The following is a 57671-nucleotide window of genomic DNA, read 5'->3' as shown; positions in this document are numbered from 1 at the left end:
ACCAGCGCGGGCTTCCTGGCCTCCTCGATGAAGGAGGGCGTCCACCCCCGCGAGGGCCGCGACCTCTCCCGCCTCAAGGCGATCGGCTCCACCGGCTCCCCCCTCAGCCCGGAGGCGTTCTCCTGGGTCTACGACGAGTTCGGCGGCGACCTCTGGCTGTTCTCGACCTCCGGCGGCACCGACGTGTGCAGCTGCCTGGTCGGCGGGACGCCCACGCTGCCGGTCTACGAGGGCGAGATCCAGTCCCGGGCACTCGGCATGGCGGTCGCCTCCTGGGACCCCGAGGGCAGGGAGCTCACCGGGGAGGTGGGCGAGCTCGTCGTCACGCAGCCCGCGCCGTCCATGCCCGTCTTCTTCTGGGGAGACGAGGACGGCGAGCGCCTCCGCGACAGCTACTTCTCCGTCTACCCGGGGATCTGGCGGCACGGCGACTGGATCGAGATCACCGACCGCGGCACGGCGATCATCTACGGCCGCTCGGACTCCACCATCAACCGCGGCGGCGTCCGCATGGGCACCAGCGAGATCTACCGCGCCGTCCTCGCCCTCGACGACGTCGTGGACGCCCTCGTGGTGGACGTGCCCCAGAAGGACGGCTCCTCCAGGATCGAGCTGTTCACCGTCCTGCGCGAGGGGGCCGACCTGGAGGGCGACCTGCCCAAGGAGATCGCCCGGCGCATCCGCACCGACTGCTCGCCCCGCCACGTGCCCGACCGCGTCCGCGCCATCGCGGCCGTGCCCCGGACCCTGTCCGGGAAGGTGCTGGAGGTCCCGGTCAAGCGCATCCTCATGGGCGAGGACCCCGAGAAGGTCGCCAGCCGCGACTCCCTGGCCAACCCGGAGGCCCTGGACCGCTTCAGCGAACTGCAGGGCTGACCGGGCCCGGGCCCTCCGGCCGCGCGGCCGGAGGGCCGGGACGGACCGCGCGGAACACGCACGGGGGCCGGGACCCGCCTTCGGGGCGGAGCCCGGCCCCCGTGCCCGGGACGGGGTCAGCGCAGGAAGGACTCCAGCGCGGAGACCACCGCCTCCGGCTGCTCCTCGGGCAGGTAGTGCCCGCAGTCGGCGATCTCGACCACCCGGACGTCGGTGCCCTTGGAGGGCATCAGCTCCTTCAGGAACGCGTGGTTGCTCCGGTCGCCGCCCAGGGCGAGGAGCGGCACCCGCACCCTGCCGTAGGTCCGCTCGTCCGCGATGTCGGCGGTGAACGCCTGGTACCACCCGTTCCCGGCGCGGACGGCGTCCGCGCCGGAGTACGCGTGTGCGTACACCTGCCGGGAGTGTTCGCCGATCGAGGCGGGGTCCTCGGCCATGTAGTCGAAGAGCCAGTCGCCCAGCAGCCGGGAGCGCCCCTCCAGCAGCCTCTCGGGGAGGCCCCGCACCTGGTTGAAGGCGAACCACCACAGGTAGGGGCCGGCCGGGTTCCCGTGGCCCGGGTCGACGTGCTGGTCCGGCCGGGGAAGGAGGCTGAAGGCGGTCCAGCCCTCGTCCGGGTGGGGGACGTCCAGGAGGCAGACCCTGCTGGTCGCCTCCGGGAAGAGGGCGGCGTGGGCGTAGGCGACCATCGCGCCGATGTCGTGCCCCGCGACGCCGACGCGGGTCAGCCCGAGGTGTTCGGCGAGGGCGTGGACGTCGTGCGCCATGGTCCTCTTGTCGTAGCCCCCCTCGGGCTTGGAGGAGGATCCCATGCCGCGCAGGTCCACGGCGATCACCCGGCGGCGGCGCGCCAGCGCGGGCATCACCTTGTTCCACTGCCACCAGGTCTGCGGCCAGCCGCCCAGGAGGAACAGGGGATCGCCCTCCCCGTCGCCTCCCTCGACGTAGTGCAGGCGGACGCCGTTGACGTCCGCGTGGCGGCTGGAGAAGCCGCCGTCGAGCGAGTGGGCGAGCGTGGTGTCGCCCAGGGGGCCGACCGTGGTCATGTGGGGTTCCTCTTGTCCGGGGGCGGAGACCGTCCGTTTGTACGGAATGCTCGTACAATCGAACAGTACGAGATCCTCGTACGGAAGTGCGCCGGCTGTCAAGGCCCTCGGGCCGCTGTCCGTACGGCATTCACGTACAGTGGCCCCATGGCAGGACTCCACCACCCCGACGCCGCCGACATCGAGCTCGTCGACGTGCTCGCGGCCCTGGGCCACCCCGTCCGGTTGGAGGCCGCCCGCACGCTGGCCGACGGCCGGGAGCGGTTCTGCGGCGAGGTCGTGCCCGACGTCCCGAAATCGAGCATGACCCACCACTGGCGGGTGCTCCGGGAGAGCGGGGTCATCCGCCAGCGGCCCGACGGCCGCAGGCTCTACCTCGCCCTGCGTCGCGCGGACATCGACGCGCGCTTCCCCGGCCTGCTCGACGTCCTCCTCGCCGCGTCCTCCCCGAGGCCGTCGCCGTGACCGCTCCCGGGCCCGGGGGAACGGCGTCCCGCCCGTGGCCGTCTGTGGCCACGCGGTGGCGGCGCCGCGCATTGTTGCGGGGGACAGAACGGGCATAGCCTGACGGGCGTGGCACAGAACCAGTCTGACGACACCTCCACGGCCCCCGCCGGACCGCCCTCGCCGAAGGCGCGGATCGACGGCATCGACGCGGCCCGCGCCCTCGCCGTCTTCGGGATGTTCGTCGTCCACCTCGGGGTGGCCTCGATGGGATTCCTGTCGCCCGAGAACTACGCGTGGGACCTGCACGGCATCGTGCGGGGCAACTCCTCGGCGCTCTTCGCCCTCCTCGCGGGGGTCTCCCTGGCGCTCATGACCGGGCGCACCGCCCCCGCCGCCGGGGAACCGCTGCGCCGGGCGGTCGTGCGCATCCTCACCCGGGCCGTCCTCATCGGGCTCCTCGGCGCGGTCCTGAACATCATGGCGGTGCCGATCGCGATCATCCTCACCTACTACGCCGGGTTCTTCCTGCTGGCGCTGCCGCTGGTGAAGCTGCGCCCGGGCGCGCTGTGGGCGGTGGCGGGCGCCCTGGCCGCCGCCGGGCCGTTCCTGTCGTTCGCGCTGCGCGAGGCCTTCTTCCCCCCGCAGCTGCGGAGCGGGTCGGTGCCCACCCTCACGGAGTTCTTCCTGACCGGCTACTACCCGGCGGTCACTTTCATGGTCTACGTGGTCGCGGGCATGGCCGTCGGGCGGCTCGACCTCACCGCCACCGCCGTCAGGGTGCGCCTGGCGGTCACGGGCGCGGCGCTGTCCGTGTTCGCCTACGGGGGATCGTGGCTGGCGCTCGGCCCCCTGGGCGGCCTGGACCGGCTCGTCGCGGCCAGCGGCCCGGAGCTCACCGGCCTGACACCGGAGGCCGCCGCCGATCCGGCGGTGGTGGAGCAGGTGCGGTACGCGGTCACCGACCACGCGGAGTCGATCTCCGGGCAGGTCCCGACCGACACCTGGTGGTGGCTGGCGGTCAACACGCCGCACACCGGCACCACCTTCGAGATCGCCGAGGCGGTCGGCCAGGGCCTTCTCGTGCTCGTGGCCTGCCTGTTCCTGTGCGACCGGTTCCGGACCGCCATGTACCCGCTGACCTCGGTCGGCCGGATGCCGCTCACCGTCTACAGCGGGCACATCCTCGTCCTGGCGGTGGTCATCGGGGCCGCCGGATCCGAGTGGGCCTCCCCGTGGCTGCTGGAGTGGTTCGTCCTCGGAGCCCTCCTGTTCGCCACCCTCTGGAGGCTGCTCGTCGGCAGGGGGCCGGCCGAACTCCTCCTCGGCGAGGCGGCGAGCGGGGCCGTCTCCCTCGTCGACGAGCGAAGACGGGCTAGCGGAGGCCGTCCCGGCGGGTGATGTTCGCGGAGGTGCGGTCCCGGTGGGCGAGGGAGTCGCTGCTGGTGCGGGAGTTCTGCCGGATGAGCCGCCGGGCGTCGTCGGCCGCGGAGCGCGCCGCCGACCGGCTCGCCACGGGCCGCTGGGACACCTCGGCGTCCTCGGGCAGGCCGATGTCCACCGGCAGCCCCGCGCGGCTGATCACCCGGAGCTGGGCGCCCTCCTGCGACTGCGAGGGGCGGATGTCCCCGTCGGGGGTCCGCCACGCCCTCATGCGCTCGCGGAGCCAGTCGGTGCCCTGCCGGTCCGGACCGAGGGGCCAGGGCGCCCCGTCGGGGCGGTGCCCCAGGGCGTGCAGCACGTCGGCGACGGTCCACCCCGCGGAGAAGAAGCGCGCGGTCTCCTCGCGCAGGAACCGGAAGTCCACGCGGCGCAGCGACGGGTCCTCCCGGCGCAGGGTCTCGCAGGCGTCGTGGACGTCCCGGGGCGTGTGCCGGGAGCGGTGCATCGGGTCCGCCTCGGGCTTGCGCAGCAGCGAGTCGTCGACCGTCACGATCACCTCGCCGCGCCGGTTGTCCCAGATGCTCACGTCGTCGCGCGCCCACCTCTGGGACTCGACGAGGGCAGCCGCCATCCTGCGCAGGTCGACGCGGTCGTCGTCGGTGCTGATCCGGAACTCCGCCATGGGGCCAGCGTACGCCGACCCCGGCGGCCGCGTGTCAGGACCCGCCCCCGGCGTCGATCGGCCGGACCATCACCAGCTGCATGCCGTCCGGCTCGGCGAAGAGGCGCCGGCCCGTGAAGGAGAACCCGGCGGCCCCGTACACCCGTGCCGCCCGCCGGTTGGCCTCGTCGACGCACAGCACCAGCTCGGAGGCGTCCGGCGCGACCTCCGCCGCGAGCCGGTCCAGCAGCGGGGCCGAGCACGAGGCCCGGCCCACCCCCTTCCCCTGCCAGTCCGGGGCGACGTGGAAGGCGCGCAGCAGCACCGCGTGCGCGGGATCCGGCACCAGGTCGCGAGCGTGCACCGCCCGGTCCAGGACGCCGAAACCCGCGCAGGAGGCACGCGCCCCGGCCGCGTCCCGCACCGGGCCGGGCCCCGCCACGACCGCGAAGGGGGTGCGCGCCGGGTCGGCGTCGGCGAGGGGGAGCGTGGCCGCGGGCGCTCTCGCGTACCCGCGCTGCCCGGGCAGCGGACGGTGCTCCAGCACGGCCGCTCTGAGCAGGACCGACTCGGGGGCGCCCCGGTCCAGACGCACCAGGCGCAGCTCCGGGGGGCCGGGCCGCCGGGCGCCGGCCGTGCCCGGCCGGCCCGCGGAGCCGTCCCCGTCCCCCGTGCGGTCGGCGGCGCCCGCTTCCGTTCGCGGGCCGGTCCGCCCCGTCGTGTCCGCTGGTGCCACCGCTCGCTCCTGTCGACTCGGCCGGGCCCGTTCCGGAGCCCGGCGGGGGCCGGTCCGCGCCAGTCTCGCACCCCGCCCGGGCGGCGCGGAGGAGTACCCCGGTCTAGACCGCGCGAGCCCCCGATGTCGGCGAGGTCCCTGCCAGAGTGTCCGTTTTCAGGGATTTTCCCACCCGGGTTGGAGGAAACCACCACTCGGTACACCGTGCCTGGTTGGAGGCTTCTCCAACCTTCGGCCATGCCCTCAGGGCGGATACTGACGGCCGCTCCGCCCGGGGTTATGGTGACTGCCTGAGTGCCCGGCCCCGGGGGCGACCCCGGCCGGACGCCCGGGGAACGGGTCTTCGCGCACGCTTCCCCGAACCGCCTCCGCCGATCCGCGGCGGGCGGACCGGCCAGCAACCCGATCGAGCAGTAGGTGCCCGTGCCCCACACCGCATTCGCGCCCGAGGCGACGACCAACCGCGCCCTCCGGGTGTTCCTGCACGGACTTCCGGGCGTGGACGAGGTCGGCGCCCGGGCCCGGGCCCAGGACCTGGCGACCCGGTCGATCAAGACCACCGCCAAGGCCAGGGCCGTCGACCTGGCCATCAGCATGGTCGACCTGACCACCCTGGAGGGGGCCGACACCGTCGGCAAGGTCCGCGCCCTGTGCGCCAAGGCCGCCAACCCCGACCCCTCGGACCGCACCGTGCCGCGCGTCGGCGCCGTGTGCGTCTATCCGGACATGGTCGCCACCGCCGCCGCGGCGCTGGGCGGCACCGGGATCGGGGTGGCCTCGGTGGCCACCGCCTTCCCGTCCGGCCGCGCCCCGATGGAGGTCAAGCTCGCCGACACCCGCCGCGCCGTCGCCGACGGGGCGAGCGAGATCGACATGGTCATCGACCGGGGGGCGTTCCTGTCCGGCGACTACCTCAAGGTCTTCGAGGAGATCGCCGCCGTCAAGGAGGCCTGCGGCGCCGCGCACCTCAAGGTCATCCTGGAGACCGGCGAACTCGTCACCTACGACAACGTCCGGCGCGCCTCGCACCTGGCGATCCGGGCCGGGGCCGACTTCGTCAAGACCTCCACCGGCAAGGTGTCCCCGGCCGCGACGCCGCCGGTCACCCTGGTGATGCTGGAGGCCGTCCGCGACCACCACGCCGACACCGGGCGGCGCGTGGGCGTCAAGCCCGCCGGGGGCATCCGCACCACCAAGGACGCCGTCCGCAACCTGGTCATGGTCAACGAGGTCGCCGGTCCCGACTGGCTGACCCCCGACCTGTTCCGGATCGGCGCCTCCAGCCTCCTCAACGACCTGCTCATGCAGCGCACCAGGCTGACCACCGGCACCTACCCGGGCCCCGACTACTACACGCTGGACTAGAGCCGTGATCTTCGAGTACGCGCCCGCACCGGAGTCCCGCTCCGTCGTCGCCCTGCGCGAGACCTACGACCTGTTCGTCGACGGAGGGTTCTCCCCCGCCGAGGGCGGGGAGTACCTCACCACCCTCAACCCCGCCGACGGGACCGGGCTCGCGCGGGTCGCCGTCGCCGGGCCCGCCGACGTCGACCGCGCCGTCGCCGCCGCCCGCCGCGCCCAGGAGACCGTGTGGGGCCGGATGAGCGGCGCCGAACGCGGCAAGTACCTGTTTCGCATCGCCCGCATCGTCCAGGAGCGCTCGCGCGAACTGGCGGTGCTGGAGTCCCTGGACAACGGCAAGCCCATCAAGGAGACCCGCGACGTCGACGTGCCGCTGGTCGCCGCGCACTTCTTCTACTACGCCGGGTGGGCCGACAAGCTCGCGCACGCGGGCCTCGGCCCGGACCCGAAGCCGCTCGGCGTCGCGGCGCAGGTCATCCCGTGGAACTTCCCGCTGCTCATGCTCGCGTGGAAGGTGGCGCCCGCCCTGGCCACCGGCAACACCGTGGTCCTCAAGCCGGCCGAGACCACCCCGCTCACCGCGATGGTCTTCGCGCAGATCTGCCAGGAGGCCGACCTGCCCCCGGGCGTGGTCAACATCCTGACCGGCGCGGGCGAGACCGGGCAGGCCCTGGTCGAGCACCCCGGCGCCGACAAGGTGGCCTTCACCGGCTCCACCGGGGTGGGCCGCCGGATCGCCCGCTCCGTCGCGGGCACCGGCAAGCGCCTCACCCTCGAACTGGGCGGCAAGGGCGCCAACATCGTCTACGACGACGCGGCGATCGACCAGGCCGTCGAGGGCGTCGTCTCGGGCATCTTCTTCAACCAGGGCCATGTGTGCTGCGCGGGCTCCCGGCTGCTGGTCCAGGAGTCGGTCGCCGAGGAGTTCCTCCCGCTGCTCAAGGCGCGGATCTCCAAGCTGCGCCTGGGCGACCCCCTGGACAAGAACACCGACATCGGGGCGATCAACTCCGCCGCCCAGCTGGAGCGGATCCGCGAGATCACCGACACCGGGGAGGCCGAGGGCGCCGAGCGCTGGTCGCCCGCCTGCGACCTGCCCGAGGCCGGATACTGGTTCGCCCCCACGGTCCTGACCGGCGTCAGCCAGGCCCACCGGGTCGCACGCGAGGAGATCTTCGGGCCGGTCCTGTCCGTCCTGACCTTCCGCACCCCCGAGGAGGCGGTGGAGAAGGCCAACAACACCCCCTACGGACTCTCCGCGGGCGTGTGGACCGAGAAGGGCTCCCGCATGCTGTGGACCGCCGAGCGCCTGCGCGCGGGCGTGGTCTGGTCCAACACGTTCAACAAGTTCGACCCCACCAGCCCCTTCGGCGGCTACAAGGAGTCGGGATACGGCCGCGAGGGCGGACGGCACGGATTGGAGGCCTACCTTGGCTGAGCGGCGGAGCACCGGGAAGGCCGGCAGGGGCGCGGCCGAGGCCGGCAAGGGCCGGGGAGGGAGCGGCGGCGCCGGGGGCGGGGCCCCCGCGTCCGGCGTGCCCGCGCGCCTCGCGGTCCGCAAGACCTACAAGCTCTACGTGGGCGGGGCCTTCCCCCGCTCGGAGTCGGGCAGGAGCTACCCCGTGACCTCCTCGGACGGCGAACACCTGGCCAACGCCTCCCTCGCGTCGCGCAAGGACGCGCGCGACGCCGTCACCGCGGCGCGCAAGGCCTTCGGGGGCTGGTCGTCGCGCACCGCCTACAACCGGGGCCAGGTCCTGTACCGGGTCGCGGAGGTCCTGGAGGGCCGGCGTGAGCAGTTCGCGGCCCAGGCGGCGGCCGCGCAGGGGCTGTCCCGCGCGGACGCCGACCGGGTGGTCTCCGCCGCCGTCGACCGGTGGGTGTACTACGCGGGCTGGACCGACAAGTTCGCCCAGGTGCTCGGCGGCGCCAACCCCGTGGCGGGCCCCTTCTACAACCACTCGGCCCCCGAGCCGACCGGCGTGGTGGCCGTGTTCGCGCCCCAGGACGCGCCGCTGCTCGGCCTGACCTCCGTGATCGCACCGGTCGTCGCCACCGGTAACACGGCGGTGGTGGTCGCGTCCGAGGGGTCGCCCCTGGCCGCCGTCGACCTGGCCGAGGTGCTCGCCACCTCCGACCTTCCCGGCGGGGTGGTCAACCTGCTGACCGGCAGGGTGGGCGAGATCGGACCGCACCTGGCCTCCCACGCCGACGTCAACGCCCTCGACCTCGCCGGCGCCGGGGAGCTCGCGGTCGAGTTCGAGCGGGCGGCGGCGACCACCCTCACCCGGGTGCTGCGGCCCCGGCCCGCGCCCGGCGGGGGTGAGGACGCCTGGCTCGACCCCGACCCGGGCACCTCGCGCATGACCCCCTTCCTGGAGACCAAGACGGTGTGGCACCCCGTCGGGGTGTAGAGGAGGAGGGGACCGGCGTCCCGGAGCGGGTCGCCGGTCCGCGCGCGGAGGAGACGGCGCCCGCGGACCGGCGGACGGGCGGGACCGCGCCCGTGCCCGACGGGCCGACGACCCCCGGCGGCGCGGACCCCGGCGGGTCGTGACCCGCCGCCGCACACCGGAGCGACACCCCGCGCCGCCGGCGCGGCACGAACGAACGGAGAGCACCCAGTGACTCGCACACCCCAGGCCGCCGCAGAGGACGCCGCCGCGGAGCTGCGCTCGCGCACCGGCGTCGACGAGTACGACGTCGCCCTGGTCATGGGATCGGGGTGGGCGCCCGCCGCCGACCTGCTCGGCGACTCGGGGCACGAGCTGGCCGCCTCCGACCTGCCGGGCTTCCGGCCCCCCGCGGTGGAGGGGCACAGCGGTACGATCCGCAGCATCCGCGACGGCGGCCGCAGCGTGCTCGCCTTCCTGGGCCGCACCCACCTGTACGAGGGCCACGGCACGGACGCGGTCGTGCACGGCGTGCGCACGGCCGTGGCCGCCGGGGCCCGGACCGTCGTCCTGACCAACGCCGCGGGCGGCATCAACCCCGCCTACGCCGTGGGCTCCCCGGTGCTGATCGCCGACCACCTCAACATGACCGCGAGGTCGCCGCTCACCGGCGCCTCCTTCGTGGACCTCACCGAGACCTACACCCCGGCCCTGCGCGAACTCGCCCGCCGGGTGGCCCCGGACCTGCCCGAGGGCGTCTACGCGGCCATGCCCGGCCCGCACTTCGAGACCCCCGCCGAGATCCGCATGCTCCGCGCCATGGGGGCCGACCTGGTCGGCATGTCCACCGTCCTGGAGGCCATCGCCGCCCGCGAGGCGGGCGCCCAGGTCCTCGGCCTGTCGCTCGTCACCAACATCGCCGCCGGGCTGGAGGGCGCCAACCTCGACCACGAGGACGTGCTCGCCACGGGCCGGGAGTCCGCGGGAGCCGTCGGCCGCCTGCTCGCCGACATCGTCGCCGAGCTCTGAGGGAACGGGACCGATGACCGCCGACACCGCCGCCCTCGCCCGGGAATGGCTCGCCCAGGACCCCGACCCCGCCACCCGCGAGGAGCTGCGGGGGCTGCTGGAGCGCGCGGACAGGGGCGAGGCCGCCGCCCTGGCCGGCCTCGCCGACCGCTTCGGCGCACGCCTGGAGTTCGGGACCGCCGGCCTGCGCGGGGCCCTGGGGGCGGGCCCCAACAGGATGAACCGCGTGGTGGTGATGCGGGCCGCGGCCGGCGTCGCCGCCTGGCTGCGGGGCCGGGGCGGGGCCGGCGCCCACGTGGTCGTCGGCTACGACGCCCGGCACCGGTCGGCGGACTTCGCCCGCGACAGCGCCGCCGTGCTCACCGGGGCCGGGCACCGGGTGTCCCTGATGCCCGGGCCGCTGCCCACCCCCGTGCTGGCGTTCGCCGTCCGGGACCTGGGCGCGGACGCCGGGATCATGGTGACCGCGAGCCACAACCCGCCGCAGGACAACGGCTACAAGGTGTACGCCGGCGGGACGGGGGACGACGCGGGGGCCCAGATCGTCTCCCCGGTGGACACCGAGATCTCCGCCGCCATCGACGCCGCGGGACCGGTCGGCGACCTCCCCCTGGGGGAGGGGTGGACGGTGCTGGGGGAGGAGGCCGTGGACCGCTACCTGGCGGCGGTCACCGCGCTCGTCCCCCGGCGCGGGCGCGCGCTGGCCACCACCTACACCGCCATGCACGGGGTGGGCGGCAGGGTGCTCCTCGCCGCGATGGAGCGGGCCGGGTTCGCCCGCCCGTCCGTGGTCCCGGAGCAGTTCGACCCGGACCCCGACTTCCCGACCGTGGAGTTCCCCAACCCCGAGGAACCCGGTGCGATGGACCTGGCGACGGCGGCCGGCGCGGCCGACGGCGCCGACCTGGTCATCGCCAACGACCCGGACGCCGACCGGCTCGCGCTCGCCGTCCCCGGGCACGGCCTGCTCACCGGCAACGAGGTCGGGGGGCTGCTCGCCGAGTACGTGCTGGACCACACCTCCGGGCCGGACCGCGTGGTGGCCACCTCGATCGTCTCGTCCAGCCTGCTGGGCAAGATCGCCGCCGACCGGGGCGTGCACTACGAGGAGACGCTGACCGGCTTCAAGTGGCTGGCCCGCGCGGGGGGTCCCGGGCAGCGGCGGGTCTTCGCCTTCGAGGAGGCCCTCGGCTACTGCGTGGGAGGGGACGGGGGCCGCCCTGTCGCCGACAAGGACGGGGTGGGCGCGGCCCTGGTGGCGGCGGCGCTCGCGGACGACGCGAAGAGGAGCGGCAGGTCCCTGGTCGACCTGCTCGACGACCAGGCCCGCCGGTACGGACTGCACCTGAGCGACCAGCTCTCGGTGCGGGTGGACGACCTGTCGGTCATCTCCGCGGCGATGCGGCGGCTGCGCGCCGAACCGCCCGCCGCGTTCGGCCCCCTCGCGGTCGCGGGGGTCGACGACTTCGCCGGCGGACACGCGGGACTGCCGCCGACGGACGCACTGCGCTTCCGGCTGGAGGGCGCGGCGTGGGGACGCGTGACGTTGCGGCCCTCGGGGACCGAGCCCAAGCTGAAGGCGTACGCCGAGGTGGTGCTGGAGGTGGGGGACGACGTCGCGGCCATCCGCGCGCGTGGCTCGGAGATGCTCGCCGAGCTGATGGCCTCGGTCGCCGGGGCTGTCAGGGGATGAGGGGCCTCACTCGCCGTCCGAGGGTTCCACGACCGGCCGGTGCACGACCTCGTCGATGACGGTGAGCGTCTGGGTGGACGTCACACCGGGAAGCGACTGCAGGCGGGTCAGGATGAGGTCGCGCAGCTGGTTGGTGTTGGCCACGCGGACGAGGAGGACGATGTCCGCCGAACCGACCACGTACCAGCAGTACTCGATCTCGGGGTACGAGGACAGGATCTCCCTGTTGGCCCGCCAGTCCGGCTGGCTGCCCGAGATGAGGACGAGCGCGGTGACGCCGAGCCCCATCTTGGAGTGGTCGGTCACCACGGAGTACCCGCGGATGACGCCCTCGTCGGTGAGCCGTTTGATGCGGTTGTAGGCCGTGGCTCGGGAGACGTTGGCCAGGGCGGCGATCTCGGTGATGCCTGTTCGCGCGTCCTTGGCGAGGGCGCTCAGGATCGTCTGGTCGGTCGTGTCCGGCCGCCGGCCGTTCCTGCGCTGGTCGCCCATGGCCATGTGGGTCTCCTCGTGTGCTCTTGTTCTCAGGATGGAGCCCCTTCCCTCTTCGTGGACCGGGGCTAACGAACTACCAGGTAAACGTTGTTTGCGTCCATCGGAGTCTCAGTCGGCGAGATGGGGTCCGGATGGGTGTCCGACCGGTCACCGGGAGGTGGCGTACGGGGAGGGCGGGGGCGGGGGCGCCGTCTTCCGGAGATCCGGCGGGCGGGGCGCGGTGTCGGAGGGGAGTCCGACTGTACCCATGGTCGACGCGGGCGGAGGGCGGCGGGTTTCCCCGACCGGCGGGTCACCGCGCCGGCGTGTCCGGGCCGTGACGGAAGTTCTTGCGCGGCGGCCGTTTTCGGCCTCATGTGTCGTGTCGTGGGGGGCGTTCCCTGGCTCGGTGGTCGGGCTGCTCCGAACGTACGCGCTCGGCGTCGAACACGCACCCCTGGTAGCCAACCGCGATGGTTCCGTGATGATAGGCCCTACCTCCGACGGAACCGAGAGGTTTTCGGGTGATGCCCTGGGGTTCGTGAGGGTTGGTGACAGTAAGCGCTGTATAGGTCACCGTGTCGTTTTCGCAGGTGAACCAGGTCTTATGTTAGACATGCGAGGACTCATGGGTGGTCTTCGTTCTCTTTTGTTTCAACTATTCCTGGATATCTAGCGCAAGTGTCGAGTTGTCCGGAGAATCGCCGTAGAGGACAGACACCACCCGGTCCGGACGCGCCACCACGCGCGGCGGGCCACGTTGGGAGCCGCTCGACATGCCCGCCCGCCGCTCACCATCGCCCCGGAACCCGCTCCGGGGGAAGCACGGGGACACCCCCCTCGACGGAGGCACTGTGCGCCCAGTCCCGCCCGCCCACGCATCGGACGCCCCCGGGTCCATCAGCGTGGACCACCTCCCCCCGGACCTCACCCGCGCCCTGTACCAGGACATGCGGACGGCGCGCGACCTCGACGCCGAGGCGGTCGCCCTCCAGCGCCAGGGCGTGTTCCCCGCCTACGTGTCCGTGCGGGGCCAGGAGGCCGCCCAGGTCGCGAGCGCCACGGCGCTCGACCCCGAACGCGACTTCGTCTTCCCGACCTACCGCGAGATGGCCTCCGCGCTGGCCTACGGCGTGGACATGGTCGGCTACATGGCGAGCCACCGCGCCCTGTGGCACGGCGGCCTCTACGACGTCATGGCCTCCCGGTTCGGCGCGGTCAACGCCGTGGTCGGCGGGCCCGTCCCCCACGCCGTCGGCTGGGCCGTGGGGGAGCGGCTGCGCGGCGGCGAGGGGGTGGCCCTCTCCTACTTCGGCGACGGCGCCAGCTCCGAGGGCGACGTCCACGAGGCGATGAACTTCGCCGGCGTCTTCGGGGCGCCCGTCGTGTTCTTCTGCCAGAACAACCGGTGGGCGCTGTCGGTGCCCAACGAGCGCCAGGTCGCCGGCGGCTCCGTCGCCGCACGGGCGGAGGGCTACGGCATGCCCGGACTCGTCGTCGACGGCAACGACGCGGGAGCCGTGTACGAGGCCACCGCCGAGGCGGTCGCCCGCGCCCGCTCCGGCGGGGGGCCGACCCTCGTCGAGGCGCTCACCTACCGGGTGGAACCGCACTCCACCTCCGACGACCCCGGCCGCTACCGGGAGGACGCCGAGGCGGAGCACTGGCGTGTGCACCGCGACCCCCTCGCCCTGCTGCGCGCGGCCCTCCTCGCGGCCGGGCACGCCGACGAGGCCGACCTCGCCGAGGCCGACGCCGAGGCCGCCGGGCGCGCGGAGGAGATCCGCGACGGCGTGGCCGGGGCGCCGGAGCCCCACGGCTCCGAGCTCTTCGCCCACGTCTTCCGGGAGACCACCGAGGAACTGACCCGTCAGCACCGCACCTGGCAGGAAGAGGTCGAGCTGTGACCGAGCTGATCGAACGGACCGGAGCCGCCCCCGACGCAGCCGGCGCCCCGCCCGTCGAGCTGTCCATGCAGCAGGCCGTCAACCGCGCCCTGCGCACCCTGCTCGCCGAGGACCCGGACGTCCTCGTCTTCGGCGAGGACGTCGGCGCCCTCGGCGGGGTCTTCCGCGTCACCGACGGGCTCCAGCGGGAGTTCGGCGACAAGCGCGTCTTCGACACCCCCCTGGCCGAGTCCGCCATCATGGGGATGGCGGTGGGACTGGCGATGAACGGCTGGCGGCCCGTGCCCGAGCTCCAGTTCGACGGCTTCGCCTATCCGGCGATCGACCAGATCGTGAACCAGGTGGCGCGCATGAACTACCGGACGCGCGGATCGGCGCCGATGCCGATCACGCTCCGCCTGCCCTCCTTCGGCGGCATCCAGGCGCCCGAGCACCACGGGGAGAGCCTGGAGGCGCTCTTCGCGCACACCCCCGGGCTCAAGGTCGTCGCGCCCTCCGACCCGGCCGAGGCCTACACCCTGCTCCTGCAGTCGGTGCGCTCCGACGACCCCGTCGTCTTCATGGAGCCCAAGGCCCGCTACTGGGACCGCAGGCCCGTCCGGCTGCGCGAGCCCAGCGACCCCATCGGCACGAGCCGGGTGGTGCGCGAGGGCGGCCACGCCACCCTCGTCGCCTGGGGCGCCATGGTGCACAAGTGCCTCCAGGTGGCCGAACTGGCCGCCGAGGACGGGGTGGACCTGGAGGTTCTGGACCTGCGCTGGCTCAAGCCCGTCGACACCGCGGGGCTCGCCGCGTCGGTGTCGCGCACCGGGCGCGCCGTGGTCGTGCACGAGGCGCCGCTGACCGCCGGGCTCGGGGCGGAGGTCGCCGCGCTCGTCACCGAGAACTGCTTCCGCGACCTGTCCGCGCCCGTCCAGCGCGTCACCGGGTTCGACGTGCCCTACCCGGCCGGGCCCCTGGAGGGGCAGTACCTGCCGACCATCGACCGCATCCTGCTCGCGGTCCAACGGACCCTGGAGTACTAGACAGACCATGGCAGAAGAGAGCATCACCTTCACCCTCCCCGACCTGGGAGAGGGACTCGTCGAGGCGACGGTCCTGGAGTGGCAGGTCGCCGTCGGCGACGTCGTGGCGCGCAACGCCCCCCTGGTGGAGGTGGAGACCACCAAGTCGGCCGTCGTCATCCCCTCGCCCCAGGCGGGCCGGATCGCCGAACTGCACGCCGCGGAGGACCAGGCCGTCCCGGTGGGCGACCCCCTGGTGACCTTCGCGGTGGAGGCCGCCGACGAGGCGCCCCGGGCGGGCATCGTCGGCCGGGTCCCGCAGGAGGAGGCCCGGCCCGCCCGCCGGGTGCGCCTGAAGCCCCCGACGGCCTGACCCGCCGCTGCCGTGCCGGCCGGGCCGCCGGGGCCGTTGGGAGGTCCGTACGAACGGCGGCCCCCTCCGGGGGGCGCCGTTGAGAGGAATATCCGACAGGGCTTCGGGCGGCCCGGCAACTTCTTCGGAATTTAATGGAGTGGGGTTTCATGTCCGCAAAACTCACCGGCGACGTGACAATGCGCTATGTGGATTTGCCTCCGCAGGCCCCGGCGGATGCGGTGCCGGTTCTTCTGCTGCACGGTTTCGGCACCGATTTCGACATGAATTGGCGTGCCACCGGGTGGACCAGGGCCCTGGAGTCCGCGGGGCTACGGGTGATCGGTCCGGATCTGCGCGGGCACGGCTCCAGCGACAAACCCGTGGAAGAGGCTTTCTACCTGCCCGAACACTTTGTCGCGGATCTCGTTCGCCTGCTCGACGAGTTGGGCGTGGAGAGGGTCGACGTGGTCGGCTACTCGATGGGTTCCCGTCTGGGGTGGGAACTGGCGCTGACCATGCCGGAACGGGTGAGGCGCGTGGTCCTGGGCGGTTTCGGACCGGTTAACGCCTTCGCCGGGACCGACCTGTCCGACCCCGGTTCCGGGGACTCCGGGTTCGACCGCGTCTACCGCACGGTCGCGGCCCTCCCCGGCAACGACACCGCGGCGCTCGCGGCGTGCGCGCGCGGTCAGGCCTCCCGCCCCTTCAGCGCCGACCCGCTGCTGAACGGCGTTCCGCTCCTGCTCGTCTCGGGGGAGAGGGACGCCCTCGCCGAGGGCGCCGAGGGGCTCGCCGGGCGCTGCGGCGGCGTGCACGTGGAGGTTCCCGGGCGCGACCACGGCAACGCCGTGTCCTCCCGCGCCTTCCGGCAGGCGGCCGTGGACTTCCTCCTCGCCTGAGGCGGTGCACACCGGTCTAGACCGGCCCGTTCCCACGTGCTGGTGTGACAACGCGTGAACGTCGGGAAGCAACGTGTAGTAATGCCCGCCGGGTCCGGGGAACGGGAGGTCAAAACCCGGAGCACAAACCCTGCCGACCGCTTCCGGCGCGCGTTCGGTGAGTTCCGGGTGATCCCCCGTTTCACTACGCTCTCGCCTTCATAACAACTCCGCCTGTTGGTTAGGTGTACTTTCGGCCACCGGATATTGTCCGACCGCAGAACTCAGTTCGGTCGTACGGAATGTGGGCCGCTGAGAGGGCGAAGGGGAGAGTTACCAGTGAAGCGCAGCAACGCAGTCAAGTTCGCCGCGGTGGCGGCGGCGGGTGTGCTGGCCCTCACCGCGTGCGACAGTGCAGCGGAGGAGGCCGACGGTTCCGGCGAGGGCGGCGGGGGTGACTCGGCCGACGTGCGCGTCGGCCTGGCCTACGACGTCGGCGGCCGCGGCGACCGCTCGTTCAACGACTCCGCCTACCGCGGCCTCGAACAGGCCGCCGAGGAGCTCGGCGTCGAGACCCAGGACTTCGAGCCCTCCGACGGAGAGGCCGACTCCGCCAAGGAGGAGCGCCTGGCGACCATGGCCGACGAGGGCTACGACCTCGTCATCGCCGTCGGGTTCGCCTATGACGGGGCCGTCCGGGCCGTCGCGCCCGAGTACCCCGACGTGCACTTCGCCATCGTGGACTCCGAGATCGAGGACATCGACAACGTCACCAGCCTGGTCTTCGCCGAGGAGCAGGCCTCCTTCCTGGCCGGCGCCGCCGCCGCGCTGACCTCCGAGGAGGACCACGTCGGCTTCGTGGGCGGCGTCGAGACCCCGCTGATCCACAAGTTCGAGGCCGGCTACGTCGCGGGCGCCGAGCACGTCACCGAGGACATCACCGTCGAGGTCGACTACCTCAGCCAGCCGCCGGACTTCAGCGGCTTCAGCGACCCGGCCAAGGGCCGCGAGCTGGCCCAGGCCCAGTACGACCGCGGCGCGGACGTGATCTACCACGCCGCCGGCGCCTCCGGCAACGGCGTCCTGGAGTCCGCGGTGGAGAACGACTTCACCTTCATCGGCGTGGACAGCGACCAGTACGAGAACGCCGAGGACAACCAGAAGCCGTACGTGCTCACCTCCGCCATCAAGCAGGTGGACGTCGCCGTGTTCGAGCTCATCAGCAGCACGGTGGAGGGCACCCCCGAGGGCGGCATCCAGCGCTTCGAGCTGGCCGACGGCGGCGTGGACTACACCACCTCCAACGAGGAGGCGATCAGCCCGATCCAGGAGGAGCTGGACGCGATCAAGCAGCAGATCATCGACGGCGAGATCGAGGTCCCGACCGCGCCGTAGGCCGCGCCCTCCGGGCGTGTCCCGCGGATACCGCCGCTCGCGTAGCAGGATGGGTGTCCATGGGCCGCGCCCCGCGCGGAGCCGCCGCGGGCGGGACCCGCTGCGGCCGCATCCACGGGCGGTACCGGACACGGGGAGTCCCCGGGTCCGGTACCGCCCCGGTTGCCGTTCGGCGACGGCGACGTCCGCGGGGAGCCCCCGGCCCGCGGTCCGCGCCACGCCGCAAGTTCACGAGGAGTCAGATGAGCAGCACGCCACCGGGCAACGGGGCCCTGGCGCCCCCCGCCGTTGAGCTGCGCGGGATCACCAAGCGTTTTCCCGGGGTCGTGGCCAACCACGACATCGACATCACCGTGGCCCCGGGCACCGTGCACGCCATCGTCGGCGAGAACGGTGCCGGGAAGTCCACGCTGATGAAGACCCTGTACGGCATGCACAGGCCGGACGAGGGACAGATCTACGTCAGGGGCGCGGAGGTGCGGCTCAACTCGCCCTCCGACGCCATCAGGCACGGCATCGGCATGGTGCACCAGCACTTCATGCTCGCCGACAACCTGACCGTGCTGGAGAACGTGGTGCTCGGCGCCGAACGCCGCTTCGGCATCGGCAACCGCGCCCGCGCGCACATCAGGGAGCTCTCCTCCCAGTACGGGCTCGGGGTCGACCCCGACCGGCTCATGGAGGACCTGGGCGTCGGAGAGCGCCAGCGCGTGGAGATCCTCAAGGTGCTCTACCGGGGCGCCGAGACGATCATCCTCGACGAGCCGACCGCGGTCCTGGTCCCCCAGGAGGTCGACGAGCTGTTCGACAACCTGCGCGAGCTCAAGCGCGAGGGCCTCACCGTCATCTTCATCTCGCACAAGCTGGACGAGGTGCTCTCCGTCGCCGACGAGATCACCGTGATCCGGCGCGGCACCACCGTGGCCACGGCCGACCCGGGCACCACCACCGCCCGGGAACTGGCCACGCTGATGGTGGGCGGCGAGCTGCCCGTGCCCGAGCTGCGCGAGTCGACCGTCACCGACAACGTCGTCCTGTCCCTGGACGGGGTCACCGTCAGCGCCTCCGACGGCCGCTCCGTCGTCGACGGCGTCACCGCGGACATCCGCGAGGGGGAGATCGTCGGCATCGCCGGCGTCGAGGGCAACGGCCAGTCGGAGCTCATCGAGGCCATCATGGGCATGCGCCCCCTGGCCTCGGGGCGCATCCTCCTGGGCGGGGAGGACATCACGGCCTGGCCCACGCTGCGCATCCGCGAGGCGGGGGTCGGCTACATCCCCGAGGACCGCCACCGGCACGGCGTGCTGCTGGAGTCCTCCCTGTGGGAGAACCGGATCCTCGGACACCAGACCAAGGCGCCCAGCGTTCGCGGACCCTGGATCGACAGGGCCGGGGCGCGCGCCGACTCCGAGCGCATCGTCGCCGAGTACGACGTGCGCACCCCCAACATCGACGTGATCGCCGACGCCCTGTCCGGCGGCAACCAGCAGAAGTTCATCATCGGCCGGGAGATGAGCGGATCCCCGCGCTTCCTGGTGGCCGCCCACCCCACCCGGGGCGTTGACGTGGGGGCCCAGGCCGCCATCTGGGAGCAGCTGCGCGACGCCCGCGCGGCCGGCCTGGCGGTGCTGCTGGTCTCCGCCGACCTGGACGAGCTGATCGGCATGTCCGACACCCTCCACGTGATCCTGCGCGGCCGCCTGGTCGCGCAGGCCGACCCGACCACCGTCACACCCGAACAGCTGGGCTCCGCCATGACCGGGGCCGGGCTGGCGGTGGGCGGGAGCACAGAAGGTGACAGCGGTGCTGACGGTACCGACCGAAACGGGAACGAGGGCGGATCATGAGTAGGATTCCCCGCCCCGACACGACCCTGCCCGCCCCGGCCGCGGCGGCCGCCGCCGTCGTCCTCGGCGTCGGGGTCACCGCCGCCCTCGATCTCGCGCTGCTGTGGTGGGCCGCGCTGATCATCGGCGTCGCGGCGGCCTTCGCGTTCGTGGCCTGGTCCGGGCCGATGGTCCCGGCCGAGCGCCGGGCCGGGGCCGACGGCACGAAGGAGCAGGGCACCACGCTCCACACGACCCTGGTCGTGCCGACCGCGCTGGTGCTGGCGGTGGTCTCCGGCCTGCTGTCCGCCTGGTTCCTGGACCTGTCCCTGATCGAGCCGGTCGCCGCCGCGCTGGGCGCGCTCGTCGGCTCGCTCCTGGCGTTCACGCTGTTCCACCGGCTCTCCGCCATGCTCGCGCTGTCCTTCGCCGCGGTCCTCGCCGCCGGGGTCATCGCGATCGGTGTCACGGCGGCCGTGCTGTACTTCAGCGGCATCTCGCCGCTGCCCACCTTCGCGCGGATGATCGAGTACGGCACCAGGCCCAACAGCCTGGTCAAGATCATCAACGACGGCACCACCTACTACCTGGCCGCCGTCGCCGTGGCGATCGGCTTCAAGATGAAGCTGTTCAACATCGGCGTGGACGGGCAGTACCGGCTGGCGGCCCTGCTCGCCGCCGCCGTCGGCGGCCACGTCATCCTGCCCCCGGTGCTCAGCCAGATCGTCGTCATCGCCACGGCCGTCGCCGTCGGCGGCGCGTGGGCGGGCATCGCCGGGTACCTCAAGGTGGCCCGGGGCGTCTCCGAGGTGATCTCCACGATCATGCTCAACGCCATCGCCACCGGCATCACCGCCTACCTGCTCAGCACCGACCGCCTCGCGGTGGAGATCAGCACCAACAACATCGGCACCCCGCCGATGCCCGAGTCCTCGTGGGTGCCCGGCATCCCGGCGGGCTTCCTCGGCTCCGAGCAGGAGATCTTCGGCTTCGTCCTCCTCGCGGTCGCCGTGGGCATCGGCTACTGGGTGATGCTCAACCGCACCCGCTTCGGGTTCGAGCTGCGGGCCACCGGCCAGTCGCAGTCGGCCGCCGAGGCCAGCGGCGTCAACGTCAAGAAGATGGTGTTCCTGTCCATGCTCTTCTCGGGCATGGTCGCCGGGCTGGTCGGCCTGCCCCAGCTGCTGGGCAGCTCGCACTACTACGCCCTGGACTTCCCGACCGGCATCGGCTTCATCGGCATCGCCATCGCGCTGCTGGGCCGCAACCACCCGGTCGGCATCGTCTTCGCCGCCCTCTTCTGGTCGTTCCTGAACCAGGCGGCGGGCATCCTGCCCTTCGACGGGATCCCCCAGGAGATCGCGGTCATCTCCCAGGCCACCATCGTGCTCACCGTCGTCGTGGTCTACGAGGTCGTGCACCGCTGGGGCCGCCGCTACCAGCAGCAGCAGATCGGCAACCAGCTCGGCGCCACCGCCGAGTCCACCACTGAACCCGCGCAGGCCGTGCCCTCCGGCACGGCGCCCGAGGACGGGTCCGCCGACGGCGGGGGCGACACGGCCCCCGGCTCCGACGGCAAGCGCGGCGGGGAGGCCCAGTGAGCCAGGAACTCAACGTGATGGAACCGGTCGCGGCGCCGCCCAGGCCGGGAGGCTGGTCGCGCTGGCGCTTCCTCACCCTGTTCGGCGCGGTGCTGGTGTCCCTGGCGGGGCTGCGCGTCATCACCGGCCAGGACATGCTCACCGACGCCGGCACCATCCGCACGACCATCACCTTCGCGGTGCCCATCGGCCTGGCGGCCCTGGGCGGCCTGTGGGCCGAGCGCGCGGGCATCATCAACATCGGCCTCGAAGGCATGATGATCCTGGGCACCTGGTTCGGCGCCTACTTCGCCTGGTCGACCGACAACCCGTGGATGGGGCTGCTGGCCGGCGTCCTGGCCGGCATGGCCGGGGGCCTGCTGCACGCCGTGGCGACGGTCACCTTCGCGGTCGACCACATCGTGTCCGGCGTGGCCATCAACATCCTCATGCTCGGCGCGATGCGCTACCTGTCGATCCTGGTCTACTCCGACGTGCCCGGCGCGGGAGCCGCGCAGTCGCCGACCACGCCGCCGTTCCCGGTGTGGAACCTCCCGTTCGTCGCCGACGCCCTCGCGCCGGTGGCGGGCAGCGGGATCTTCGTGGTCAGCGACCTGGCGTCGCTGGTGATCGGCCTGACCACCCGCATGTCGGCCCTGACGTTCATCGCGATCATGATGATCCCGGTGACCTACCTGGTGCTGTGGCGGACCACCTTCGGCCTGCGGCTGCGCTCGGTGGGCGAGAACCCCGACGCCGCCGAGTCCCTCGGCGTGCCGGTGTACAGCCTCAAGTACGTCGCCGTGGTCATCTCCGGCGGGCTCGCCGGCATGGGCGGGGTGTTCCTGGCCATCGTGGCGTCGCAGATCTACCAGGAGGGGCAGACCGGGGGCCGCGGCTACATCGGGCTGGCCGCCATGATCTTCGGCAACTGGCGCCCGGGCGGCCTCGCCATGGGCGCGGGCCTGTTCGGCTACACCGACGCCCTCCAGATCCGCGGCGGCGGTGCGGCGATCCACGCCCTGCTGCTGCTCCTGGCGGTGGCGCTGCTCGCGGTGGCGGTCTGGCAGGTGCGCAAGGACCGCAAGGGCCTGGCGGTCGCCGCCGTGCTCACCGGCGTCCTGCTGCTGGTCTGGTACCTCTCGACCGACTCCCTGCCGCGGGAGCTGGCCACCTACAGCCCGCACATCGCGACGCTCCTGGTGCTCTCGCTGGCCTCCCAGAGGCTCCGGCCCCCCGCCGGGGTCGGCAAGCAGTGGAGGGCGAGCCGGTCATGAGCCACACACCGACGGCCGGTCCGCCCGGCGCGGACGCGGTGGACTGGGAGGCGCTGCGGGCCGCCGCCCGCGAGGCCATGTCGCACGCCTACGCGCCCTACTCGAACTACCCGGTGGGTGCGGCGGCCCTGGTCGACGACGGCCGGGTGGTCAGCGGCTGCAACGTGGAGAACGCCTCGTACGGCGTCGGCCTGTGCGCCGAGTGCGGGCTCGTCAGCGCCCTGCACGCCTCCGGGGGAGGGCGCCTGACGGCGTTCGCCTGCGTGGACGGGCGGGGCGGCGTCCTCATGCCGTGCGGCCGCTGCCGGCAGCTCCTGTTCGAGCACGGCGGGCCGCACATGCTCGTGGACACCCCGGAGGGGATCCTGTCCATGGACCGGATCCTGCCGCAGGCCTTCGGTCCGGACAACCTCGCATAGCCGGCGCCCTCCGTCTCCCCGGTCCCCGCCCGCCCGGCGGCGGCCGGGGAGACCCGTGTGCCGCCGAAGTTCCCGCCACGTGAAAGGAACAGACATGGACGTCATCGAGATCATCCGGGCCAAGCGCGACGGGGGAGAGCTCACCCCCGGGCAGATCGACTGGGTGATCGACGCCTACACGCGGGGGGCGGTGGCCGAGGAGCAGATGTCGGCGCTGGCCATGGCGGTCTTCCTGCGCGGGATGAACCGTGCCGAGGTCGGCCGGTGGACCGAGGCGATGCTCGCGTCCGGGGACCGGCTGGACTTCTCCGGCCTGGACCGGCCCACCACCGACAAGCACTCCACCGGCGGGGTCGGCGACAAGATCACCCTGCCGCTCACCCCGACCGTCGCCGCGTGCGGGGCCGCCGTGCCGCAGCTGTCCGGGCGCGGGCTCGGCCACACCGGCGGCACGCTGGACAAGCTGGAGTCGATCCCCGGGTGGCGCGCGTCGCTGACCGCGCAGGAGATGCGCGGCGTGCTGGAGGCCACGGGCGGCGTGATCTGTGCCGCGGGGACCGGCCTGGCCCCCGCCGACCGCAAGCTGTACGCGCTGCGCGACGTCACCGGGACGGTCGAGTCGATCCCGCTCATCGCCGCCTCCATCATGAGCAAGAAGCTCGCCGAGGGCACCGGGGCGCTCGTCCTCGACGTCAAGGTGGGATCGGGCGCGTTCATGAAGGACGCCGGGTCCGCCCGCGAGCTGGCCCGCACCATGGTGGACATCGGCAACGACCACGGGGTCCGCACCGTCGCGCTGCTCACCGACATGGAGGCGCCGCTGGGGCGCCAGGTCGGCAACGCCCTGGAGGTCGCCGAGGCGGTGGAGGTGCTCTCCGGCGGCGGCCCCGCCGACGTCGTGGAGCTGACCGTGGCCCTGGCCCGGGAGATGCTGGCCGCGGCCGGCCTCGCCCCCGGTGGGGACGGCGTCAAGGATCCGGCCGAGGCCCTGCGGGACGGGAGCGCCCTGGCGTCGTGGAAACGGCTGATCCGGGCGCAGGGGGGAGACCCGGACGCACCCCTGCCGGTGGCCGCCCACCGGCGCGCGGTGCTCGCCCCGGCGTCGGGGACCGTCACCCGTCTGGACGCCTACCGGGTCGGGCTGGCCGCGTGGCGGCTGGGCGCGGGGAGGGCACGCAAGGAGGACGCCGTGTCCTTCGGGGCGGGGGTGACGCTGCACGCCAAACCGGGGGAGCGGGTGCAGGCGGGGGAGCCCCTGTTCACCCTGCACGCGGACGAGGAGGAGCGGTTCGAGCGGGCGGCGCAGGCCCTGGAGGGCGCGTTCGGGATCGACCCGGACGGGCGCCACGAGCCCGCACCGCTGGTCATCGACCGCATCGCCTGAGCCCGGGCCGGGCGGGGGCCGCCGCTGTCGGCGCGCACGCCGGAACCCCGTGGCCGCGCCGGGCCCGTGCGCGTCCGAGCGGGGCGGGGGCGAACGGGGCCGGGGCGGGGCCCGAGGGGGTTCCGGCCGCCGGCCTCCGTCCCCCCGGGCCCCGCCCCGGAACCTCCCACGGGTCGGCGGTCACTCCATCACGGGCGGCATCATCGGGGCCGCCTCGGGGATGAGCAGGTAGGACACGGCGGCGACGGCCACGAACAGGAGTCCGGTGACGAGCGCGGCCGCGGACACCCAGCGCCCCCACGGCCGGGTCCTCGCGTCGGCGAGGACCAGGGCGAGCGCGGACACCACCACGGTGAGCAGTGCCACGGCGCCGCCGAGCACGATCTGCGTGCGGATCTGCGTGATCTGGTCCGCGCCGATGGGCTGGCCGCCGACGAGGAGCATGCTGGTGAGGATCTCCAGCAGCTGGCCGGAGAACAGGGTCACGGCGAGGAGCACGAGACCGACGATGCCGAAGGTCTCCGTCGAGAACACCCCGGAGGCCGCCGGCGCGTGCGGCGCCGCGGTCACCGCGGCGGCCTCGGCCTCGGCCTCCCTCGTGTCGGCGGCCTCACCGGTCGGTGCGCCCGGGTCGGACGGGTGGGCCGCCCCGGAGCCGGGCACTTCCGGCGCGACCCCGGGCTCGAACGTCGGCTTCGGGGCCTCGTTCGGGGTGAGGGGGTTGCGGTCGGGGCTGTCGTTGTCTCCTGGTGCGGTACTCACGCGGCCAACGTACCCGCTGGTCACCGTAAGAGGGGCCTAAGGGACGGCCCGGCCGTGTCGCGCCCGGGGCCGCCGTCGGCCCCTCCCGCCCGGGGCCGCGGGTTCCCCGCCGTAGGCGCGGCGGGCCCGCCCCGGGCGGGGCCGTGCCGGACGCCTGCCCGTCGGCGGCGCGGCCGGGGGCTCAGGACCCGGAGGGCAGGCCGGCGAAGGTCAGCACGGAGACGATCAGCATCAGGCTGCCCACGACGACGGTGGCGGCCGCGCACCAGCGGCTCCACGCCCGGGTGGCGGCGCCGCCGCGGAACAGGGCCACGGCCGCGGCGAGGACGGACAGGGCGCTCAGACCGCCCGCGACGGCGACCTCGGCCGAGAGCACGGCCGCCTGCTGGGAGCTGTGCGAGGGGGCCGCGCCGCTGAGGAAGAACCAGCTGAAGAGCTCGAACAGCCGGGTGTGCAGGGTGGCGAGGGCGAACATCAGCAGGCCGATGACGCTGAAGGTCTCGGCGGCGAAGAGTCCGCCCGGGACGGGCGGCGGGCCGACGGGGGTCCCTTCGAGGAAGGCGCTGCCCGCGCCGGTGTCGCCGGCGGTCCTCGTGTCCTCGGCCGCCGCGTCGGGGGTCTCGTCGTTGGGGTTCGTGTCTTCAGGGGAGGTACTCACCGCGCCAAACTACCCCGCGCGCGTGCCCGCTCCCCCGGCCTGCAACCCACCCTCCGTGGCCGGTTCCGGCCACGCCGTGACAGAGGTCCCGCCCGGGAAAAACAAGCAGCCATGCTTGTTTTTCGGTGTGCCCGGTGTCACCCTCGTGTCCATGACCGCTACGTCCCCCCTGCGGGTCGCGAACGCCTCCGGCTTCTACGGGGACCGCTTCGCCGCCGTCCGCGAGATGCTCACGGGCGGCCCGGTGGACGTCCTCACCGGCGACTACCTGGCCGAACTCACCATGGCCATCCTCGGCCGCGACCAGCTCGCCGACCCGGACCGCGGTTACGCCAGGACCTTCCTCGGCCAGATGCGGGACTGCCTGACCCTGATCACGGAACGCCGCGTCAGGGTGGTCACCAACGCCGGCGGCCTCAACCCCCGCGGACTGGCCGACAGGCTCACCGAGCTCGCCGACGGGCTCGGCCTCGACCCCCGCATCGCCTGCGTCACGGGCGACGACCTCCTCCACCGGGCGGAGGAGCTCGACCTCGGCAGCCCCCTGACCGCCAACGCCTACCTGGGCGCCTTCGGCATCGCCGCCTGCCTGGACGCCGGGGCCGACATCGTCGTCACCGGCCGGGTCACCGACGCCTCCCTGGCCGTCGGGCCGGCCGTCTCCCACTTCGGGTGGACCCCGGACGACCTCGACGCGCTCGCCGGGGCCACGGTCGCCGGGCACGTCATCGAGTGCGGGGCCCAGGCCACCGGCGGGAACTACGCGCACGCGGCAGCCCTCCTCCGCGAGGGGCACGACCTGGACCGCCCCGGCTTCCCGATCGCCGAGATCGGCGCCGACGGCAGCGCGGTCGTCACCAAGCACCCCGGCACCGGGGGAGCGGTCACCACCGGGACCGTCACCGCCCAGCTCGTCTACGAGATCGCGGGCGCCCGCTACCCCGGGCCCGACGTCACCACGCGCCTGGACACCGTCCGGCTCACCCAGGAGGGCCCCGACCGGGTCCGGATCAGCGGCACGCGCGGCGAGCACCCGCCCCCCGAGCTCAAGGTGGGGCTGACCGGCCTCACCGGGTTCCGCAACGACGTCGAGTTCCTGATCACCGGTCTGGAAGCCGAGGGCAAGGCGGCGCTCGCCGAACGGCAGATGCGCGCCGCGCTCGCCCACGGCCGCCCCGAGGAGCTGCGCTTCGAGTTCGTTCCCGCCGAGGACCCGCACGGGCCCACCCAGGACGCCGCCACCGCGCGGCTGCGGGTGACCGCGCGCGACCACGACGCGTCCAGGGTCGGCAGGGCCTTCGGGGCGGCCGCCGTCGAGCTGGCCCTGGCCGGGTACGCCGGGTTCCACCTCACCTCGCCGCCGCGCGACGCGCGCCCGGACGGCGTCGCCGCCACGCAGGCGCTCGTCCCCGCCGGCGAGGTGGAGCACACCGCCATCCTCCCCGACGGGGCCCGGGTGACCGTCGCCCCCGCCCCCCGGACCCGGCGGTTGGCCGCCGTCCCCGAGCCTCCGCTCCCCCCGCCCCTCGCGGAGGGGGCGCTGCGCGAGGCGCCGCTCGGCCTGGTCCTGGGGGCGCGCAGCGGGGACAAGGGCGCCGACGCCAACCTCGGCGTGTGGGCGGCCGACGACGACGCCTGGCGCTGGCTCGCTCACACCCTCACCGTCCCCCTGCTGCGCGAGCTGCTGCCCGAGACCGCCGGCCTCGCGGTCACCCGCCACCTGCTGCCCCACCTGCGCGCGGCCAACTTCTGGATCGAGGGCGTGCTCGCCCCCGGCAGCGCCCGGCGCGAGGGCCCGGACCCGCAGGCCAAGGGCCTGGGGGAGTGGCTGCGGGCGCGCAGGACCCTGATCCCCGAGAAGCTCCTCCCGGAGGTGGCACGGCAGTGAACGCCCCGACCCCCGCCCTCCCCGGGCCCCGTCGGGCGCACCGCCCCCCGCCGGGGAGGGGACGGCCGTGAGCGTCCTGGGAACCCGGCTCGACCCCGCCTCTCCCGCGTTCGCCGAGGCCCGCGACGCCATGCTCGCCAAGCTCGCCGAGATCGGCGCCGAACACGCCAAGGCCCTGGCCGGGGGCGGGGAGAAGTACGTCGAACGCCACCGCGCCCGGGGCAAGCTGCTGCCCCGGGAGCGGATCGAGCTCCTCCTGGACGAGGGCAGCCCCTTCCTGGAGCTGTCCCCCCTGGCCGCCTGGGGGAGCGACTTCCACGTCGGCGCGAGTGTCGTCACCGGCGTCGGGGTGGTCTCCGGCGTCGAGTGCGTCGTCGTCGCCAACGACCCCACCGTCCGCGGCGGCTCCAGCAACCCGTGGACGCTGCGGAAGTCGGCGCGGGCCGCCGAGATCGCCGAGCAGAACCGCATGCCGATGATCAGCCTGGTCGAGTCCGGCGGCGCCGACCTGCCCACGCAGAAGGAGATCTTCGTCCCCGGCGGGCGGACCTTCCGCGACCTGACACGCCTCTCCGCGGCCGGGATCCCCACCGTCGCCCTGGTGTTCGGCAACTCCACCGCCGGCGGCGCCTACGTCCCCGGCATGAGCGACCACGTGGTCATGGTCCGCGACCGCGCCAAGGTGTTCCTCGGCGGCCCGCCGCTCGTCAAGGCGGCCACCGGCGAGGACAGCGACGACGAGTCCCTGGGCGGGGCCCGCATGCACGCCGAGGTCTCCGGACTCGCCGACCACCTCGCCGAGGACGAGCACGACGCCCTGCGCCTCGGACGGAGGATCGTCGCCCGGCTCAACCACCGCAAACAGGGGCCCGCCCCGCGAGGGGCCGCGGCGGAGCCCCTCCACCCCGCCGAGGACCTGCTCGGCGTCATGCCGCCCGACCTCAAGGTGCCGGTCGACCCGCGCGAGGTCGTCGCCCGGATCGTGGACGGATCGGAGTTCGACGAGTTCAAGCCCGCCTACGGCAGCGGGCTCGTCACCGGGTGGGCCGAGCTGCACGGCTACCCCGTCGGCGTCCTCGCCAACGACAACGGCGTGCTCTTCAGCGCCGAGGCGCAGAAGGCCGCCCAGTTCATCCAGCTGGCCAACCGTGCCGACACCCCGCTCGTGTTCCTGCACAACACCACCGGCTACATGGTCGGCCGCGAGTACGAGCGGGGCGGCATCATCAAGCACGGCTCCATGATGATCAACGCCGTCTCCAACAGCACCGTGCCCCACTTCTCGGTGCTCATCGGCGCCTCCTACGGCGCGGGCCACTACGGGATGTGCGGCAGGGCCTACGACCCCCGGTTCCTGTTCGCCTGGCCCAGCGCGCGCTCCGCCGTCATGGGGCCCAGGCAGCTCGCCGAGGTCCTGTCCACCGTCGCCCGCCAGGCCGCGGCGGCCCGGGGGCGGCCCTACGACGAGGAGCAGGACGCCGCCGTCCGCGAGATGGTCGAGAACCAGATCGAGGCCGAGTCGCTCCCCCTGTTCCTTTCCGGCCGGGTCTACGACGACGGGGTCATCGACCCCCGGGACACGCGCACCGTCCTGGGCCTGTGCCTGTCCCACGCCCACAACGCGCCCGTGCGCGGCGCCGACCGCTTCGGCGTCTTCCGGATGTGAGCCGCAGACCATGAACGACACCCCGCCCGCCCCCGTCACCCGCCTCCTCGTCGCCAACCGCGGCGAGATCGCCCGCCGCGTCTTCCGCACCTGCCGCACGATGGGCATCGGGACCGTCGCGGTCCACGCGCCGGGGGAGGAGGGCGCCGCGCACGTCCGCGAGGCGGACACGGCGGTGCGCCTGCCCGTCCCCGGCGGCGGTGGCCCCGTCGACGCCTACCTCGACCCGGACGCCCTGGTCCGCGCCGCGCGCTCCGCGGGGGCGGACGCCGTCCACCCCGGCTACGGGTTCCTGTCCGAGAACCCCGGGTTCGCCCGCGCCGTCACCGGGGCCGGGCTCACCTGGGTGGGGCCCTCCGCCGACGCGGTCGAGCGCATGGGCGCCAAGACCCTCGCCAAGCGGATCGCCCGGGAGGCGGGGGTGCCCGTCGCCGACGCCCTCGACCCGCGGGACGTGCGCCCCGAGCACCTGCCCGTCCTGGTCAAGGCCGTCTCCGGGGGCGGCGGACGCGGTATGCGGGTCGTCCACGACCTCGCCGACCTGCCGGCCGAGGCCGCCGCGGCCCGGGCGGAGGCCGCGTCGGCGTTCGGCGACCCGGCCGTGTTCTGCGAGCCCTACGTCCGCCGCGGGCGCCACGTCGAGGTCCAGGTCCTCGCCGACTCCCACGGCGCCGTCTGGGCGCTGGGGGAGCGCGACTGCTCCGTCCAGCGCCGGCACCAGAAGGTCGTCGAGGAGACGCCGGCCCCCGGCCTCCCCGGCGGCCTGCGCGAACGGCTGCACGAGGCGGCGCGGACCCTGGCCCGCGCCATCGGCTACACCGGGGCCGGGACCGCCGAGTTCCTCGTCCCCGTCGGCGGCGGCGTCCTCGGCGACCCCGTCTTCCTGGAGATGAACACCCGCCTCCAGGTCGAGCACCCCGTCACCGAGTGCGTCACCGGGCTGGACCTGGTCGAGTGGCAGATCCGGATCGCCGAGGGCGGGGCCCTGCCCGGGGGCGGCCCGCCCGCGCCGCGCGGCCACGCCGTCGAGGCGCGGCTCTACGCCGAGGACCCCCGCGACGGCTGGCGGCCCCGCACCGGGACCCTGCGGGCCTTCGACGTGCCCGACGCGACCGCCCGGTTCGCGAACCCCGCCGGGCACGGTGTGCGCCTGGACAGCGGGGTCGAACCGGGCGACACCGTCGGCGCCGACTTCGACCCCCTGCTCGCCAAGGTCGTCGCCCACGGCCGCGACCGCCGCGACGCGGTCCGCCGCCTGGCCTCCGCCCTGGCCGGCGCCCGCGTCCACGGGGTGGGGACCAACCGCGACCTGCTCGTCCGGGTGCTCCGCCACCCCGCGTTCGGGGCCGCCGACGAGCGCCCGGACGGGCTCCACACCGGCTACCTCGACTCCGACCGGCTCACGGCGCTCGCACAGCCCCTCGCCGACCCGACCGCCGAACGCCTCGCCGCGCTCGCCGCCTCCCTGGCCGCCGCCGAGGCGGCCCGCTCCCCCCGGGCCGCCCCGGAGGGCGCCGGCGGCGCCGCCCCGGCCCCGGGGCCCGGCAGCCCCCTCCCCGCGGGGATCCCCGCCAACTGGCGCAACCTCGCCTCCCGGGCCCACACCCGGGTCCACGCCGCCGGGGGCGGCGGAGGCCGCCGGATCACCACCGCCTACCGGACCGTCCGGGGCTCCTACGAGCCCGAACCGCCCGGCGTGCGCGTCCTCTCCGCGTCCCCCGGCCTCGTCGTCCTGGAGGCCGACGGCCTGCGCCGCGCCCACACCGTCCACACCTACGCGGGAGACCCCGACGTCCACGTCGAGTCCTCGCTCGGGTCCGTCACCCTCACCCCCGTCGACCCCCTCCCCGAACCCGAGGCCGCGGTCGACCCCGGCGCCCTGCCCGCGCCGATGCCCGGCACCGTCGTCGCCGTGGACGTCGGTGAGGGGGACCGGGTCGCCGAGGGGCAGACCCTGCTGCGCATCGAGGCCATGAAGATGGAGCACCGCATCACCGCCCCCGCCGCCGGCGCCGTCCGGGAGATCCCGGTCGCGGCGGGCCAGAGGGTCCCCGCCGGGGCTCCCCTCGCCGTACTCGACTACGAAGGGCCCCACCCGTGACCGGTGCCATGATCTTCGACGAACCCGCCGAACGCGTCGAGCTGCGCGCGGCCGTGGCCGGCTTCGCCGCCGGATACGGGTCCGGCTACTACCGGGCCAGGGCCAGGGAGGGCGAGTACCTCACCGAGCTGTGGCGCGAGGCCGGAAAACTCGGCTACCTGGGCGTCAACATCCCCGAGGAGTACGGCGGCGGAGGGGGCGGCATCGGCGACCTCGCCGCCGTCCTGGAAGAGCTGAGCGCCGCCGGGTGCCCCACCCTCATGATGGTGGTCTCCCCGGCGATCTGCGGCACCGTCCTGTCCCGCTTCGGCACCCCCGGGCAGCGGAGCCGGTGGCTCCCGGGCCTGGCCACGGGCGGGACCATCATGGCCTTCGCCATCACCGAGCCCGACGCGGGGTCCAACTCCCACCGCATCACCACCACCGCCCGCCGCGACGGCGACGGGTGGGTGCTCTCCGGCCGCAAGACCTTCATCTCCGGCGTGGACGTCGCCGACGCCGTCCTCGTGGTCGCCCGGATCCGGGACGAGGGCGCCGGCACCCTGTCGGCCGCCCTCTTCGCCGTCCCCACCGACGCCCCCGGCCTCGAGGCCAGGCGGATCGAGATGGACCTGGTCAGCCCCGACCACCAGTTCCAGCTGTTCATGGACGACGTGCGCCTGCCCGGCGACGCCCTGGTCGGAGACCCCGAAGCCGGGCTCCTCCAGCTGTTCGCCGGCCTCAACCCCGAACGCATCATGGCCGCGTCCCTGGCGGCGGGGAGCGCACGGCACGCCCTCGACAAGGCCGTCGCCTACGCCAAGGAGCGCACCGTGTGGGGGGACAGGCCCATCGGCGCCCACCAGGGGCTCGCGCACCCCCTCGCCCAGGTCAAGATCGAACTGGAACAGGCACGCCTGATGACCCAGCACGCGGCGCTCCGCTACGATTCCGGCGACGACGCGGGGGCGGGCGAGGCGGCCAACATGGCCAAGTACGCCGCCGCCGAGGCGTGCGTGCGCGCGGTCGACCAGGCCGTGCAGACCCTCGGCGGCAACGGGCTGGCGAGCGAGTACGGGCTGGGGTCGGCGATCGCCGCCGCCCGCCTGGCGCGCATCGCCCCGGTCAGCCGGGAGATGGTCCTCAACTACGTGGCCCAGCAGTCCCTCGGCCTGCCCAAGTCGTACTGAACGGCGGCCGGCGGACCGTCGGCGCCTCCCGCGCCCGGTCCGGCGGCCGGACGCGGGAACCCGCCCGCCGCACCGGCCCGGGACCCGCCCAGCGCAGCGAGGGGACGCGACCGTGGACACCGGAGCCGACCGCGAGCCGAGGCAGGAGCGCAGCCGGGCCACCCGTGCCCGGCTGCTCGACGCCACCGTGGCCTGCCTGGCCGAACGGGGCGCCGCCGGGGCCACCGTGGGGGCGGTCGCCGAGCGCGCGGGCGTGTCCAGGGGAGCCGCCCAGCACCACTTCCCCACCCGCGAGGACCTGTTCCTCGCGGCCCTGCGGTACATGCTCGACAACCGCGGGGAGGAGCTCAGGCGCGGCGCCGCCGCCGTGCCCGAGGGGCCGGGGCGCACCGAGGCCGTCGTGCAGATGGTCGTGGACGCGTTCAGCGGCGTGGACTTCCAGGCCGCCCTCCAGCTGTGGGCCGCCGCCGCCAGCGACCCCGTCCTGCGCGAGCGCATCCTCCCCATGGAGGAGCAGATGGGCCGCGAGGTCCACCGGGCCGCCGTGGACCTGCTGGGCGCAGACGAGTCGGCGCCGGGGACCCGCGAGACGGTCCAGGCCACCCTCGACCTGGCCCGCGGACTCGGGCTCGCGAACCTGCTCGCCGACGACGGCCCGCGCCGGCGACGGATCGTGCGCCGGTGGGCGCGCGTGCTCGACGCGGAGCTGCGCGGCGCGCCGGGCTGAATCCGCTTCCGGCCCGGCACGGAGGGAGATTATGATCGAACCCCGTCGGGCAGGGCCCCGACAGGACGAGAGAGCCCCCGGCCGGCCGCCCCCGGCAGCCGGGCCCCCGACAGGACAAGGCGGTGTGACTGGTGAGCGCGGATCCGGGCAGAGACCTCCCCGGCCTGGCCAGGCGGGCCGCGGACGCGTTCGCGGAGAGCGCCGCACGGCGCAGGGACCGCGATTCCCTGGTGGACACCGCCTTCGCGGCGCTCTTCGACCTGTACCGCGCGACGTCGCGGTCCGAGCGGCAGTCCCCGGCGGGGCGCCGCTTCAACGCCACCCTGGCCGAACTCCTGGTGAGCGGCAACAACCCCGACCGGCTCAGCCTGTACGTGGTGCGCAGCCAGACGGCGGCCGAGAACGGCCGCCACGAGGGGTACCGCCCGGCCTGCTGGCGCCGGTCCATGCTCCAGATGCTCGGCGACGAGTTCGTGCCCTGGCAGGAGTTCCTCCGCCCCGTGGACCTGGACGCCATCCCGCGCATCGACGCGGCCCTCGCCGGGGTGGCGGGGAGCGCGAGCCCGGTCAGCGAGGAGGAGGTGCCCGCCTGGGTGCCCGAGACGCACTGGTGGTGGTGGGAGCCCGCGCGCCTGCGCGGTGAGCAGGCCCCCGACCGCGTGGACAGCGGCACGCTCGACGCCGTCGGCGACTGATCCCGCCGGACCTCCCCTGGAGGAGCATGTCGGAGCACCCCCTCCCCTGGGCCACCCTGAGGGGCCGTATCCTCTGGGCCCTGCCGGTGGCCCTGTTCACGGCCCTCTTCCAGTGGCCCGTCCGCTTCTTCCTGTTCGACGAGACCTGGAAACAGGCGGCCCTCTTCTCGGCCTTGACGGCGGTGATCACCTTTCCGGTTCTCCTCCTGATCCTCCGGCTCCTGCGCCGTACCCCTGACACCAGGGGCAGGACGCGGGGGGCGCGGCGGCGCTGACACGGCCCCGCCCCCGGCGCCGGGGCCGGGGGAGGTCCGGGAGGCGGTCAGCCGCCGGTACGCGAGGCGATGAGGTCCCGGTACCAGGCGAAGGAGTCCTTCGGCGTGCGGACCTGGGTGGCGTGGTCCACGTACACCAGCCCGAAGCGCTGGTGGTAGCCCTCGGCCCACTCGAAGTTGTCCGTGAGCGTCCACACGAAGTACCCGCGTACGTCGACGCCGCGCCCGCGCGCGGCTTCGACCGCTCCGACGTGCCCCTCCAGGTAGGCGATCCGCTCGGGGTCCGCCACCCGCCCGCCGGGGGCGACGGCGTCGGCGTAGGAGGCCCCGTTCTCGGTGACGTACAGGGGCGGCAGCGCGTCACCGTACCGCTCGGCCAGCAGGTCGAGCGTGCGGCCGAGCCCCTCGGGCACCACGGGCCAGCCGAACGCCGTCGTCGGCGCCCCGGCGACCTCGCCGAGGTCGAACGGCAGGCCCGACCCCGGACCGGGGGCGGCGACCACGCTCGGGTTGTAGTAGTTGACGCCGATCCCGTCCACGCTGCCCCGGACCAGTCCCATGTCCCCGTCGCGCACCCCGGGGACCTCCTTCGCCCCGAACGCCGACAGGTCCGGGTAGGCGCCCGTCAGCACCGGGTCGGTGAACAGCCGGTTGTGCAGGGCGTCGTAGGCGTCGGCGGCGTCGGCGTCGGCCGCGGACCCGGTGGCGGGCGCGACGGGGGAGTAGTTGTTGGTGAGCAGGGCCTCCAGCCCGCGCGAGCGCAGTTCCCGGGCGGCGAGCCCGTGCGCGAGCAGCAGGTGGTGGGCCACGCCCAGGACGTCGGGCACGTCCAGGGTCCGGCCGGGGGCGTGCACGCCGAACGCGTGCCCGTAGGCCATGTGCACCACGGGTTCGTTGAGGGTGATCCACCGCCCCACCCGGTCGCCGAGGCGGTCGGCGGCGGCCGCCGCGTACTCGGCGAAGGCGTGCGCGGTGTCGCGCGACGTCCACCCGCCCCCCTCCTCCAGCGCCTGGGGCAGGTCCCAGTGGAACAGGGTCGGCACCGGTGTGACGCCCCGGTCCAGCAGGGCGTCCACGAGCCGGTCGTAGAAGTCCAGCCCCGCCCCGTTCACGGCCCCGCGCCCCTGCGGCACCACCCGGGGCCAGGCGATCGAGAACCGGTAGGCGTTCACGCCGAGCCGGTCCAGCAGCTCCACGTCCTCCTCCCAGCGGCGGTAGTGGTCGCAGGCCGCGGCGGGGCTGTGGCCGTCGCGGATCGCGCCGGGCCTCCGGGCGAAGGTGTCCCAGACGGACGCGCCGCGTCCGTCCTCGGCCAGGGCCCCCTCGATCTGGAAGGCGGAGGAGGCCACCCCCCACAGGAACGGTGACGACATGGACGGACCTGCCTTTCGTGTGGTCGCGGCTGTGGTGCTGTCGGGTGCTGGTGCTGGTGCTGGTGCTGGTGCGGGTGCTGGTGCGGGTGCGGGTGCGGGCGCGGGCGGACGGCCGCGCCGGCGGTCGGAGCGGGGCCGGACCGGCCGCCCGGGGCCTCCGGGTCCGGTCGGCGCCGCGTGGGGGGCGGTCCGGCGGCCGAGGGCCCGGCGCGGTCCGCGGAGCCCCCGCGGGAGGTCAGGCGACCCCCCTGATCCGCCAGACCAGCGCGGCCCCCAGCAGGGTCAGCAGCCCGCACACGGTGTACAGCACCGGGTAGCCGCCCAGGTGGACGACGATCGGCCCGGCGACCGCGGGGGCGAGCACCTGGGGGCCGGAGCTGGCGATGTTGACGATCCCCAGGTCCTTGGCCCGGCCCCCCGCCGTCGGCAGGACCTCGGTGACCAGCGCGTTGTCCACGGACAGGTAGATGCCGAAGCCCACCCCCAGCACCACCGCGCACGCGAGGCTCGTCGTCCACGTCGGGAACGCGGCGAGCAGGAACGCCGGGACGGCCGACACGACGCCGGACAGACACACCAGCCCCCGGCGGCGGCCGATCCGGTCCGACACGAGCCCGGCGGCCACGGTGGTGGACACGACGGCCGCCGTGTAGACGAGGATCAGCACCAGCAGGCCGTCCGCCGCCGAGGAGCCCGGGAACAGCTCCTCGTAGCCCACCCCGTCGCGCAGGAAGTACAGCAGGTAGAGCGTGAACATGGCGTTGCCGGTCTGCATGAGGAAGCGGGTCAGCCACGCCCACCCGAAGTCGGGGTGGCGGCGCGGCGACACCCAGAGGCCGCGCGCGAACGCGTTCCAGGGCGGGCGCGCCTCCGGCGGGAGCGGGGGATCGGGCGCCAGCAGCGCGAACGGCAGGGCGCACGCCAGCGTGAGGGCGCCGATCAGGGCGTAGCCGGGGGCGATCCCGCTGACCGCCACGGTCACCAGGAGCACCGCGACGACCACGCCCGCCGACTGGGGGATGCCGATCCAGCCGGACACGGCGCCGCGCTGGCGGACCGGCACGCGGTCGGGGACGGCGGCGAGCAGGGTCGCGTTCAGGCAGGACAGCGCGGCCTGGACGAACGACCAGCCCAGCAGGACGCCCGTCAGGTCGTCCTGCCGGCCCAGGACCACGAGGCCGGTCCCGCCGAGGACGGCCCCGGCCAGGATCCAGGGGCGGCGGCGGCCGAACCGGCCCGTGGTGCGGTCCGACAGCGCGCCCGCGAGGGGGGTGCCCAGTGTGGAGAACACCGCTCCGACGCCGGTCACCCAGGCCAGGGCGGTCTCCTTGGAGCCGGGGGCGACCACCCCGACCTGTTCGGGGAGCAGGACCTGGAGGGGGCCGAAGAAGGCCATCCACATGCCCAGGTTGGCGAGGCTGATCCCGGCCACCCACAGGCTCCGGACCGGCCGGACGGGTTCGGCCAGGGCGTCCGGGACCGGGGTGAGGGGGTCGGGGGAGGGCTGCGCGGGGGGTGTGCGCACGTGTGACCTACCTAACGTGAATGCGTCTCATGTTAGGCAGGGAGCGCCGGGGGCGGAAGGCCCCGGGAGGAATTCGGCCGCACGCGGCGAGGGGGTGTAGTCAAGTTTGACTAATTCTGCGCGGGAGGCTTACCCTCGCCCGGTGGCCGGACTCGATCAATCGCGAGGGGGCGGGGTCCATGGCGGACAGGGGGCCGGTGGCGGCGGCCGGGGAACCGGAGGGGGAGGGGCGGATGCGGCCCGACGAGACGACGGTGCCCGTGCTGCCCTGTGTGTCGGCGGAGGAGACCCTGGCGTTCTACCGGGCCCTCGGGTTCGAGGTCACCCACGAGCAGACGAGGCCGTACCTGTACCTGGCGTTCCGGTGGAGCGGGTTCGACCTGCACTTCGGCAGGGCGCCGGAGGGGTTGGACCCGGCCCTGGAGAACAGCGGCGGCTGCCTGGTGATGGTCGACGAGGTCGCGCCCTACCACGCCGAGCTGACGCGGGCGATGCGCGCCGCCTACGGGAAGGTCCTCGGCCGGGGGCTGCCCCGCATCACGCGGTACCGGCCCGGGGCGAGCCGCTTCACCCTGATGGACCCGTCGGGGAACTCGATCATCTTCATCCGGCGGGACGAGCCCGCGGAACCGGAGTACGGCGGGTCCGCCTCCCTGGAGGGGCTGGCCAGGGCGCTCGACCAGGTGCGGATCCTCAGGGAGTTCAAGAACGACGACCGCGCCGCCCACCGCAGGGCCAGGTCGGCGCTGCGCCGCCACGGGGACGGGGCCCCCGCCGCGGACCGGGCGCTGGCGTACGCCACCCTGGTCGAGCTCTCCGTCGCGCTGGGCGACGGGTCGGGGGCGCGGGAGTGGCGGGAAAAGCTCGCCGGGACCGTGCTCACCGGGGAGGAACGCGCGCGGGTCGAGGCGGAGCTGGGCCACGCCGAGGCCCTGCGTGACTGGCTGGACGGGGACGGCGGCGGCGCCGACCGGGCGTAGCGCCCGTTCCGCGGGCGGGCCCGCGCCGCTCCGGGGCCGGGAGGACCACACCGGTCCGGGACGCCCGGCCGCTCCGTCGCCGGGGGCGGGGCCGCCCTACGGGGGTCCGGGGCGGCGCCCCTCGCCGCCCGGGTGGGCGGGGTCGTCGGCGAGGACACCCGCGTAGGGCTCGCCCCTCTCGCCGGCGAAGACGTAGGCTCCCCCCTCGATCCGCCCGATCAGCCCGCGCGTCCACGCGGCGTCCGACTCCGCGGAGTGCACCCACAGGCCCATGATCTCGCCGATGTGCCCCATCTGCCCGGGCCCTTCCCCCGGCGGGTAGTACCCGGTCACGCTCCCGTGCCACCCCTCCAGGCCCCGCACCCGCTCCCGCAGGAGGTCCAGGGCCTCCTGCCGGGGCAGGTCCACGATGAAGCCGAGGCCGGCCGACAGGACGTCCTGCCTCGCCCGGTGGGACGACACCGCGGCGCGCAGCAGGGCGAAGTACTCCCCGTCGCCCCGCTCCGTGATCTCGTACTCGGTCCGGGGCGGACCGCCCGCGGTGGAGGGGGCGGTCTCGTGGGCGATCAGCAGCCCCTGCCCCGCCATCTGCTTGAGGGCGTGGTAGATCGACCCGGGCTTGGCGGTGGACCACTCGTGCGCGCCCCAGAACTCCAGGTCGTTGCGCACCTGGTAGCCGTGCGCCCTCCCGTGGAGCCGGACCGCCCCGAGGACCAGCAGCCGGATGGCCGACATCCACACCCCCTCGTCCCACCAGCGCGTTGCGCGCTGTTCTGCTTCGACCGGCATGCCTTCCGCGCGCCGTCGCCCCGCGGGCCCGCCGGCCCCGGCCCCCGCCTCCCGTGCCCGGACGGGCCCCGGCGCGGGGGAGGGGCGGCGGGAGGGCGGATCAGCCGCGCGGGGGCTGCGGGTCGCCCTGGCGGGCGTGCTCGGAGCCCAGCGCGATCGGCGCCGCCAGCCACTCGTCGCGCAGCCCGAATCCGTCGGCGAGCCGCACCGCGTACGGCCGCAGGCCCCGGCACAGGTCGTTCACCGCCTGGGTGACCGCCTTGGCCCGCGAGGTGGAGAGGCGCTCGTGCTCCAGGAACCAGGCGCGGTCCTCCTCCACGACCGACAGCACGTACAGGTCGCACAGCCGGTTGAGGAGCTTGGCGGTCGCCTTGTCGCCGCAGCGGTCGATCCCCGCCACGAACGCCTCCAGGACCACCCGGTCCATGTGCGCCCGGCCCGCAGCGAGCACGTGGTCCTGTGCCCGGTTGAACACCTCGAAGGCGTCGCTGCCGTCCTTGCGCGCCCGGCGCAGGCGCCCGGCCAGGCCCTCGACGACGTGCTTCTCCCGGTCCTCCAGGAGCTCCAGCTGCCAGCCCCGGTTGTAGAGGCTGGCCTCCTCGCCGCGCCCCGGCGCGGCGTCGATCAGGCGGTCGATCAGCGGGAGCGCGGCGGTGCGCTCGATGACCGTCTCGAACACCTTGCCGGCCATGAACCGGGCCAGGCCCAGCTGGTCCAGGTCGCCGAACGAGTCCTGGAAGTTGGTCAGCAGGCCCTTGGTGAGCTGCTGCAGCAGGACGGTGTTGTCGCCCTCGAACGTGGTGAAGATGTCGGAGTCGGCCTTGAGCTGCGGGATGCGGTTCTCGGAGAGGTACCCGGCGCCCCCGCACGCCTCCCGGCACGTCTGGATGGTCGCGGTGGCGTGCCAGGTGGCCACCGCCTTGAGCCCCGCCGCCCGCGACTCCAGCTCGCGCTGGGCGTGCTCGTCGCCCTCCGCCGACCGCGACAGCTCGTGCAGCCGGGTGACCAGCTCCTCCTGCGCGAAGTGCAGGGCGTAGGTGCGGGCCAGCGCGGGCAGCAGTTTGCGCTGCTGCGCCAGGTAGTCGAGGACGCGCACCTCCTGCTCCGGCTCGCCGTCCACGCCCGGGCGGGTGAACTGGCGGCGGGTGTCGGAGTAGCGCAGGGCGATGGCCAGCGCGGCCTTGGCCGCGCTGCCCGCGCCGCCCGCCACGCTGATCCGGCCCCGGACGAGGGTGCCGAGCATGGTGAAGAAGCGCCGGTTCTTGCTCTCGATGGGGCTGGAGTAGGAGCCGTCGGGGGCCACGTCCCCGTACCGGTTGAGCAGGTTGGTGCGCGGCACCCTCACGCGGTCGAACCACAGGCGGCCGTTGTCCACGCCGTTGAGCCCGGCCTTGGGCCCGCAGTCCTCGATGCGCACCCCCGGAGCGGGCCGTCCCTCGCCGTCCCGGATCGGGACCATCAGGGCGTGCACGCCCTGCTCCTCGCCGTCGACCTCCAACTGGGCGAACACCACCGCCATGCGGCCGTCGCGGGCCGCGTTGCCGATGTAGTCCTTGCGCGCCGACTCGTCCGGGGTGTGGACGACGAACTCCTCGGCGGCCGGGTCGTAGACCGCCCGTGTGCGCAGGTGCTGGACGTCGGACCCGTGGCCGGTCTCGGTCATGGCGAAGCACCCCGGAAGCTCCACCGACATCACGCCGGGCAGGTACTCGGCGTGGTGGCGGTCGGTGCCCAGGGCGCGGATCGCACCGCCGAAGAGCCCCCACTGCACGCCCATCTTCACCATCAGGGACAGGTCGGCGACCAGCATCTCGAAGCCGACGACGGAGGCGCCGACGTCGTCGCGGCCGCCCACCGACTCGGGAAAGCCGTACGCGGGAAGGTCCGTCTGGGCCAGGGCCTTGAGCTGGGCGAGCGTGCGGGCCCGGTGGTCCTCCACGGACAGGCCGTGGACAGGGGCGAACAGGTCCCCGCGGACGGTGTCGCGGACGTGTTCGCGGACGCCGGCCCAGCGGCCGTCCAGAAGGCCGCGGAGTTCGGCCTCGTCCAGTCTCAGCGCCTGTTCTGTCATGGTCTCCCCCTGGTGGTCCTCGTTGACGCGGCCCGTGCGCGTCCGCCGCCACCGCGGTCCGGGGCGGCACGGCGGCGCGCGGGACACGGGCCTGTGTCCAAGGTACGGGGACCGGGCGGGGTCAGACGGCCAGGGAGGCGGGTTCGGGCGCGGGCGTCGCGACGGGCACGGCGGAGTGGACCCGGCGCAGGAGGTCGTCGAGGGAGAGGCCGAGGGCGGCGGCGATGGATCCGACGGTGAAGAACGCCGGGGTGGGGATGCGCCCGCCCTCGATCTTGCGCAGCGTCTCGACCGAGATCCCGGCCTGACGTGCGACCTCCACCATCGTGCGCTCGGCGCGGGCCTGCCGGAGCAGTCCGCCGAGGAGGCGGCCGCGCTCGATCTGGTCTGCGGTCAGCGGTTCACGAACCATGCGACGAGTCTAACGCCCCCGAGCCGGGGTTCTATATCAATACCGGTATAGTTATCCGACAGGATGGCCGGTCGGCGGCCGGCGCACCGCACGCCGCCGTGGCGGGGCGCGGGCGCCGCGCCGGCCGCCCCGTGTGTCACGCCAGGCCGGGCACGTCCAGCTCCAGAGTGCCGGACCCGGTGTCGAGCACCGCGGGGACCCCGAGCGGGACGGTCAGCTGGGCCGCGCAGTGGCCGAACTCCAGACCCCACAGCACCGGGACCCCCAGGGGTTCCAGGCGCTCCCGCATCAGGTCGGCGATCACCCCGGGGTCCGGGGGGCAGTCGGTCCACGTGCCCAGCGCGACACCGGCCACCCCGTCCATCCACCCGGTGCGCAGGAGGTGGGTGAGCATCCGGTCGAGCCGGGCCACGTCCTCGCCGACGTCCTCCAGGACCAGGAGCCCCCCGGAGGCCGACAGGCGGCTGTGCGGTGTGGCCAGGCCGTCGTTGAGCAGGCTGAGGTTCCCGCCGAACGTCACGCCCCGGGCCCGCCCCGGCACCAGCGCGTGCGCGCCCGGCGAGGTCAGCACGGTGCGGTGCTCGGGGCGGAACAGGGTCGTGCGCAGCTCACCCTGGGCCACCGCGTCGCCCACGAAGTACTTGGTGCCCACCACCGGCCCGTGCACCGTCGCCACGCCCAGCTCGACGGCGAACGCCTCGTGCAGCGCCGTGATGTCGCTGAACCCGACCAGCGCCTTGGGCGCGGCCCTCCTCATGGCGTCGAAGTCCAGCAGGTCCAGCGTCCGGTGCGCCCCGTCGCCGCCGCGCACGCAGAACACCGCGTCCACGTCCGGGTCGCACCAGGCCTCCTGGAGGTCGGCGGCCCGGGTCGCGTCCTCACCGGCGAGGTAGGGCAGCCGCGGGTGCCGGTCGCGCACGTGCGGGGCGTGCCCCACCTCCAGGCCCCAGCCGCGCAGCACCTCCGTGGCCGCGTCCAGCTGCGCCGCCGGGACGGGGCTGCACGGCGCGACCAGGCGCACCCGGTCTCCCTCGCGCAGGCGCGGCGGCCGGACCAGCTCCCGCACTCCCCGGCGCCTCCCGGACGGCGCCCCCGCGACCCGGCCGCCCGGACCCGGACGCCCCTCCGCCACGGCGCCGCACCCGTCCCGCTCCTCGCCCACCCCTGTCACTCCGCCCACGTCCCGCCCTCCGTCGTCCGTGTCCCCACCGCACCGCGCACGGGCGCGGCACGCATCCGCCCGCCCCCGTCGTCGGGGGCCGTCCCCCTCCGCCGGGCCCGGTCCCCCCCAGCATGTCCGGCGCGCGCGCCCCGCGTCGCGACGGCTCGCTCAGGCGCGCAGGAACGTGTCCAGCGCGCGCACCCCGAACCGCAGCCCGTCCACCGGTACGCGCTCGTCCACCCCGTGCAGCAGCTTGGTGTAGTCGAGCCCGGCGGGCTGCGCCAGGGGGGAGAAGCCGTAGCAGTCGATGCCCAGCCGGGAGAACACCTTGGCGTCCGTGCCGCCGGCCAGGCACACCGGCACCACGTGGGCGCCGGGGTCGTGGGCCAGCAGCGCGGAGCGCAGGGCCCCGAACACCGGAGAGTCCACGGGCGCGTCCACCGGCGGCGAACCGTGGGCGTACTCCCAGGACACGCGGTCGCCGGTGAGCTCGCCCATGGTGGCCTCGAACTGGTCCTCGGCCCCCGGGAGGACCCGCCCGTCCACTCCGGCCGTGGCCTCCCCGGGCACCACGTTGACCTTGTACCCGGCCGAGAGCATGGTGGGGGCCGCGCTGTTGCGCGTGGTCGGGCCGATGAGCCCTGCGGCCTCTCCCAACCGGGAGACCAGCGCGTCCAGGGCCTCGGCGGTGTCGGTGTCGCCGGGCGCCCTGTCCACCCCCAGCGCCGACGCGATCGCGTCGATCGACGCCCGGGTGACCGGTGTCAGGTGCAGCGGCCACTCGTGCCGGTCGATGCGGGCGACCGCCTCCGCCAGCGCGCCGACCGCGTTGTCGCGGGGCGGGCGGGAGCCGTGGCCCGCGGTCCCCTTGGCCCGCAGGGTCAGCCAGGCGCTGCCGCGCTCAGCCGCGCCCACGGGGTAGAGGCGGACGGGGCGCCCGTCCGCGCCGCGGGCGTGGACGGTCTCCCCGCCGCCCTCGCCGATCCCCGCGGAGCAGCCCTCGAACAGGCCGGGGTGCTCGCGGACCAGGTGGTCGGCGCCGTAGGCGGCGCTGTCCTCCTCGTCGGCGACGAACGCCAGCACGATGTCGCGGCGGGGCCGCAGCCCGTGCCGTGCCCAGTGGCGTACGACGGCGGTGACCATGGCGACCGTGTTCTTCATGTCCACCGCGCCGCGTCCCCAGAGGGCGGGCACGCCCGTGACCGGGCAGTCGGCGATCTCCCCGGAGAAGGGCGGGACGGTCCAGTCGGAGGCCTCGGCGGGCACGACGTCCAGGTGGCCGTGGACCAGCAGGGCGGGGGCGCCGGGGTCGGAGCCCGGGACGCGGGCGACCACGTTGGAGCGTCGGGGGGCGGCCTCCAGGACGACCGGGTCCAGCCCGGCGTCCGTCAGGGCCTCGGCGGCGAACTCGGCGCAGGCGCGCTCGTCGCCGTCGCCGCCGCCGCGGTTGGTGGAGTCGCGGCGGATGAGTTCGCGGGCCAGGCGGAGGGCGTCGTCGCCCGCGGCGGCGAGACCGTCGGTGCTGTCGGGGGAGGGGGTGACGGGGTGGCCCACGGGCGCGGCCTCGCTCTCGGTGCGGTGGTGCGGACAGGGGGCGGCCGCGTGCCCGGCGGCGGCCCCCGCCACAGTTCTACCCGTAGTGGGCTTCCATCGCATTCGATATCAGCGTGGTCACCGCCTTGAAGCAGCGGATCATCTCGTAGGCGTCCGGCGAGGTGTACCGGACACGCCGGACCCCGGTGCGGGTGACGCCCGGCACGATGGCGGCGGCCTGGGCGAGCTGCGCGGAGTCCACCTCGACCTCGACGGCCCTGGGGGAGGGGGCGGCCGGCTCCACCCGCCCGGCCAGCAGCATGGCGTCGCGGGCCCCCGCCCTGATGTCCCTCGCGGTCCGCGCGGGCGGACGGCAGCGCGCGGCGTACCGGCTGACGTGGTCCTTGACCGCGACCGTGCGCGCGAACGGAGCGTAGGAGGCGGCGTCCTCGCAGGCGCGGTCGTCCCCCGTCACGAGGATGACGGGGGTGCCGTACTCGGCGACGACGGCGGCGTTGAGGCGTCCCTCGCCGGCCGGTTCGCCGTCCAGCCACACGCCGGTCACCGCGTTGGGCAGGTAGGTGTGGGCGAGCACGCCCTCCTCGCCCGCGCCGCAGTGGTACCCGAGGAAGACCACGCCGTCGCAGTCCCCCGCCTGGACGCCCTCGACCATCGAGAGCTCCTTGTGGCGACCGGTGATCATGGTGGCCTCGCCGTTCAGCTCCTCCAGCAGGAGGTTGCGCATGGTGGAGTGCGCCTCGTTGACGAGCACCTCGGTCGCGCCGCCCTCGAACAGCCCCGCCACCGCGGCGTTCACGTCGCCGGTGAACATGGACCTGCAGCGCTGCCACTGCTCGGTGCCGGGTTCGACGTCGGCGGGCCAGGTGACGCCGGTGGCGCCCTCCATGTCGGCGGAGATGAGAATCTTCACCCGGACGACACTACGCCCCGGCTCGCCGGGAGATCCACAGGCACGGCGTCACCCTTGCGACACGGGGCCGGGCCCCGCGTCGTCCGGCGCAGCACGCGCTCCCCGAAGCCGCGCACGATGCGGACGAAGTCCCGCGGCCGCTCGAAGTGGAAGCCGTGCCCCGAGTCCACACGGTGGAACTCCACGCCTTCGATCAGCGAGCGCGCCCGCGCCGCGTCGTCGCCGTCCATCGCGGCGAGCAGGACGCCGTCCTCGCCGTAGGACCAGTCGGCGTGGATCAGCACGGTCGGGACGGTGATCCGCGCCAGGGTCCCGGCGTGGTCGAACCCGTCGTGGAAGCTGTTGTCGTGGAACGCCTCGCCGAAACGCGGGTCGTAGGAGTCCATGGCCAGGAACATGTGGTTGAGCACCGGCGGCGCCCAGGGGATCCGCGGCGGCCGGCCGGGGTGCCGGGCCCTGTACCGCAGGGCGCTGCCGCGGACCGCGGCCCCCGCACCCCGGAACAGCTTCCACATCCAGGCGTTGCGCAGGTAGTGGTCGGTGAAGTCCGACGCCCCTCCCTCGCGCAGGAACCCGTGCGCGGCGGTGCTGAGGTCCACGTGGTTGAACGTCGCCTCGGCCCTCGGGTGGACGGAGGAGAACAGCGGGGGGTCCTCCAGGACGGCGCCGGCCACCTTCCCGGGGGCGTCGGCGGCCATCACGGCCGCCACCAGGCCGCCCGAGGAGTGGCCGACGACCAGCGCGGGCGCGCCGACCACCCGGTCGAGGAACCCCTCCAGGTCGGCGGCCACGGCCTTGGCGGTGTACCTCTCCGGAACCCTCGCCGACCCCCCGTGCCCGTGGCAGTCCACGGCGAAGACGTGGAAGTCCCGCGACAGAGCGGGCAGGACCCTGTGCCAGCTCCGCCAGTCGGTCACCTGTCCGTGGACGAGCAGGAGCGGCGGGCCGTTGGCGGGCCCCTCCGCGTAGTTGAGGAGCACGCCGCCGACCTCGGCCGTGTGCTCGGCGAAACCGGCCCGCGCGGCGCGCGCGGCGTCCCAGTCCGCGTACACCGCGTTCCTGAGGAGCCAGCCCGCCGCCGCCAGGGCCGGCAGCGCGAGCAGGGCGGCCCCCGCCGGAACCCACCACGCCATACGTCAACGCCCTCCCGTCGCCGCGCGCCGCCGCGCCCCGGCCGGCCCCCGCCCGGGGCTCATCCCTCGGCCCGGGTTCCGCGCCCCGGCGTCCGGGGGTCGCTCTCGGGGAACTGCTCGAACAGGTCGGGGCGGACGATGGCGATGCCGCGCTCGACGTCGGCGAGCAGCAGCAGCGTGTCCCCGGGGCCGATGCCGAAGAGCTCCCGCGCCCCCTTGGGGATGACGATCTGCCCCTTCTCGCCGACCCTGACGGTGCTGGCGAACCTGCCCTCGGGCCGCCCCTCCGAAGTGCCCATCGTCGGCTCCCCACAGTGAGAATTTTCTTTCCAGTGGGAAAAGTATAACTCGTTCGACCCGCGTGGCAAGGGGGAGCCGCGGCGCGGGCCGAGGCGCCGGCCGGCGCCGTGAGAGGACGAACGGGCCCCGGAGCGGTGCTCCGGGGCCCGTGGACGCCGCGTGCCTACGGCAGGGTGAGGATCTCCGTGCCGGTCTCGGTGACCACCAGGGTGTGCTCGAACTGGGCGGTCCACCTGCGGTCGGCGGTGACGGCGGTCCAGCCGTCGTCCCACATGTCGTACTCCACGCCGCCGAGCGTGATCATCGGCTCGATCGTGAAGGTCATCCCCGGCACCATCACGGTGTCCGCGCGCGGGTCGTCGTAGTGCGGGACCACCAGGCCCGAGTGGAACTCGGGGCCCACGCCGTGGCCGGTGAAGTCGCGGACCACGCCGTAGCCGAACCGCTTGGCGTACGACTCGATGACCCGGCCGACCACGTTGATCCGGCGGCCCGGCCGGCACGCCTTGACGGCGCGCATGGTCGCCTCCCTGGTCCGCTCGACCAGGAGCCGGTTCTCCTCCGACACGTTCCCCGCGAGGAAGGTGGCGTTGGTGTCGCCGTGCACGCCGTCCTTGTACGCGGTGATGTCGATGTTGACGATGTCCCCGTCGGACACCTCGGTGTCGTCCGGGATGCCGTGGCAGATCACCTCGTTGAGGGACGAGCACAGCGACTTCGGGTAGCCCTTGTAGCCGAGCGTGCTGGGGTAGGCCCCGTGGTCCAGCAGGAACTCGTGGCCGACCCGGTCCAACTCGTCCGTGGTCACCCCCGGCCGGACGTGCCTGCCGACCTCCTCCAGGGCCTGCGCCGCGATCCTGCCGGCCACCCGCATCCGCTCGATCGTCTCGGGCGTCTGCACGTCGCCCAGAACTCCCTCCACCGGGTACTTCTGACCGACGTACTCCGGGCGGACGATGGAGGGGGGAACCGAACGTTGGGGCGAGATGCGCCCAGGCACCAGCGGAGTAGTCATGGAGACTGATTGTAGTTCGTGGGCGCCCCCGCCCGGCGTCCGCGAGGCGCCGGCCGGTGGTGTGAGGAGCACCCCACGCCGGGTAGACCCGCGACAGGACCGACCGACAGGAGGCGGACGAGCGTGAACGACGTACAGGACGACGGCTGGTGGTACTGCCTGACCCACAACAGGGTCGAGCACGGCGCCGGATGCCCGAACAGGGAGAGGATGGGCCCGTACCCCGACGAGGCCACGGCGGCCCGGGCGCTGTCGATCGCGGCCGACCGCAACGAGGAGTGGGACGCCCAGGACGAGCGCGAGGCGGACGGCGGTTCGTGAGGGTCCGCGGACCCGGACGGCGCCGCCTCTGACAGGATCGGTCCATGACTGAAGAGAGCACGCCCGAGAGCGCGGACACCGCCGGGCAGACCATCGCGGTCCTGGGCGGGACCGGCGACCAGGGGCGCGGCCTGGCGCGCCGGTTCGCGCTGGCGGGCCACACCGTCGTCATCGGCTCCCGCAGCGCGGAGCGGGCGGAGAAGGCCGCGCGCGAGCTGGCGGAGGGGGAGTCCGCGCGGATCGACGTCCGCGGCCTGGACAACGCCGCCGCCGCCGAGGCGGGCGACGTCGTCATCGTCGCCGTGCCGTGGGACGGGCACAGGGAGTTGCTGGAGGGCCTGGTCGAACCCCTCGCGGGCAAGATCGTGGTCGACTGCGTCAACCCGCTCGGGTTCGACGAGAGGGGCCCGTACGCGCTCGACGTCGCCGAGGGCAGCGCGGCCGAGCAGGCGGCCCTGATCCTGGAGGGGAGCCGGGTCACGGCCGCCTTCCACCACGTGTCGGCGGTGGTGCTGCTGGACCCCGGGGTCGAGCGGGTGGACCTCGACGTCCTGGTGCTGGGCGAGGACCGCGCCGCCACCGACGAGGTGCGCGCCCTGGCCGAGCGGATCCCGGGCGTGCGCGGGGTCTTCGGCGGGCGTCTGCGCAACGCCCACCAGGTCGAGGCGCTCACCGCCAACCTGATCGCGATCAACCGCCGGTACAAGACCCACGCGGGCCTGCGCGTCACCGGTCTGTGAACCCCGTACGCGCCGGGGCCGCGGGGAGGCGCTCCCCACGGCCCCGGCCCGGGGCGCGGCTCAGGAGAGCCAGCCCCTGACCTTGTCGACCAGGGCGGCCGGATCGTCGCCGACGGGGGTGACGTTGAGCTGGGTGACGCCCGCGGCCCGGAAGGCCTCCACGCGCTCGCGCACGTAGGACTCGGGGCCGACCAGGTTGGTCAGCTCCACGAACTCCTCGGGCACGGCCGCGGCGGCCTCGTCCTTCCTGCCGTCCAGGTACAGGTCCTGGATCCGCTCCGCGGCCTCCTCGTAGCCGTAGCGGCGGGCGACCGTGTTGTAGAAGTTCTTCCCCCTGGCCCCCATGCCGCCGACGTACAGCGCGATCATGGGGCGCACGAGGTCGAGCAGCTTCCGGGTGTCCTCGTCCTCGCCGATGGCGAGCAGGCCCCCGGCGGTGATCTCCAGCCCGCCCAGGGAGGGGTCCCGCTTCGCCCGCCCCTCGGCCAGGGCCTCTCCCCACACCAGGTCGGCCTTCTCGGGGATGAACAGGTGGGGGAGCCAGCCGTCGGCGATCTCGGCGGTCATCGCCACGTTCTTCACGCCCAGCGAGGCCACGTGGACGGGGATGTCCGGGCGCCGGGGGTGGTTGATGATCTTGAGGGGCTTGCCCAGGCCGGTGCCCTTCTCCGGCGGCAGCGGGATCTGGAAGACGGAGCCGTCGTGGGTGAGGCGGTCCTCGCGCGCCCAGATCCTGCGGCAGATCTCGATGGTCTCGCGGGTGCGGGCGAGGGGCCTGGTGTAGGGGACGCCGTGGAAGCCCTCGACGACCTGCGGTCCGCTGGCCCCCAGGCCGAGGACGGCGCGCCCGCCGGAGAGGTCGTCGAGCCCGGCGGCGGTCATCGCGATGAGGGTCGGCGTGCGGGTGTACATCGGCAGGATGGCCGAACCGATCGCCACGGTCTCGGTGCGGGCGGCGATGTACCCCATCAGGGTGGGGCTGTCGAACCCGTAGGCCTCGGCGACCCACACGGTGTCGAGCCCGGCCTTCTCCAGCTCGACCACCCGGTCGACGGCGGCCTTGGGGTCACCCGCGTACTGGAGCGGCATCGAGATGCGCATGTGTGTCCTCCCGGGAGGGCCGGACCCCGGCCCGTGTGGGTGCTGGGTACGGGAGCAACTCTACTGCCGAGTACCGTTCGGCCTGTGTCCCGGCCCACACCCCGGCGGCCCCTCCGGGGAACCCCCGGAGGGGCCGCCGACCGGGGCCCGGCCGGCGGCGGGGGCGGTCAGCGGGGGGAGTCGCCGGTGACCAGCGGCAGGGACGGGTCGGCGGCCCACGCGGTCATCGAGCCGTCGTAGACGGCGACGTCCTCGCGGCCGACGAGCGCGAGGGCATGGGCGACCCCCGTGGCCGCGATGCCCCCGCCGCAGTACGTGACCGGGGTGACCCCGGGGTCGAGGAGGCCCGCGCCGTCGAAGAGGGCGCGCAGCTCCTCCACCGGCCTGAGCCGGCCGGTCTCCGGGTCGAGGACCTCGCCGACCGGCAGGTTGACGCTGCCGGGGATGTGGCCGTCGCGCGCGTAGGTGTGCTTGTCGCCCCTGTAGGTCTCCGGGTCGAGCACGTTGACGAGCACCGTCCTCCGGTCGTCGACGGCCGCGGCCACCTCCTCGGTGGAGCGCAGCAGCTCGGGGCGCCGCTCGGCCTGGAAGGCCATGGGGACCGGGGTGGGGGTGGGCTCGTCCGTGACCGGCAGGCCGGCGGCCTTCCAGGCGCGCAGCCCGCCGTCGAGGACCACGGCGCCGTCGAAGCCCTCCAGGCGCAGCTGCCACCACAGGCGGGTCGCCCAGAACCCGGTGCTCCGGTCGTAGACCACGACCGTGCGGCCGGGGCCGATCCCCAGGGCGCCCGCGCTGACCGCGAACTTCTCCGAGGGCGGCACGGTCCACGGCGCGGGGGCCTCCGTGTCCGCGAAGTCGGTGGTCAGGTCGGCGAAGAGGGCGCCCGGGACGTGCTCGGCCTCGAAGCCCGGCCGGCCCGACTCCACCGTGTAGGGGCCCTCGTCCGGGACGGACAGGAGGGTGGTGGAGTCGACGACGACGAGGTCCTTGTCGTCCAGGTGGTCGGCGAGCCACTCCACGCTGACGGTGGGTGCGGTGTGGTCTGTCATGGTGCGTCCCCCTGTATCCGATAAATCCGATCAGGAATGCATGCTATCCCGTGGAGGGCGAAAGCCCTGGTGACGATGGTCACCGGGGTTGCGCCGACCCCGCGGACCCCTGCCGTGCCCCGCACGGGGGACCGCCGGCCGGGGCCCGCGCCCCGGCCGGCGGCCGTCGCCTCGCCGCCGGCGCCCCTCCCGGGACGCCGGCCCTACCGCTCCCCGCTCAGCTCGCGTACGAGTGGCGCTCCTCCGGGAAGGCCCCGCTGACGACCTCGTCCGCGTACGCAGAGGCCGCGTCGCGCAGCGTCTCGTGCAGGTTGGCGTAGGTCTTGACGAACTTCGCCACCTTCGGGCTCAGCCCGGCCATGTCCTGCCACACCAGCACCTGGGCGTCCGTGGACGGACCCGCGCCGATGCCGACGGTCGGGATGGAGAGCTGTTCGGTGACCTGCGCGGCTACCTCGGCGGGCACGCACTCCAGGACGACCGCGAACGCCCCCGAGCGCTCCATCTCCTTGGCGTCCTTGAGCAGCCCGGCGGCGGCCTCGCCGCGGCCCTGGACCCTGTACCCGCCCAGCGTGTTGACCGACTGCGGGGTCAGGCCCAGGTGCGCCATCACCGGGATCCCGGCGGACACCAGCAGTTCCACCTGGGGCGCGACCGCGCGGCCGCCCTCCAGCTTCACCGCCTGGGCCCGCCCCTCCTTCATGAACCGCGACGCCGACTCCAGCGCCTGCTGGGGGGAGGACTGGTAGGAGCCGAACGGCAGGTCGGCGACCACCAGCGCCCGCCGGGTCGACCGGGACACGGCGGCGGTCAGGGGGACCAGTTCGTCCAGGGTGACCGGAACGGTCGTGTCGTAGCCGTAGACGACGTTCGCGGCCGAGTCGCCGACGAGCAGCACCGGGATCCCGGCCTCGTCGAAGACCCGGGCGGTGAGGGCGTCGTAGGCGGTCAGCATGGGCCAGCGCTCACCGCGGGCCTTGGCGGAGGCCAGGTCGCGGACGGTGACGCGGCGGCTGGTGACGCCGCCGTACAGGGAGTTGCCTGCGGGCGGGGTGTTGGCTGTGATGGTCATGGCGTGTTCTTCCTCCGTCGTCTCGAAGCACCTCGGCGGGTGTCCCCGGACATGTGGACGAATGATGGTCCGCGCTCGCGCGCGTGAGGGCCGTGCGGCCCCGGTGCGGCCCTCGTGGAGGGGGGCCGGGCGGTGCGGCGCCGGTGTCCCGGAGGGCTTCCGACCGCCGTGGCCGACGGTGCGGAACCGGTTCCTGCCGCCACACGGAAGCATCATCGCATGCCTGCGACACGCGTCTCCTCGCGGGATACAACCGGATTGCGCCGCCTGCTCATTCCCTGTACCTCTTGTTGCGGAAGGGCCTGCGGGGGTGAGCCGTCACACCGGCCGCGCCGCCGGGCGGGACACCGCCGGCCGCGGCGCGTGCCACGGCCCGAACCGTCCATCGGGGCCCCGGCAGCGGAGGTGGTTCGTGGACGCGCAGACGGCATACCGGCGAAGATGGGGCGGACTGGCGGTCCTGGTCATCTGCCTCCTCGTGATCGTCGCGGACAACACGATCCTCAACGTGGCGCTGCGCGTGCTCTCCGACCCGGAGGCGGGCGTGGGGGCCAGCCAGTCGCAGCTGGCCTGGGCGATCAACTCCTACACGCTGGTCTTCGCGGGGCTGCTCTTCGCCTTCGGCGTGATCGGCGACCGCGTGGGGCGGCGCCGCATGATCGTGGCCGGCCTCACCGTCTTCGGGGCGGCCTCGGCCCTGTCGGCCTACTCGCAGAGCCCCGAGCAGCTCATCCTCGCCCGCGCCGCCATGGGGCTCGGCGCGTCGATGGTGACGCCGCAGACCCTGTCGGTCATCACGAACGTGTTCCCGCCCGACCAGCGCGGACGCGCCATCGGGATCTGGGCGGGCTCGGTCGGGCTCGCGATGGCGATCGGCCCCTCGGCGGGCGGACTGCTCCTGGAGAACTTCTGGTGGGGATCGATCTTCCTGATCAACGTGCCCTTCGTGGTTCTCGGGCTGGCGCTGGTGTTCTTCCTGATCCCGGAGTCGAGGGACGCGAACCCGGGGCGGCCCGACGTCCTCGGCGTGCTGCTGTCCATCCCCGGCCTGGTGCTCCTGATCTACGGCATCATCACGGCGGGGGAGCGGGCCTCGCTCGCCGACTGGGACGTGTGGGGCGCGCTGGCCGCGGGCGTGGCCGTGCTCGCGCTGTTCCTGGTGCACGAGTCGCGGACCGAGGACCCGTCCCTGGACGTGCGCTTCTTCCGCGACCCCCGGTTCAGCGTCTCCATCGCCACCATCATGGTGATGTTCTTCAGCATGTCGGGGATCATCTTCTTCCTGAGCTTCTACTGGCAGAGCGTCCGGGAGTTCACGCCCTTCGCCGCGGGCCTGCTGGTGCTGCCCGCGGCCGTGGGGCAGATGGTGATGGCGCCGCTCAGCCCGACCCTGGTGCGCCGGGCGGGGCCGCGCGTGGTCGCCGCCTGCGGTGTGCTCGGGGTGTGCGCGAGCTTCGTGTTCTTCACGCAGCTGGAACCGGACACGCCGCTCCCGCTGATCATCGGCTTCTTCCTCCTCCAGTCGGGGTCGATGGCGGTCGTGCTGACACCCGCCACGGACGCGATCATGTCGTCGGTGCCGCCGGGCAAGGCGGGGGCGGCCTCCGCCGTGCAGAACACGGTCCGCCAGGTCGCGACCGCTATGGGGGTCGCGATCCTGGGTGCGGTCATCTCCTTCCGCTACCGGGCGGGGATCACCGACAGCCTCGACCGGTTCGCGCGGGAGGAGGACGGCGGCGGACCGGACCCCGGCGAGCTGCACGCGGCGGGGGAGTCGATCGAGGGCACCCTGGCGCTCACCCGCGGCGCCGGCGAGGCCGGCCGTGCGCTGGTCGGCCCCGCCAAGGACGCGTTCATGACGGGCCTGCACACCGCCGCGACGGTCTCCCTGTGCTTCGGACTGCTCGGGCTGGTAGTGGTCCTGGTCTGGATGCCCCGCGAGGCCGGCCGCCACCAGGAGGCGGACGCCCCGGGGGACGGGGACGCCTGAGGGCGCTGAGGACGGCGCCGGGAGGGGCCCGGCGCGTCCGGACCGCGCCGTCGGGCGACACCGGGCGACGCGCGGGGCGGGGCCGGTCGCCTACGTTGGGGGCATGCGCCTGACCGCCTTCACCGACGTCTCCCTGCGACTGGTCATGCGGCTCGCGGTGGCGGGGGAGGGCGAGCTCCTCACCACGAGGACCGCCGCCGGCATGCTCGCCGTGCCGTACACGCACATGGCCAAGGCCGTGGCCCGCCTGTCCGGCATGGGGATCGTGGAGACCCGGCGCGGCCGCAACGGGGGGCTGCGCCTGACGGAGGAGGGGCGGCGGACCCCGGTCGGGACGATCGTGCGGGCCCTGGAGGGCGGGGGAGACCTCGCCGGCTGCGAGGACGACCCGCCCTGCCCCCTGCGCGCGGCCTGTCGCCTGCGCGGCGCCCTGCGCGACGCGCGCGAGGCGTTCTACGCCTCCCTCGACACCGTCACCGTGGAGGCGCTGGTGGCGCCGCCGACCCGGGACACGCTCTCCCTGCTGCGCCCGGAGCAGGCGGCCGGACCGTCCGCCTGATCCCGGGCCGGGCGGGCCGCGTGCGCTCCCGCGAGCCCGGGTCGTCCACAGCCCCTGGCGGAGGCCGCCCGTCCGCGGTTCCATGGATACAGGGGGTGCTCCGCCGCCGCCCGCACCGTGCTGCCCTCCGGCCCCCGCCCCCGCCCGCACCGTGCCCCGTCCGCGCCGTGCCGCGCCCTCGCCCCCGCACCGTGCTGCCCTCCCTCCGCCGCGCCGCGCTGCCCTTCCTCCGCCGTCCGCGCCGCGCCGCGCTGCCCTTCCTCCGCCGTCCGCGCCGCGCCGCGCCGCGCCCCGCCCCGCCGCCGGTCCCGCCCCCGCCTGCACCGTGCCCCGCGTGTGGCGAAGGTCTCCGCGCGGGCGCCACGGGCGCGGCGCCGGGTCCGGGACGCGACCTTCGCTCCCGGACGGAGGGGACCGAGGTCCCGGCGGGCGCGGCCGCACGGCCCTGGCGCCGGGGCCCCTCACACCGTTCCCGACCCCTCGCACCTGCGGCGACGCGCCCTCCCGGGCCGCGGCGGGGCCCCGGAGGAGGACCCCGGGGGCGGGTCCTCCCCGGGCGGATTTAATGTGCATTTCAGATACCAATTATCTGATCCGGGAGGGTTCCACGCCTCCCGGAGAAGGAGGACGGCACATGCTCTCCACCGAGTCCGCGGCCACGGTCCGGGCCACCATCCCCGTCGTCGCCCGGTCGCTGGACACCATCACGGCCCGGTTCTACGAGACGATGCTCGGGGACCGCCCCGAACTCCTCGACGGCATGTTCAACCGGGGCAACCAGGCCTCCGGCGAGCAGCGCCGGGCCCTGGCCGGATCGATCGCCGCCTTCGCCACCGCGCTCCTCGACCACCCGGACGAACGCCCCGACGCCCTCCTCTCCCGCATCGCCCACAAGCACGTGTCCCTCGGGGTCACCGAGGACCAGTACGCGGTCGTGCACAAGTACCTCTTCGGCGCCATCGCCCACACCCTCGGCGACGCCGCCACCCCGGAGGTGGTCTCCGCCTGGGACGAGGTGTACTGGCTCATGGCCGGCGCGCTCATCGCCCTGGAAACCCGCCTGTACGACACGGCCGGGTACGCCGGCCGGGACGTCTGGCGCCCCTGGCGGGTGGCCGAACGCCGCGAGCAGACACCCGACGCCGTCTCCCTCACCCTCGAACCCGGCTTCGACGACCCGGTGCCCGACTTCCTGCCCGGCCAGTACGTCAGCGTCCGGGTGCGCATGCCCGACGGCGTGCACCAGGCCCGCCAGTACTCCCTGAGCGGATGGGACGGCAGGCGCCGCCGGATCACCGTCAAGCGGCTGCGCGCCGGCGGGACCCCCGCCGGGGAGGTCTCCACCCTGCTGCACGACACCGCCGCCGTCGGCGACACCCTCGCGGTGTCCGCCCCCGCGGGCGACGTCGCCCTGTCCGAGGGCGACCACCCCCTCCTCCTGGTCTCCGCCGGGATCGGCTGCACCCCGATGGTCGCCATGCTCCACCGGCTCGCCGAACAGCGCAGCGCCCGCCGGGTCCTCGTCCTGCACGCCGACCGCGGGCCCGCGGAGCACGCGCACCGCGACGAGACCGCCGCGCTGGTCGGCGCGCTCCCCGGGGCGGACCTCCGGACCTGGTACGGGAGCGGCGCCGACGGGCGCATGGACCTGTCCGGGGTCGAGGTCCCCGAGGGCGCCGAGGTCTACCTGTGCGGACCCCTGCCGTTCATGCGCGACGTGCGCACGCAGCTGCTCGACGCCGGGGTGCCCGCACGCCGGGTCCGCTACGAGGTCTTCGGCCCCGACCTGTGGCTGGGCGCGGCCTGACCTCCGGAAGGGCGGCCCGGAACCGGGCCGCCCTCCCGGAGCTCGGCGCCGAGGGGCCGTCGGGCGGACGGGTGCGCCGCCACTGGGCGGTCCGCCGCGAAACCGACATACTGAACGGCATGCAGTCCCACGGCCCCTCCCCCGTCCTCGTCGGACGCGACCGCCAGCTCGCCCGCCTCGCCGGGGACGGGCGCCGCGCCCGGACGCACGGCGCCCGCGCGACGCTCGTGTGCGGCGAGGCCGGGATCGGCAAGTCCCGGCTCATCGAGGAGTACCTGGCACGCGCGGACGCGGGCCGCACAGCGGTCGGCGGCTGCCTCGAACTCGGAGCCGAGGGCGTCCCGTTCGCCCCCTTCACCACTCTGCTGCGCCACCTCGCCCGGGAGGAGGGCGCGCCGCCCTCCGCCGCCCACCGCCGGGAACTGGCCCGGCTCCTCCCCGAACTCGGCCGGGCGCCCGAGGAGGCGGACGACGGCCGCGCCCGCCTCTTCGAGTCCGTGCTCACCTTCCTGGAGGAGCGCTCCCGCCCGGGCGGGCTCCTGGTGGTCGTGGAGGACCTGCACTGGGCGGACGCCTCCACGCGCGACCTGCTCGTGTTCCTCCTGCGCAACCTCGGTGACGTCCCCGTCCACCTGGTGGTCAGCGTCCGCACCGACGACGTCCACCGCACCCACCCCCTGCGCAGGCTCCTTCCCGAACTCGAACGCCTGCCCCGCGTCGACCGCCTCGACGTCGGCCCGCTCGACCGCGACGCGGTCGCCGCCCAGGCGTCCGCGCTCCGCGGCGGGGCGCTCGACCCCGCCGCCCTCGACCTCCTCCTCGAACGCACCGGCGGAACCCCCTGTTCGTGGAGTCGTTCCTCCACGGCCGGGACCCCGCCGCAGGCCCCATCCCGGAGGGGCCCCGCGACCTCCTCCTCGCCACCGTCGAACGCCTGCCCGACGCCACCCGGCGCGTCCTCGGCCTGGCCGCCACCGCGGGGGACCGGGTCGGCCACTCCCTCCTGGCCGCCGTCGCCCGCAGGTCCGGGATCACCGAGGACCAGCTCGACGACGCCCTGCGCCACGCCGCCGACGCCCGGGTGCTGCGCGCCGCCGACGAGGGCTACGCCTTCCGGCACGCCCTCCTCGCGGAGGCCGTCCACACGGACCTGCTGCCCGGCGAGCGCGTCCGGATCCACCGCCGCTACGCCGATGCCCTCGGGCGGGGGGTCCCGGGCATGTCCGCCGCCGACACCGCCGTCCAGCTCGCCCACCACGCCCACGCCGCCCGCGACCAGCCCCTCGCCCTGACCGCCGCCTGGCGGGCCGCCGGCCACGCGTCGAGCGCCGCCGCCCACCCCGAGCACCTGGCCCTGCTCGAACGCGTCCTGGAGCTGTGGGACCTGGTCCCCGACGCCGCGTCCAGGGTCGGGCAGCCGCGCGGCGAGGTGCTGCGCCGCGCTTCCCGCGCCTCCCTGGACGCCGGGCACCCGCGCCGCGCCGTCGACCACGCCACCGAGGGGCTGAGCGAACTGGGCGTCACCGGCTACCACGATCCGGGCGGCCCGCCGCCCGGGGACGCGGAGCTGATCGCCGGGCTCCGGCACGCCCGGGCCCACGCGCTCAAGGAGATGGGCAGGGACGGTGCGCTCGAGGACCTCGCGGACGCCATCGCCGTCCTGCCCCACGGCCACCCGCTCGCCGCCGCCGTCGGCTCGACCCTGGCCGCCACCCTGATGATGCGCAACCACCATGTGCAGGCCA

At 74.5% G+C, this 57671-nt stretch carries 52 protein-coding genes and 1 pseudogene (2 of these 53 running past the window's edge); 33 read left to right on the top strand and 20 right to left on the bottom strand.

The window, feature by feature from the left end; all coding sequences use genetic code 11:
• Positions 1-876, top strand: partial view of an acetoacetate--CoA ligase gene (locus ACIRPH_RS22335; protein WP_402917242.1) — the end only. 1119 nt of this gene lie to the left of the window's left edge; only the last 876 of its 1995 coding nucleotides appear in the window; its start codon lies beyond the left edge, outside the window; the stop codon is at positions 874-876.
• Positions 877-992: 116 nt separating this feature from the next.
• On the opposite strand, the gene ACIRPH_RS22330 is transcribed toward ACIRPH_RS22335, so the two are convergent.
• Complete coding sequence (locus ACIRPH_RS22330) at positions 993-1922, bottom strand: alpha/beta fold hydrolase (RefSeq protein WP_402917240.1); 930 nt, start codon at positions 1920-1922, stop codon at positions 993-995.
• A 147-nt stretch (positions 1923-2069) separates the two neighbouring features.
• Here ACIRPH_RS22330 and ACIRPH_RS22325 point away from each other — a divergent pair, with 147 nt between their 5' ends.
• Both ACIRPH_RS22325 and ACIRPH_RS22320 read left to right on the top strand, forming a co-directional pair.
• On the top strand, positions 2070-2387 hold the full coding sequence (locus ACIRPH_RS22325; RefSeq protein WP_402917238.1) for an ArsR/SmtB family transcription factor: 318 nt from the start codon (positions 2070-2072) through the stop codon (positions 2385-2387).
• A 108-nt stretch (positions 2388-2495) separates the two neighbouring features.
• On the top strand, positions 2496-3767 hold the full coding sequence (locus ACIRPH_RS22320) for a heparan-alpha-glucosaminide N-acetyltransferase domain-containing protein (protein WP_402917236.1): 1272 nt from the start codon (positions 2496-2498) through the stop codon (positions 3765-3767).
• Here ACIRPH_RS22320 and ACIRPH_RS22315 read toward each other — a convergent pair.
• Positions 3742-4431, bottom strand: a complete 690-nt coding sequence (locus tag ACIRPH_RS22315) for a hypothetical protein (protein WP_402917234.1) — start codon at positions 4429-4431, stop codon at positions 3742-3744. The two genes, ACIRPH_RS22320 and ACIRPH_RS22315, sit on opposite strands and share 26 nt — an antisense overlap.
• Before the next feature lie 34 nt (positions 4432-4465).
• Positions 4466-5014, bottom strand: a complete 549-nt coding sequence (locus ACIRPH_RS22310; RefSeq protein WP_402917809.1) for a GNAT family N-acetyltransferase — start codon at positions 5012-5014, stop codon at positions 4466-4468.
• A gap of 549 nt (positions 5015-5563) precedes the next feature.
• Here ACIRPH_RS22310 and deoC point away from each other — a divergent pair.
• The 5 genes from deoC to ACIRPH_RS22285 all read left to right on the top strand — a co-directional run bounded on the left by deoC (position 5564) and on the right by ACIRPH_RS22285 (position 11623).
• Positions 5564-6511: a deoxyribose-phosphate aldolase gene (gene deoC / locus ACIRPH_RS22305; protein WP_402917232.1), complete on the top strand. Its 948-nt coding sequence runs from the start codon at positions 5564-5566 to the stop codon at positions 6509-6511.
• Between the two features lie 4 nt (positions 6512-6515).
• On the top strand, positions 6516-7946 hold the full coding sequence (locus ACIRPH_RS22300; protein ID WP_402917230.1) for an aldehyde dehydrogenase family protein: 1431 nt from the start codon (positions 6516-6518) through the stop codon (positions 7944-7946).
• Complete coding sequence (locus ACIRPH_RS22295; RefSeq protein WP_402917228.1) at positions 7939-8922, top strand: aldehyde dehydrogenase family protein; 984 nt, start codon at positions 7939-7941, stop codon at positions 8920-8922. Before ACIRPH_RS22300 ends, ACIRPH_RS22295 begins: the two co-directional genes overlap by 8 nt.
• A 210-nt stretch (positions 8923-9132) precedes the next feature.
• Entirely contained in the window at positions 9133-9930 is a 798-nt protein-coding gene (locus ACIRPH_RS22290; protein WP_402917226.1) for a purine-nucleoside phosphorylase, read from the top strand.
• A 13-nt stretch (positions 9931-9943) separates the two neighbouring features.
• Positions 9944-11623 carry a phospho-sugar mutase gene (locus ACIRPH_RS22285; protein WP_402917224.1) on the top strand — a complete coding sequence of 560 codons (1680 nt, stop codon included), beginning with the start codon at positions 9944-9946 and terminating at the stop codon, positions 11621-11623.
• Positions 11624-11629: 6 nt separating this feature from the next.
• On the opposite strand, the gene ACIRPH_RS22280 is transcribed toward ACIRPH_RS22285, so the two are convergent.
• Positions 11630-12121: an Lrp/AsnC family transcriptional regulator gene (locus ACIRPH_RS22280; RefSeq protein WP_267948797.1), complete on the bottom strand. Its 492-nt coding sequence runs from the start codon at positions 12119-12121 to the stop codon at positions 11630-11632.
• Positions 12122-13047: 926 nt separating this feature from the next.
• On the opposite strand from ACIRPH_RS22280, the gene ACIRPH_RS22275 reads away from it, so the two are divergent.
• The 10 genes from ACIRPH_RS22275 to ACIRPH_RS22230 all read left to right on the top strand — a co-directional run bounded on the left by ACIRPH_RS22275 (position 13048) and on the right by ACIRPH_RS22230 (position 24122).
• Positions 13048-14004 (top strand): thiamine pyrophosphate-dependent enzyme, encoded by a 957-nt coding sequence (locus tag ACIRPH_RS22275; protein WP_402917806.1) that lies wholly within the window; start codon positions 13048-13050, stop codon positions 14002-14004.
• Entirely contained in the window at positions 14001-15029 is a 1029-nt protein-coding gene (locus ACIRPH_RS22270) for an alpha-ketoacid dehydrogenase subunit beta (protein ID WP_402917222.1), read from the top strand. The genes ACIRPH_RS22275 and ACIRPH_RS22270 overlap by 4 nt, the downstream gene beginning before the upstream one ends.
• A gap of 7 nt (positions 15030-15036) precedes the next feature.
• A complete protein-coding gene (locus ACIRPH_RS22265; RefSeq protein WP_402917220.1) occupies positions 15037-15381 on the top strand; it encodes a biotin/lipoyl-containing protein in 345 nt (114 codons plus the stop codon).
• Positions 15382-15530: 149 nt separating this feature from the next.
• Complete coding sequence (locus ACIRPH_RS22260) at positions 15531-16262, top strand: alpha/beta fold hydrolase (RefSeq protein WP_402917218.1); 732 nt, start codon at positions 15531-15533, stop codon at positions 16260-16262.
• A gap of 318 nt (positions 16263-16580) precedes the next feature.
• Entirely contained in the window at positions 16581-17636 is a 1056-nt protein-coding gene (locus ACIRPH_RS22255) for a BMP family protein (RefSeq protein ID WP_402917216.1), read from the top strand.
• A 242-nt stretch (positions 17637-17878) separates the two neighbouring features.
• Complete coding sequence (locus ACIRPH_RS22250) at positions 17879-19483, top strand: ABC transporter ATP-binding protein (RefSeq protein WP_402917214.1); 1605 nt, start codon at positions 17879-17881, stop codon at positions 19481-19483.
• A complete protein-coding gene (locus ACIRPH_RS22245; protein WP_402917212.1) occupies positions 19480-21063 on the top strand; it encodes an ABC transporter permease in 1584 nt (527 codons plus the stop codon). The genes ACIRPH_RS22250 and ACIRPH_RS22245 overlap by 4 nt, the downstream gene beginning before the upstream one ends.
• Positions 21060-22319 carry an ABC transporter permease gene (locus ACIRPH_RS22240; protein ID WP_402917210.1) on the top strand — a complete coding sequence of 420 codons (1260 nt, stop codon included), beginning with the start codon at positions 21060-21062 and terminating at the stop codon, positions 22317-22319. Before ACIRPH_RS22245 ends, ACIRPH_RS22240 begins: the two co-directional genes overlap by 4 nt.
• Positions 22298-22738: a cytidine deaminase gene (locus ACIRPH_RS22235; protein ID WP_402917208.1), complete on the top strand. Its 441-nt coding sequence runs from the start codon at positions 22298-22300 to the stop codon at positions 22736-22738. The genes ACIRPH_RS22240 and ACIRPH_RS22235 overlap by 22 nt, the downstream gene beginning before the upstream one ends.
• 94 nt (positions 22739-22832) lie before the next feature.
• Positions 22833-24122: a thymidine phosphorylase gene (locus ACIRPH_RS22230; protein WP_402917206.1), complete on the top strand. Its 1290-nt coding sequence runs from the start codon at positions 22833-22835 to the stop codon at positions 24120-24122.
• A 180-nt stretch (positions 24123-24302) separates the two neighbouring features.
• On the opposite strand, the gene ACIRPH_RS22225 is transcribed toward ACIRPH_RS22230, so the two are convergent.
• Complete coding sequence (locus tag ACIRPH_RS22225; RefSeq protein ID WP_402917204.1) at positions 24303-24884, bottom strand: hypothetical protein; 582 nt, start codon at positions 24882-24884, stop codon at positions 24303-24305.
• Positions 24885-25065: 181 nt separating this feature from the next.
• Entirely contained in the window at positions 25066-25542 is a 477-nt protein-coding gene (locus tag ACIRPH_RS22220; protein ID WP_402917202.1) for a hypothetical protein, read from the bottom strand.
• 151 nt (positions 25543-25693) lie between these two features.
• Here ACIRPH_RS22220 and ACIRPH_RS22215 point away from each other — a divergent pair, with 151 nt between their 5' ends.
• The 7 genes from ACIRPH_RS22215 to ACIRPH_RS22185 all read left to right on the top strand — a co-directional run bounded on the left by ACIRPH_RS22215 (position 25694) and on the right by ACIRPH_RS22185 (position 34063).
• A complete protein-coding gene (locus ACIRPH_RS22215; RefSeq protein ID WP_402917200.1) occupies positions 25694-27430 on the top strand; it encodes an acyclic terpene utilization AtuA family protein in 1737 nt (578 codons plus the stop codon).
• A gap of 67 nt (positions 27431-27497) precedes the next feature.
• The gene (locus ACIRPH_RS22210) at positions 27498-29096 is read left to right on the top strand and encodes an acyl-CoA carboxylase subunit beta (protein ID WP_402917198.1); all 1599 of its coding nucleotides are present in this window, start codon (positions 27498-27500) and stop codon (positions 29094-29096) included.
• A gap of 10 nt (positions 29097-29106) precedes the next feature.
• On the top strand, positions 29107-31197 hold the full coding sequence (locus ACIRPH_RS22205) for an acetyl/propionyl/methylcrotonyl-CoA carboxylase subunit alpha (protein WP_402917196.1): 2091 nt from the start codon (positions 29107-29109) through the stop codon (positions 31195-31197).
• Positions 31194-32366, top strand: a complete 1173-nt coding sequence (locus ACIRPH_RS22200; RefSeq protein WP_402917194.1) for an acyl-CoA dehydrogenase family protein — start codon at positions 31194-31196, stop codon at positions 32364-32366. Before ACIRPH_RS22205 ends, ACIRPH_RS22200 begins: the two co-directional genes overlap by 4 nt.
• A gap of 112 nt (positions 32367-32478) precedes the next feature.
• Entirely contained in the window at positions 32479-33093 is a 615-nt protein-coding gene (locus ACIRPH_RS22195; protein ID WP_402917192.1) for a TetR family transcriptional regulator, read from the top strand.
• 131 nt (positions 33094-33224) lie between these two features.
• Entirely contained in the window at positions 33225-33788 is a 564-nt protein-coding gene (locus ACIRPH_RS22190; protein WP_402917190.1) for a hypothetical protein, read from the top strand.
• Positions 33789-33814: 26 nt separating this feature from the next.
• Complete coding sequence (locus tag ACIRPH_RS22185) at positions 33815-34063, top strand: hypothetical protein (protein ID WP_402917188.1); 249 nt, start codon at positions 33815-33817, stop codon at positions 34061-34063.
• A gap of 47 nt (positions 34064-34110) precedes the next feature.
• Here the strand turns inward: ACIRPH_RS22185 and ACIRPH_RS22180 are convergent, their stop codons facing one another.
• A complete protein-coding gene (locus tag ACIRPH_RS22180; RefSeq protein ID WP_402917186.1) occupies positions 34111-35436 on the bottom strand; it encodes a GH1 family beta-glucosidase in 1326 nt (441 codons plus the stop codon).
• Between the two features lie 235 nt (positions 35437-35671).
• Positions 35672-36961 (bottom strand): MFS transporter, encoded by a 1290-nt coding sequence (locus tag ACIRPH_RS22175; protein ID WP_402917184.1) that lies wholly within the window; start codon positions 36959-36961, stop codon positions 35672-35674.
• A gap of 179 nt (positions 36962-37140) precedes the next feature.
• Between ACIRPH_RS22175 and ACIRPH_RS22170 the strand changes: the two genes are divergently transcribed.
• Positions 37141-37941, top strand: coding sequence for a glyoxalase (locus ACIRPH_RS22170; RefSeq protein ID WP_402917182.1), 801 nt, complete (start codon positions 37141-37143; stop codon positions 37939-37941).
• Positions 37942-38037: 96 nt separating this feature from the next.
• Here the strand turns inward: ACIRPH_RS22170 and ACIRPH_RS22165 are convergent, their stop codons facing one another.
• The 9 genes from ACIRPH_RS22165 to map all read right to left on the bottom strand — a co-directional run bounded on the left by ACIRPH_RS22165 (position 38038) and on the right by map (position 47287).
• Complete coding sequence (locus ACIRPH_RS22165) at positions 38038-38676, bottom strand: PadR family transcriptional regulator (protein WP_402917803.1); 639 nt, start codon at positions 38674-38676, stop codon at positions 38038-38040.
• A gap of 154 nt (positions 38677-38830) precedes the next feature.
• Entirely contained in the window at positions 38831-40801 is a 1971-nt protein-coding gene (locus tag ACIRPH_RS22160; protein WP_402917180.1) for an acyl-CoA dehydrogenase, read from the bottom strand.
• A gap of 121 nt (positions 40802-40922) precedes the next feature.
• Positions 40923-41213 carry a helix-turn-helix domain-containing protein gene (locus ACIRPH_RS22155; RefSeq protein ID WP_402917178.1) on the bottom strand — a complete coding sequence of 97 codons (291 nt, stop codon included), beginning with the start codon at positions 41211-41213 and terminating at the stop codon, positions 40923-40925.
• 136 nt (positions 41214-41349) lie between these two features.
• On the bottom strand, positions 41350-42279 hold the full coding sequence (locus ACIRPH_RS22150; RefSeq protein ID WP_402917800.1) for an LD-carboxypeptidase: 930 nt from the start codon (positions 42277-42279) through the stop codon (positions 41350-41352).
• Between the two features lie 264 nt (positions 42280-42543).
• Positions 42544-43929, bottom strand: a complete 1386-nt coding sequence (locus ACIRPH_RS22145) for a M20/M25/M40 family metallo-hydrolase (RefSeq protein ID WP_402917797.1) — start codon at positions 43927-43929, stop codon at positions 42544-42546.
• 76 nt (positions 43930-44005) lie between these two features.
• On the bottom strand, positions 44006-44839 hold the full coding sequence (locus ACIRPH_RS22140; RefSeq protein WP_402917176.1) for a M55 family metallopeptidase: 834 nt from the start codon (positions 44837-44839) through the stop codon (positions 44006-44008).
• On the bottom strand, positions 44836-45972 hold the full coding sequence (locus ACIRPH_RS22135; RefSeq protein ID WP_402917174.1) for an alpha/beta fold hydrolase: 1137 nt from the start codon (positions 45970-45972) through the stop codon (positions 44836-44838). The genes ACIRPH_RS22140 and ACIRPH_RS22135 overlap by 4 nt, the downstream gene beginning before the upstream one ends.
• A 59-nt stretch (positions 45973-46031) precedes the next feature.
• Complete coding sequence (locus tag ACIRPH_RS22130) at positions 46032-46271, bottom strand: AbrB/MazE/SpoVT family DNA-binding domain-containing protein (RefSeq protein WP_402917172.1); 240 nt, start codon at positions 46269-46271, stop codon at positions 46032-46034.
• Between the two features lie 164 nt (positions 46272-46435).
• The gene (gene map, locus ACIRPH_RS22125; RefSeq protein ID WP_402917170.1) at positions 46436-47287 is read right to left on the bottom strand and encodes a type I methionyl aminopeptidase; all 852 of its coding nucleotides are present in this window, start codon (positions 47285-47287) and stop codon (positions 46436-46438) included.
• A 123-nt stretch (positions 47288-47410) separates the two neighbouring features.
• Between map and ACIRPH_RS22120 the strand changes: the two genes are divergently transcribed.
• Together ACIRPH_RS22120 and npdG are read left to right on the top strand one after the other, a co-directional pair.
• Complete coding sequence (locus ACIRPH_RS22120) at positions 47411-47608, top strand: hypothetical protein (protein ID WP_344179785.1); 198 nt, start codon at positions 47411-47413, stop codon at positions 47606-47608.
• Between the two features lie 44 nt (positions 47609-47652).
• The gene (gene npdG / locus ACIRPH_RS22115; RefSeq protein ID WP_402917167.1) at positions 47653-48348 is read left to right on the top strand and encodes an NADPH-dependent F420 reductase; all 696 of its coding nucleotides are present in this window, start codon (positions 47653-47655) and stop codon (positions 48346-48348) included.
• Positions 48349-48408: 60 nt separating this feature from the next.
• Here npdG and ACIRPH_RS22110 read toward each other — a convergent pair whose 3' ends face one another.
• From ACIRPH_RS22110 to panB, 3 genes are all read right to left on the bottom strand, one after another.
• Entirely contained in the window at positions 48409-49449 is a 1041-nt protein-coding gene (locus ACIRPH_RS22110; protein ID WP_402917165.1) for an LLM class F420-dependent oxidoreductase, read from the bottom strand.
• Positions 49450-49616: 167 nt separating this feature from the next.
• Entirely contained in the window at positions 49617-50498 is an 882-nt protein-coding gene (locus ACIRPH_RS22105; protein ID WP_402917163.1) for a sulfurtransferase, read from the bottom strand.
• 217 nt (positions 50499-50715) lie between these two features.
• Complete coding sequence (gene panB / locus ACIRPH_RS22100; RefSeq protein WP_402917161.1) at positions 50716-51570, bottom strand: 3-methyl-2-oxobutanoate hydroxymethyltransferase; 855 nt, start codon at positions 51568-51570, stop codon at positions 50716-50718.
• Between the two features lie 412 nt (positions 51571-51982).
• Here panB and ACIRPH_RS22095 point away from each other — a divergent pair, with 412 nt between their 5' ends.
• From ACIRPH_RS22095 to ACIRPH_RS22075, 5 genes and pseudogenes are all read left to right on the top strand, one after another.
• Positions 51983-53560 carry an MFS transporter gene (locus tag ACIRPH_RS22095; RefSeq protein WP_402917159.1) on the top strand — a complete coding sequence of 526 codons (1578 nt, stop codon included), beginning with the start codon at positions 51983-51985 and terminating at the stop codon, positions 53558-53560.
• A 103-nt stretch (positions 53561-53663) separates the two neighbouring features.
• A complete protein-coding gene (locus ACIRPH_RS22090; protein ID WP_402917157.1) occupies positions 53664-54119 on the top strand; it encodes an RrF2 family transcriptional regulator in 456 nt (151 codons plus the stop codon).
• A 634-nt stretch (positions 54120-54753) separates the two neighbouring features.
• Positions 54754-55926, top strand: a complete 1173-nt coding sequence (locus ACIRPH_RS22085) for a globin domain-containing protein (protein WP_402917155.1) — start codon at positions 54754-54756, stop codon at positions 55924-55926.
• Between the two features lie 119 nt (positions 55927-56045).
• A pseudogene (locus ACIRPH_RS22080) lies at positions 56046-56504 on the top strand (ATP-binding protein); the annotation flags it as partial.
• A gap of 269 nt (positions 56505-56773) precedes the next feature.
• Positions 56774-57671: the start of a LuxR C-terminal-related transcriptional regulator gene (locus ACIRPH_RS22075; protein WP_402917153.1), read on the top strand. The gene runs 1379 nt beyond the window's last position; only the first 898 of its 2277 coding nucleotides appear in the window; the start codon lies at positions 56774-56776; the stop codon falls past the right edge of the window.

This window comes from Nocardiopsis sp. NPDC101807 (genome assembly GCF_044766605.1).
In the GTDB taxonomy this organism is placed as follows: domain Bacteria; phylum Actinomycetota; class Actinomycetes; order Streptosporangiales; family Streptosporangiaceae; genus Nocardiopsis; species Nocardiopsis tropica.
This window is presented reverse-complemented; position numbering and strand designations above follow the sequence as displayed.

Coding starts and splice junctions, on each gene's coding strand:
- ACIRPH_RS22330 (WP_402917240.1), bottom strand. CDS start 1,922: ATGACCACGGTCGGCCCCCTGGGCGACACCACGCTCGCCCACTCGCTC.
- ACIRPH_RS22325 (WP_402917238.1), top strand. CDS start 2,070: ATGGCAGGACTCCACCACCCCGACGCCGCCGACATCGAGCTCGTCGAC.
- ACIRPH_RS22315 (WP_402917234.1), bottom strand. CDS start 4,431: ATGGCGGAGTTCCGGATCAGCACCGACGACGACCGCGTCGACCTGCGC.
- ACIRPH_RS22285 (WP_402917224.1), top strand. CDS start 9,944: ATGACCGCCGACACCGCCGCCCTCGCCCGGGAATGGCTCGCCCAGGAC.
- ACIRPH_RS22280 (WP_267948797.1), bottom strand. CDS start 12,121: ATGGCCATGGGCGACCAGCGCAGGAACGGCCGGCGGCCGGACACGACC.
- ACIRPH_RS22275 (WP_402917806.1), top strand. CDS start 13,048: ATGCGGACGGCGCGCGACCTCGACGCCGAGGCGGTCGCCCTCCAGCGC.
- ACIRPH_RS22265 (WP_402917220.1), top strand. CDS start 15,037: ATGGCAGAAGAGAGCATCACCTTCACCCTCCCCGACCTGGGAGAGGGA.
- ACIRPH_RS22260 (WP_402917218.1), top strand. CDS start 15,531: ATGTCCGCAAAACTCACCGGCGACGTGACAATGCGCTATGTGGATTTG.
- ACIRPH_RS22250 (WP_402917214.1), top strand. CDS start 17,879: ATGAGCAGCACGCCACCGGGCAACGGGGCCCTGGCGCCCCCCGCCGTT.
- ACIRPH_RS22245 (WP_402917212.1), top strand. CDS start 19,480: ATGAGTAGGATTCCCCGCCCCGACACGACCCTGCCCGCCCCGGCCGCG.
- ACIRPH_RS22230 (WP_402917206.1), top strand. CDS start 22,833: ATGGACGTCATCGAGATCATCCGGGCCAAGCGCGACGGGGGAGAGCTC.
- ACIRPH_RS22215 (WP_402917200.1), top strand. CDS start 25,694: ATGACCGCTACGTCCCCCCTGCGGGTCGCGAACGCCTCCGGCTTCTAC.
- ACIRPH_RS22205 (WP_402917196.1), top strand. CDS start 29,107: ATGAACGACACCCCGCCCGCCCCCGTCACCCGCCTCCTCGTCGCCAAC.
- ACIRPH_RS22185 (WP_402917188.1), top strand. CDS start 33,815: ATGTCGGAGCACCCCCTCCCCTGGGCCACCCTGAGGGGCCGTATCCTC.
- ACIRPH_RS22180 (WP_402917186.1), bottom strand. CDS start 35,436: ATGTCGTCACCGTTCCTGTGGGGGGTGGCCTCCTCCGCCTTCCAGATC.
- ACIRPH_RS22170 (WP_402917182.1), top strand. CDS start 37,141: ATGGCGGACAGGGGGCCGGTGGCGGCGGCCGGGGAACCGGAGGGGGAG.
- ACIRPH_RS22165 (WP_402917803.1), bottom strand. CDS start 38,676: ATGTCGGCCATCCGGCTGCTGGTCCTCGGGGCGGTCCGGCTCCACGGG.
- ACIRPH_RS22160 (WP_402917180.1), bottom strand. CDS start 40,801: ATGACAGAACAGGCGCTGAGACTGGACGAGGCCGAACTCCGCGGCCTT.
- ACIRPH_RS22155 (WP_402917178.1), bottom strand. CDS start 41,213: ATGGTTCGTGAACCGCTGACCGCAGACCAGATCGAGCGCGGCCGCCTC.
- ACIRPH_RS22135 (WP_402917174.1), bottom strand. CDS start 45,972: ATGGCGTGGTGGGTTCCGGCGGGGGCCGCCCTGCTCGCGCTGCCGGCC.
- ACIRPH_RS22130 (WP_402917172.1), bottom strand. CDS start 46,271: ATGGGCACTTCGGAGGGGCGGCCCGAGGGCAGGTTCGCCAGCACCGTC.
- map (WP_402917170.1), bottom strand. CDS start 47,287: ATGACTACTCCGCTGGTGCCTGGGCGCATCTCGCCCCAACGTTCGGTT.
- npdG (WP_402917167.1), top strand. CDS start 47,653: ATGACTGAAGAGAGCACGCCCGAGAGCGCGGACACCGCCGGGCAGACC.
- ACIRPH_RS22110 (WP_402917165.1), bottom strand. CDS start 49,449: ATGCGCATCTCGATGCCGCTCCAGTACGCGGGTGACCCCAAGGCCGCC.
- ACIRPH_RS22105 (WP_402917163.1), bottom strand. CDS start 50,498: ATGACAGACCACACCGCACCCACCGTCAGCGTGGAGTGGCTCGCCGAC.
- panB (WP_402917161.1), bottom strand. CDS start 51,570: ATGACCATCACAGCCAACACCCCGCCCGCAGGCAACTCCCTGTACGGC.
- ACIRPH_RS22090 (WP_402917157.1), top strand. CDS start 53,664: ATGCGCCTGACCGCCTTCACCGACGTCTCCCTGCGACTGGTCATGCGG.
- ACIRPH_RS22085 (WP_402917155.1), top strand. CDS start 54,754: ATGCTCTCCACCGAGTCCGCGGCCACGGTCCGGGCCACCATCCCCGTC.